The organism is Stenotrophomonas sp. STEN054, assembly GCF_056854535.1.
In genome coordinates this window covers 1-56,255 of record NZ_JBXFWG010000026.1, presented here as the reverse complement: position 1 = coordinate 56,255, position 56,255 = coordinate 1, and the positions used below count along the sequence as shown (strand labels likewise).

At 67.8% G+C, this 56,255-nt stretch carries 52 protein-coding genes; 32 read left to right on the top strand and 20 right to left on the bottom strand.

What is annotated here, in order from left to right:
- Positions 1-144: 144 nt before the first annotated feature.
- From AC1VXD_RS12085 to AC1VXD_RS12065, 5 genes are all read right to left on the bottom strand, one after another.
- Entirely contained in the window at positions 145-429 is a 285-nt protein-coding gene (locus AC1VXD_RS12085; protein ID WP_482992240.1) for a hypothetical protein, read from the bottom strand.
- A gap of 14 nt (positions 430-443) precedes the next feature.
- Entirely contained in the window at positions 444-830 is a 387-nt protein-coding gene (locus AC1VXD_RS12080; RefSeq protein WP_482992239.1) for an SseB family protein, read from the bottom strand.
- Between the two features lie 127 nt (positions 831-957).
- The gene (locus AC1VXD_RS12075; protein ID WP_482992238.1) at positions 958-2,673 is read right to left on the bottom strand and encodes an alpha-amylase family glycosyl hydrolase; all 1,716 of its coding nucleotides are present in this window, start codon (positions 2,671-2,673) and stop codon (positions 958-960) included.
- Positions 2,673-4,160: an MFS transporter gene (locus AC1VXD_RS12070; RefSeq protein WP_406232584.1), complete on the bottom strand. Its 1,488-nt coding sequence runs from the start codon at positions 4,158-4,160 to the stop codon at positions 2,673-2,675. The genes AC1VXD_RS12075 and AC1VXD_RS12070 overlap by 1 nt, the downstream gene beginning before the upstream one ends.
- Positions 4,157-6,349 (bottom strand): glucosidase family protein, encoded by a 2,193-nt coding sequence (locus AC1VXD_RS12065; RefSeq protein ID WP_482992237.1) that lies wholly within the window; start codon positions 6,347-6,349, stop codon positions 4,157-4,159. Before AC1VXD_RS12065 ends, AC1VXD_RS12070 begins: the two co-directional genes overlap by 4 nt.
- A 235-nt stretch (positions 6,350-6,584) precedes the next feature.
- Here AC1VXD_RS12065 and AC1VXD_RS12060 point away from each other — a divergent pair, with 235 nt between their 5' ends.
- Positions 6,585-8,639: a glycoside hydrolase family 97 protein gene (locus tag AC1VXD_RS12060; protein ID WP_482992236.1), complete on the top strand. Its 2,055-nt coding sequence runs from the start codon at positions 6,585-6,587 to the stop codon at positions 8,637-8,639.
- A gap of 222 nt (positions 8,640-8,861) precedes the next feature.
- On the top strand, positions 8,862-11,633 hold the full coding sequence (locus AC1VXD_RS12055; protein ID WP_482992235.1) for a TonB-dependent receptor: 2,772 nt from the start codon (positions 8,862-8,864) through the stop codon (positions 11,631-11,633).
- A gap of 243 nt (positions 11,634-11,876) precedes the next feature.
- Here AC1VXD_RS12055 and AC1VXD_RS12050 read toward each other — a convergent pair whose 3' ends face one another.
- The 3 genes from AC1VXD_RS12050 to AC1VXD_RS12040 form a co-directional block, all read right to left on the bottom strand.
- Positions 11,877-12,011 carry a hypothetical protein gene (locus AC1VXD_RS12050; protein WP_482992234.1) on the bottom strand — a complete coding sequence of 45 codons (135 nt, stop codon included), beginning with the start codon at positions 12,009-12,011 and terminating at the stop codon, positions 11,877-11,879.
- Positions 12,012-12,016: 5 nt separating this feature from the next.
- Positions 12,017-12,820, bottom strand: coding sequence for a hypothetical protein (locus AC1VXD_RS12045; protein WP_482992233.1), 804 nt, complete (start codon positions 12,818-12,820; stop codon positions 12,017-12,019).
- 164 nt (positions 12,821-12,984) lie between these two features.
- On the bottom strand, positions 12,985-14,598 hold the full coding sequence (locus AC1VXD_RS12040) for an alpha-glucosidase family protein (protein WP_482992232.1): 1,614 nt from the start codon (positions 14,596-14,598) through the stop codon (positions 12,985-12,987).
- Positions 14,599-14,813: 215 nt separating this feature from the next.
- Between AC1VXD_RS12040 and AC1VXD_RS12035 the strand changes: the two genes are divergently transcribed.
- Complete coding sequence (locus tag AC1VXD_RS12035) at positions 14,814-15,812, top strand: polyprenyl synthetase family protein (RefSeq protein WP_482992231.1); 999 nt, start codon at positions 14,814-14,816, stop codon at positions 15,810-15,812.
- Positions 15,813-15,852: 40 nt separating this feature from the next.
- Here the strand turns inward: AC1VXD_RS12035 and AC1VXD_RS12030 are convergent, their stop codons facing one another.
- The gene (locus tag AC1VXD_RS12030) at positions 15,853-16,638 is read right to left on the bottom strand and encodes a dienelactone hydrolase family protein (protein ID WP_482992230.1); all 786 of its coding nucleotides are present in this window, start codon (positions 16,636-16,638) and stop codon (positions 15,853-15,855) included.
- A 128-nt stretch (positions 16,639-16,766) separates the two neighbouring features.
- On the opposite strand from AC1VXD_RS12030, the gene AC1VXD_RS12025 reads away from it, so the two are divergent.
- Entirely contained in the window at positions 16,767-17,363 is a 597-nt protein-coding gene (locus tag AC1VXD_RS12025) for an SMI1/KNR4 family protein (protein ID WP_482992229.1), read from the top strand.
- Positions 17,364-17,446: 83 nt separating this feature from the next.
- On the opposite strand, the gene AC1VXD_RS12020 is transcribed toward AC1VXD_RS12025, so the two are convergent.
- From AC1VXD_RS12020 to AC1VXD_RS12005, 4 genes are all read right to left on the bottom strand, one after another.
- Positions 17,447-17,980: a hypothetical protein gene (locus AC1VXD_RS12020; RefSeq protein ID WP_482992228.1), complete on the bottom strand. Its 534-nt coding sequence runs from the start codon at positions 17,978-17,980 to the stop codon at positions 17,447-17,449.
- A 124-nt stretch (positions 17,981-18,104) separates the two neighbouring features.
- Positions 18,105-19,514 (bottom strand): UDP-N-acetylmuramoyl-L-alanine--D-glutamate ligase, encoded by a 1,410-nt coding sequence (murD, locus tag AC1VXD_RS12015; protein ID WP_482992227.1) that lies wholly within the window; start codon positions 19,512-19,514, stop codon positions 18,105-18,107.
- Complete coding sequence (murL, locus tag AC1VXD_RS12010; protein ID WP_482992226.1) at positions 19,495-20,847, bottom strand: UDP-N-acetyl-alpha-D-muramoyl-L-alanyl-L-glutamate epimerase; 1,353 nt, start codon at positions 20,845-20,847, stop codon at positions 19,495-19,497. Before murL ends, murD begins: the two co-directional genes overlap by 20 nt.
- A gap of 89 nt (positions 20,848-20,936) precedes the next feature.
- Positions 20,937-23,531, bottom strand: coding sequence for a bifunctional aspartate kinase/diaminopimelate decarboxylase (locus AC1VXD_RS12005; RefSeq protein WP_482992225.1), 2,595 nt, complete (start codon positions 23,529-23,531; stop codon positions 20,937-20,939).
- 75 nt (positions 23,532-23,606) lie between these two features.
- Here AC1VXD_RS12005 and AC1VXD_RS12000 point away from each other — a divergent pair, with 75 nt between their 5' ends.
- Positions 23,607-24,482 carry a PhzF family phenazine biosynthesis protein gene (locus tag AC1VXD_RS12000; protein WP_482992224.1) on the top strand — a complete coding sequence of 292 codons (876 nt, stop codon included), beginning with the start codon at positions 23,607-23,609 and terminating at the stop codon, positions 24,480-24,482.
- Between the two features lie 151 nt (positions 24,483-24,633).
- Entirely contained in the window at positions 24,634-25,515 is an 882-nt protein-coding gene (locus tag AC1VXD_RS11995; RefSeq protein ID WP_482992223.1) for a PhzF family phenazine biosynthesis protein, read from the top strand.
- 73 nt (positions 25,516-25,588) lie between these two features.
- Here AC1VXD_RS11995 and AC1VXD_RS11990 read toward each other — a convergent pair whose 3' ends face one another.
- Positions 25,589-26,020 carry an OsmC family protein gene (locus AC1VXD_RS11990; RefSeq protein ID WP_108768081.1) on the bottom strand — a complete coding sequence of 144 codons (432 nt, stop codon included), beginning with the start codon at positions 26,018-26,020 and terminating at the stop codon, positions 25,589-25,591.
- 370 nt (positions 26,021-26,390) lie between these two features.
- Between AC1VXD_RS11990 and AC1VXD_RS11985 the strand changes: the two genes are divergently transcribed.
- From AC1VXD_RS11985 to AC1VXD_RS11970, 4 genes are all read left to right on the top strand, one after another.
- A complete protein-coding gene (locus AC1VXD_RS11985) occupies positions 26,391-26,789 on the top strand; it encodes an HU family DNA-binding protein (protein WP_108768080.1) in 399 nt (132 codons plus the stop codon).
- Between the two features lie 268 nt (positions 26,790-27,057).
- Positions 27,058-27,366, top strand: a complete 309-nt coding sequence (locus AC1VXD_RS11980) for a DUF3861 family protein (RefSeq protein ID WP_482992222.1) — start codon at positions 27,058-27,060, stop codon at positions 27,364-27,366.
- Between the two features lie 56 nt (positions 27,367-27,422).
- On the top strand, positions 27,423-27,965 hold the full coding sequence (locus AC1VXD_RS11975) for a hypothetical protein (protein WP_482992221.1): 543 nt from the start codon (positions 27,423-27,425) through the stop codon (positions 27,963-27,965).
- Between the two features lie 78 nt (positions 27,966-28,043).
- The gene (locus AC1VXD_RS11970; RefSeq protein WP_108768077.1) at positions 28,044-28,640 is read left to right on the top strand and encodes a YceB family lipoprotein; all 597 of its coding nucleotides are present in this window, start codon (positions 28,044-28,046) and stop codon (positions 28,638-28,640) included.
- Between the two features lie 192 nt (positions 28,641-28,832).
- On the opposite strand, the gene AC1VXD_RS11965 is transcribed toward AC1VXD_RS11970, so the two are convergent.
- Positions 28,833-29,375 carry a type 1 glutamine amidotransferase domain-containing protein gene (locus tag AC1VXD_RS11965; protein WP_482992220.1) on the bottom strand — a complete coding sequence of 181 codons (543 nt, stop codon included), beginning with the start codon at positions 29,373-29,375 and terminating at the stop codon, positions 28,833-28,835.
- 174 nt (positions 29,376-29,549) lie between these two features.
- Complete coding sequence (locus AC1VXD_RS11960; protein WP_108770630.1) at positions 29,550-30,017, bottom strand: SET domain-containing protein; 468 nt, start codon at positions 30,015-30,017, stop codon at positions 29,550-29,552.
- Positions 30,018-30,237: 220 nt separating this feature from the next.
- On the opposite strand from AC1VXD_RS11960, the gene AC1VXD_RS11955 reads away from it, so the two are divergent.
- The 18 genes from AC1VXD_RS11955 (at position 30,238) to AC1VXD_RS11870 (ending at position 48,989) form a co-directional block, all read left to right on the top strand.
- A complete protein-coding gene (locus AC1VXD_RS11955; protein WP_482992219.1) occupies positions 30,238-30,693 on the top strand; it encodes an SUF system Fe-S cluster assembly regulator in 456 nt (151 codons plus the stop codon).
- 17 nt (positions 30,694-30,710) lie between these two features.
- Positions 30,711-32,186: a Fe-S cluster assembly protein SufB gene (gene sufB, locus AC1VXD_RS11950; protein ID WP_482992218.1), complete on the top strand. Its 1,476-nt coding sequence runs from the start codon at positions 30,711-30,713 to the stop codon at positions 32,184-32,186.
- A gap of 73 nt (positions 32,187-32,259) precedes the next feature.
- Complete coding sequence (sufC, locus tag AC1VXD_RS11945; RefSeq protein ID WP_482992217.1) at positions 32,260-33,024, top strand: Fe-S cluster assembly ATPase SufC; 765 nt, start codon at positions 32,260-32,262, stop codon at positions 33,022-33,024.
- Positions 33,024-34,286 carry a Fe-S cluster assembly protein SufD gene (gene sufD / locus AC1VXD_RS11940; protein WP_482992216.1) on the top strand — a complete coding sequence of 421 codons (1,263 nt, stop codon included), beginning with the start codon at positions 33,024-33,026 and terminating at the stop codon, positions 34,284-34,286. The genes sufC and sufD overlap by 1 nt, the downstream gene beginning before the upstream one ends.
- Positions 34,283-35,539: a cysteine desulfurase gene (locus AC1VXD_RS11935; protein ID WP_482992215.1), complete on the top strand. Its 1,257-nt coding sequence runs from the start codon at positions 34,283-34,285 to the stop codon at positions 35,537-35,539. The genes sufD and AC1VXD_RS11935 overlap by 4 nt, the downstream gene beginning before the upstream one ends.
- Positions 35,540-35,619: 80 nt before the next feature.
- Positions 35,620-36,270 carry a transposase gene (locus tag AC1VXD_RS11930; protein ID WP_482992214.1) on the top strand — a complete coding sequence of 217 codons (651 nt, stop codon included), beginning with the start codon at positions 35,620-35,622 and terminating at the stop codon, positions 36,268-36,270.
- Between the two features lie 46 nt (positions 36,271-36,316).
- Positions 36,317-36,856, top strand: coding sequence for a GNAT family N-acetyltransferase (locus AC1VXD_RS11925; protein ID WP_482992213.1), 540 nt, complete (start codon positions 36,317-36,319; stop codon positions 36,854-36,856).
- Positions 36,853-37,185, top strand: a complete 333-nt coding sequence (locus AC1VXD_RS11920; protein ID WP_079220947.1) for a non-heme iron oxygenase ferredoxin subunit — start codon at positions 36,853-36,855, stop codon at positions 37,183-37,185. Before AC1VXD_RS11925 ends, AC1VXD_RS11920 begins: the two co-directional genes overlap by 4 nt.
- A gap of 224 nt (positions 37,186-37,409) precedes the next feature.
- Positions 37,410-37,811 carry a hypothetical protein gene (locus tag AC1VXD_RS11915; RefSeq protein ID WP_482992212.1) on the top strand — a complete coding sequence of 134 codons (402 nt, stop codon included), beginning with the start codon at positions 37,410-37,412 and terminating at the stop codon, positions 37,809-37,811.
- Between the two features lie 115 nt (positions 37,812-37,926).
- Positions 37,927-40,251, top strand: a complete 2,325-nt coding sequence (locus AC1VXD_RS11910; RefSeq protein WP_482992211.1) for a catecholate siderophore receptor Fiu — start codon at positions 37,927-37,929, stop codon at positions 40,249-40,251.
- A 52-nt stretch (positions 40,252-40,303) separates the two neighbouring features.
- Positions 40,304-40,981, top strand: a complete 678-nt coding sequence (locus AC1VXD_RS11905; protein ID WP_482992210.1) for a Fe2+-dependent dioxygenase — start codon at positions 40,304-40,306, stop codon at positions 40,979-40,981.
- Between the two features lie 177 nt (positions 40,982-41,158).
- Entirely contained in the window at positions 41,159-41,560 is a 402-nt protein-coding gene (locus AC1VXD_RS11900) for a hypothetical protein (protein WP_482992209.1), read from the top strand.
- A gap of 157 nt (positions 41,561-41,717) precedes the next feature.
- Positions 41,718-44,135, top strand: coding sequence for a TonB-dependent receptor domain-containing protein (locus tag AC1VXD_RS11895; protein ID WP_482992208.1), 2,418 nt, complete (start codon positions 41,718-41,720; stop codon positions 44,133-44,135).
- 116 nt (positions 44,136-44,251) lie between these two features.
- Positions 44,252-44,890, top strand: a complete 639-nt coding sequence (locus AC1VXD_RS11890) for a PepSY-associated TM helix domain-containing protein (RefSeq protein WP_482992207.1) — start codon at positions 44,252-44,254, stop codon at positions 44,888-44,890.
- Positions 44,891-44,919: 29 nt separating this feature from the next.
- A complete protein-coding gene (locus AC1VXD_RS11885; protein ID WP_482992206.1) occupies positions 44,920-45,438 on the top strand; it encodes a DUF2271 domain-containing protein in 519 nt (172 codons plus the stop codon).
- A gap of 122 nt (positions 45,439-45,560) precedes the next feature.
- Positions 45,561-46,364 carry a DUF4198 domain-containing protein gene (locus tag AC1VXD_RS11880; protein ID WP_108768061.1) on the top strand — a complete coding sequence of 268 codons (804 nt, stop codon included), beginning with the start codon at positions 45,561-45,563 and terminating at the stop codon, positions 46,362-46,364.
- Between the two features lie 52 nt (positions 46,365-46,416).
- On the top strand, positions 46,417-47,388 hold the full coding sequence (locus tag AC1VXD_RS11875) for an FAD:protein FMN transferase (protein WP_482992205.1): 972 nt from the start codon (positions 46,417-46,419) through the stop codon (positions 47,386-47,388).
- Positions 47,385-48,989, top strand: coding sequence for a sulfite reductase subunit alpha (locus tag AC1VXD_RS11870; RefSeq protein WP_482992204.1), 1,605 nt, complete (start codon positions 47,385-47,387; stop codon positions 48,987-48,989). The genes AC1VXD_RS11875 and AC1VXD_RS11870 overlap by 4 nt, the downstream gene beginning before the upstream one ends.
- 105 nt (positions 48,990-49,094) lie before the next feature.
- Here the strand turns inward: AC1VXD_RS11870 and AC1VXD_RS11865 are convergent, their stop codons facing one another.
- From AC1VXD_RS11865 to AC1VXD_RS11850, 4 genes are all read right to left on the bottom strand, one after another.
- Positions 49,095-49,700 carry a HutD/Ves family protein gene (locus AC1VXD_RS11865; protein ID WP_482992203.1) on the bottom strand — a complete coding sequence of 202 codons (606 nt, stop codon included), beginning with the start codon at positions 49,698-49,700 and terminating at the stop codon, positions 49,095-49,097.
- Positions 49,701-49,734: 34 nt separating this feature from the next.
- Positions 49,735-50,457, bottom strand: coding sequence for a murein L,D-transpeptidase catalytic domain family protein (locus AC1VXD_RS11860; protein WP_482992202.1), 723 nt, complete (start codon positions 50,455-50,457; stop codon positions 49,735-49,737).
- 17 nt (positions 50,458-50,474) lie between these two features.
- Positions 50,475-51,542 (bottom strand): L,D-transpeptidase, encoded by a 1,068-nt coding sequence (locus tag AC1VXD_RS11855; protein ID WP_482992201.1) that lies wholly within the window; start codon positions 51,540-51,542, stop codon positions 50,475-50,477.
- Positions 51,543-51,897: 355 nt separating this feature from the next.
- On the bottom strand, positions 51,898-52,293 hold the full coding sequence (locus tag AC1VXD_RS11850; protein WP_482992200.1) for a ComEA family DNA-binding protein: 396 nt from the start codon (positions 52,291-52,293) through the stop codon (positions 51,898-51,900).
- Between the two features lie 133 nt (positions 52,294-52,426).
- On the opposite strand from AC1VXD_RS11850, the gene AC1VXD_RS11845 reads away from it, so the two are divergent.
- From AC1VXD_RS11845 to murU, 4 genes are all read left to right on the top strand, one after another.
- On the top strand, positions 52,427-53,920 hold the full coding sequence (locus AC1VXD_RS11845; protein WP_313435135.1) for a M20 family metallopeptidase: 1,494 nt from the start codon (positions 52,427-52,429) through the stop codon (positions 53,918-53,920).
- 68 nt (positions 53,921-53,988) lie between these two features.
- Positions 53,989-54,258, top strand: coding sequence for a GlsB/YeaQ/YmgE family stress response membrane protein (locus AC1VXD_RS11840; protein ID WP_079220926.1), 270 nt, complete (start codon positions 53,989-53,991; stop codon positions 54,256-54,258).
- Positions 54,259-54,318: 60 nt separating this feature from the next.
- Positions 54,319-55,344 (top strand): aminoglycoside phosphotransferase family protein, encoded by a 1,026-nt coding sequence (locus AC1VXD_RS11835; RefSeq protein ID WP_482992199.1) that lies wholly within the window; start codon positions 54,319-54,321, stop codon positions 55,342-55,344.
- Positions 55,344-56,054, top strand: a complete 711-nt coding sequence (gene murU / locus AC1VXD_RS11830) for an N-acetylmuramate alpha-1-phosphate uridylyltransferase MurU (protein ID WP_482992198.1) — start codon at positions 55,344-55,346, stop codon at positions 56,052-56,054. Before AC1VXD_RS11835 ends, murU begins: the two co-directional genes overlap by 1 nt.
- The last annotated feature ends 201 nt before the right edge of the window (positions 56,055-56,255 follow it).

The following is a 56,255-nucleotide window of genomic DNA, read 5'->3' as shown; positions in this document are numbered from 1 at the left end:
ATCGCCTGGGGCGTCTTTAAGAGTGGCCAGAACTTCGACCCGACCATGCTGAAAGTCGGTCAAGCCCGCTTCCAGCAGGCTTGACCACGAACATAGGATCTCGACTCTACACTTGTGCAAGATCCTTCAGGATCCGGCCAGACGCTACGCCCTGCGCAACCACATAAGGACCATGAGCGCGGGCACTGGCCCCAGCACAGCAAGGCCACCGCACAGCCACGCGCGCCGTCCCTTCAATTGCGCACCGGTGTACAGATGCCAGGCCGCACCCCAACTGCCTACCCATGCCAACAGGGGTGCGGGGGTATCGTGCAGACCGAAGCTGAAGCCCAGCGTCAGCCCGATCACCAGCGACACAGCCACGCCCGTCACCAGCCACATCGCGGCCCGCCGTTGGTGGTGAGAGGCAGTGCGAGCAATCGAATCCATGCGAGAGACCCTGCTCAGTTCTGCGCGAAATCCTTCAGGATCTCGCCCACGCCGCTGGCGGAGATATCGAATCCCAGCGTGGTGCCGGGGTTGACCACTACGCCGTAGCCACCGGGCACGCGGCGCAGTACGTCCAGCATCAACCAGCGGATCTGGTGCGGGGCCTGCTGGCTGTGGATGCCCACCCGTGCCGGATCGGTGAACACCGCCACGTGCAGGGTGCCCTGTTTGTCGAACAGCAGCGGGTCGAAGCCGCTGCCATCGGGGGTGACCAGGCTGCCGGTCAGCAGCACCACTTCGGACGCAACGAAGGCTTCCATGAAGGCGCGGATCGGCACGGCTCCGTCCATGGCCGCCTTCAGCAGGGTTTCGATCGGGGTCTGCGGGGGAAGGTCGGTCATGGCGCCTGCGACAGGGAGGTAGGGGCACCTATTGTAGAGCCGAGCCCATGCTCGGCTGCCGCCATCTACGGTCCGTCGAAGTGCAGCCGAGCGTGGGCTCGGCTCTACAACGGCCGGCCCGGGCGTCTCAGCGCTTCAGGCGCCGGTCCCGTGCCTGCTGGTCAGCCACCGCCTTGTCCAGCTCGGCCTGCAGGGCCGGCTGCTGCACCGGTGCATCCAGCACGAAGACCTTCACCCCATGCGCCGGCACCTCCACCTTCAGCGAGCACTTCACCTTCAGCTCGCCACCGCCCAGCGCATCGCGCCAGGTACCGGGCTGCAGGTAGCGATCCACTTCGATGCTGCGCGCGGCATCGCCCTTGTTCAGCAGCACCAGCGCGGTCTGTGCCTCGTCGCCGTGCTGCAGCACACGGAAGAACACCGCTTCGTCGCCCTGCAGGCGCTCGTTGACCTGCAGGCCGCGCTGCAGGGCCGGGGTCGTCTCGCGCAGCTTGGCGATGCGCTGCAGCGGCGCGAAGATCGGGCTCTGCGGCGCGTCATCCACGCGCTGCTGGCCGAAATAGGCGCGGTTGCCGGCATGTTCGGCGCGGCCGCGCATGAAGCCGGTTTCCGAGCCGTAATAGACCACCGGGATGCCGCGCGCGGTGAACAGCCAGTTGTGCGCGTCGATGAAGCCGGTGTCGCTGGCCTGCAGGCGCGGCATGTCGTGGTTGTCGTAGAAGCTCATCAGCTCATACGGGTTGGCGTACGGGCCACCTGTCAGGTGCAGCGGTTCGGCCAGCGTTTCAAAGCCCTTGCCGGTGGTGCCGAAGGTCTGCTCCAGTGCGCCACGCAGCGGGAAGTCGAGCACGCTGACGTTCGCGTTGGCCGGCCAGGTGTGTTCGGCGATGCTGGCTGCGTTGTAGTCGAACGCTTCGCCGAACATGAACATGCCCGGATGCGCGGCACGGATGCGATTGACGAACTCGTGCCACCACGGGTGCGGCAGCCAGCCGATGGTGTCGATGCGCAGCGCGTCCACGCCCTGCGCGGTCCATTGCAGGTAGGCGCCGACCAGGTAGTCCATCACCGCCGGGTTGTCCTGGTTGAAGTCGGACAGCTCGGCCAGGTTGCCGTCGAAGATCGAGCCGTCCTTGCCGTCGACCGGGCCGATGTTGTTGTAGAACGCTTGCAGCGGGTTGTGCTTCGGGTCCAGCTTCTGCGGCGGCAGGTTCTGGTGGTCGGCAATCAGCTTGCCGTCCTTGTCGAAGATCTGGCCGAACTGCGGCTGCCGCTTCGGCATCGTCCATGCCGGCGAGCCATGGTTGCCGACGATGTCCAGCACCACCTTCAGGCCGGCATCGTGCAGGCCTTTGTTGAGGCCGGCGAAATCCAGATCCTTGCTCGGCAGGTGCTCGTCGAGCGTGTAGAAGTTGATGCCCCAGTAGCCGTGGTAGCCGGTCTTGCCGCGGTCGGTCAGCGTGCTGGTGCAGCTGATCGGCTTGCTGCCGGTGAAGGCCTCGTCCGGGTTGTCGACGATGGGGGTGATCCACACCGCGCCGAAGCCGAGGTTGCGGATGTACTGCGCGTTGTCGAGCACGCCGCGGAAATCACCGCCGAGGTAGCCGATGTTGCCGTCGACCTTGTCCGGGCACGGCACCGGGATATCGAAGGTGCGGTGCTTGCCGCCCTGGTCGCGGTGGTCATTGGAGGTATCGCCGTTGACGAAGCGGTCGGTGACCACGAAGTACACCGCATCGCTGGCGAACGGCTCGGTGGTGCCGACGTAGTCCGGGCGCGGCGCGGCCACGGTCTGGCCGGCGGACAGGGCAAGGGAAACAGCAACAGCCAACACACCACGCATCACACCACCTCCGGACGGGACGGAACCCGCAGCACGCACAGGCCGGCGACGAGCAGGCTGCAGCCGCCCAGCACCAGCACGTGGATTGGCTGGTCACCCAGCCACGCACGCAGGGCAAAGCCCAACGCACTGGCCGCGACCAGCTGCGGGATCACGATGAAGAAATTGAAGATGCCCATGTACACGCCCATCTTCGCCGCCGGAACGCTGTCCGACAGCAGGGCATACGGCAGGGACAGGATCGAGGCCCAGGCGAAGCCGACGCCGACCATCGACAGCAGCAGCCAGCGCGGATCGTCGATGAACATCATCGAGATCAACCCTGCCCCACCCAGCCACAGGTTGACCAGGTGGCTCCAGCGCAGGCCGAGCGCGCGCACCATCGGCGGGATCAGCAGCGCGGCCAGCGCGGCAAACCCGTTGTAGGCACCGAACAGCACGCCCACCCAGTTGGCACCTTCGTTGTAGGCCGCCGACTGCGGATCGGTGGAACCGAAGTGGGTGCCGGCCACCGCAGCAGTGGTGAATATCCACATGGCAAACAGCGCGAACCACGAGAAGAACTGCACCCAGGCCAGGCGCCGCATGGTCACCGGCATCGCCCGCAGGTCGCCGACGATGGCGGCCAGCATGTGCGTGCCGGGCAGCGCACGGGCCAGTGCCAGCAGCAGGCCGTAGCCCGCGCACAGGCCGGCCAGCACGTACAGCATCTTGTCACCCTGACGCCAGGCGATCAGCGCCGCCAGCAGCACACCCAGGCCCAGCCACAGCGCCACCTGCCCCCAAGGCGCGGGCCCGGTGATGGTGGCGCCGGCATGGTGCGCCGGCGGTTCGGCATCGTCGAACGAGGCCAGTTCGGTGGGCGAATACTCGCGCGTGCTGAACACCGTCCAGCTGATCGCGGCCAGCAGCACCACCGCACCGAAGTAGAACGCGTAGCGCACCGAATCGGGCACTTCACCCGGCGCCGCCGTGTTGCTGACCCCGAAGTGGGTAAGGATGAAGGGCAGGAAGCTGGCGACGATGGCGCCGACGCCGATGAAGAAGCTCTGCATCGCATAGCCGGTGGGCCGCTGGCGGGGCGCCAGCTGGTCACCGACGAAGGCGCGGAACGGTTCCATCGACACGTTGATGGAGGCATCGAGCACCCACAGCGTGCCGGCGGCGATCCACAGCGTGGGCGAGTTCGGCATCACCAGCAGGGCCAGCGTGGTCAGCACCGCACCGACCATGAAGAACGGGCGGCGACGACCCCAGCGCGTCCACGTGCGGTCGGACAGGTAGCCCACCACCGGCTGCACCAGCAGGCCGGTCAACGGTGCGGCGATCCACAGCCCCGGCACCGCGTCCTGCGATGCGCCCAATGTTTCGAAGATGCGGCTGGCGTTGGCGTTCTGCAGGGCAAACCCGAACTGGATGCCGAGGAAACCGAAACACATGTTCCAGATCTGCCAGAACGACAGCTGCGGCTTGGCGGGACGGCTCATCGTGCGCCCTCGACCGCCGCGACCGGCGCCACCTTCAGCGCCTGCACCTGGGCCTGGTTGAGCACGCCCTCGCGCCCGCCCTTGCCGCCGGTGTAGTGCGCGAAGTGCTGCAGTGCGCTCATGTTGAAGCCTTCCTCAAGCGTGACCGTGCAGCGGCCCTTGGGCACGGCGAAGCTGGCCGCCGTGGATTCCTGCGCGGCCACACTGTGCGGCAGGGTGACGGTCTGGCGCTGCGCCGGCTGGCCCGCGCACTGCAGGTTCAACTGCTTCACGGCTGCGGTCACGCCGGTGTTGATCGGCCCGTTCGGGTTGTTGTACTGCAGGCGCAGGCGCACATGGCCGGCCTTGGCCGTGGTGAAGCGCCACTGCCGGTCACCGCGCAGTACCTGCTGCGGGCCCACGCACAGCATCGGGCTGTGCAGCGATTCCAGCGCGCCCTCGCGACGGGTCAGGCTCAGGCAATGCTGCAGGCCATCGTCGCCCACGCGCGCCACGCCCTTGGCCGGCTGCACGGCCTTGCCGTCCTGCCACAGCAGCTGGTCGGCGGCCACGGCTACGGTCCAGCCCTTGCCACTGCGTCTGGCCTGCGGCGCGGCCGGCGTGGCCGGTGCACGCGCATTGGCATCGGCGCTGGCCACGGCAGCACGTGGCGTGGCAGCGGCCGGCACCAGCTGCACGGTGGTGGTCGTACCGCGCGTCTTCACCTTGCCAGCCACCAGCAGGCCGTCGCCCAGCTGCTTCGGCCGCTCCAGCACGTAGCGCTTGCCGTTGGCGTCCAGGCTGATGAGGCGCTGCTTTCCGAACAGGTCCGGTACCAGGCTGGCCGGTAGCTTGGGCTGCACGCTGCCATCGTCCTGCAGGCCGAACACACCTTCGCTGACCATGGCCAGGTAACCGGCCACCGACCACAGCTGGCGCTCGGAATTGACCACCGGGCCACTGAGCGCACCTTCGTCCACGTGCACGGCCTGGGTGACCAGTTCGTAGTTCTCCATGTTGGAACCAGCCAGCGCCGCGCCCTGCATCAGCGAACGGATCTCGGCGGCGATGCGCGGGGCATCATCGAGCTTGCGCGCGGCGCGCAGCGAATAGGCGCTGACGAACGGCCAGATGGCGCGGTTGTGGTAGATCGGCTGCTGCGCTTCCTGCGGCCACACCACCGGGCTGCCGGCCGGTCCCATCGGGTAGGCGGCCAGCGCACGCTGCGCGCGTTCGGCGGGCAGCACGTCGGCGAGGATGCCCAGCGACAGGCCCAGCAGGTCGACCTTGGCGTAGGGCACCGGGTGCGCCGCTTCGCCGATGTAGCTCATGTACTGGCCCATGTCCTGCCGCCAGAAGCGTGCGTCGATCTGCAGCGCCAGCGCATCGGCCCAGGCCTTGTACTGCTCGCTGCGCTCGTCACCCCGCTGCGCGGCCATCTGCTGGCCCAGGCGCAGGGCCTGGTAGTGCAGCACATTGGTGGACAGCGCGTAGGAATCGCCGATGAAGCGCACGTTCTCTCGCGTCCAGTCCGGATAGGTCTGCTCGCGCCAGTCCAGGAACGAAGTCTCGCCTCGGTACAGGCCCATCTGCGCGTCGAACACCATTGCCCGGTCCTGCGCCAGGGTGCCCTGCAGCGCCTGCCAGACCTGGTGGGCGAAGGTCGGATCATCCAGCAGGTGGCGCGCCGCCAGGAACCACACCACGCGGTCGCTGCTGATCGGCCAGCTGCCACCGGAGCCGGTGTCCTGGGCGACGAACAGGCCGGGGGTGTGGCCATCGCGCGCGGCCGACAGCTTGAACTGCAGCGACTGCCGGATGCGCTGCGGGTCCAGCTTCGCCAGCGCAAGATCGGCGGCGAAGCTGAGGTCGCGGGTCCACACATAGGGCCAGCGCGCGCCGGTCTGGAAGCACTCGCACGGCACCGGGCGGCCTTCGTCGAAGGACGGATCGCGGATCGCATCGACGCGGTCCTGGTCCATTTCCTGCTGGGCCAGTGCAAACAGCGCGTCGAACATCACGCTGGCGGTCTGGCTGCGCATGGGCGCGGCAGCAATCTGCACGTCACCCTTGGGCGCATGCAACACGAAGCTGCCCTTGGCAGCGGCATCGGCGCGCGCTTGGCGGCCGTTGAATTCCAGGTCGGCCGCATGCGCGGTCGTTCCCAGCGCTGCCCCGAGGGCAGCCGTCAGGCAAATGATCTTCAGCATCGAAGCGGCAGACCGGCTTGCGCCCGTCGACCTCCCTCCCTCTCTGCACCGTTGTGGGTCCGCGCCACCATGACGGTGCGCGGGCGCGGCGCCTCCCTCAAGGTGCCTTGGTCCCATGGTAGACGCGGCGCTGCGGCCTGCGGCCAGTTGCATACGTATTCATGGCAGTTGCGTGAAGACAGGCCGTCGCGCTGGCTTATGGTCCGGGTCTGCCAATGGCGCCTTGGGAGGGGAAATGCCGGCTTCATCTGCTGCACTACGCGCGGTGTCCGCGCATCTGTTCGGGCTGGCCCTGCTGGGCCTGGCGACCCTGGCCGAGGCCGCGCCACAGGTCGCCAGCGTGGAATCACCGGGCAAGGTGCTCACGGTCAGCCTGGTGCTGGACGGTGGCACCGCGCGCTACCGCGTCGAACGCTTCGGCGAACCCGTGGTGGCCGATTCCAAGCTCGGCTTCGAGCTGCGCGACGGCCGCCTCGACCGCGATTTCGCCCTGATCGGCCAGCAGCAGCGCAGCGTCGATGACACCTGGGAACAGCCCTGGGGCGAGCGCCGGGTCACCCGCAACCACTTCAACGAACTGACCGTGCAGCTGGCCGAGACCACCGGCAGCAAGCGCCGCCTGGACGTGGTGTTCCGCGTGTACGACGACGGACTCGGCTTCCGCTATGTATTCCCGGAACAGCCCAACCTGCGCGAGGCGATCATCGATGACGAGCTGACCGAGTTCGCCATCGCCCCCGACTCGACCGCCTGGTGGATTCCGGCCGGCGAACCGATCCACTACGAGTACCTGTACCAGCGCACGCCGCTGCGCGAAGTGCCGCTGGTGCACACGCCGATGACCCTGCGCAGCCACGATGGCCTGCACGTGGCCATCCACGAGGCCGCGCTGGTGGACTACGCCGGCATGTGGCTGCGCCGCACCGAGGGCCAGCGCCTGCGCGCGCAGCTGTCGCCCTCGGCGGAGGGCTGGAAAGTGCGCCGCGCCCTGCCCTTCGCCACGCCATGGCGCACCCTGCAGATCGCCGACCGCGCCGGCGGCCTGGTCGAGTCGGACCTGATCCTCAACCTCAACGAGCCCAATGCGCTGGGCGACGTGAGCTGGGTGAAGCCGGCCAAGTACCTGGGCGTGTGGTGGTCGATGCACCTGGACAACGAAAGCTGGGCGACCGGCCCGAAGCATGCCGCGACCACGGCCAAGACCAAGAGGGTGATCGACTTCGCCGCCGCACACGGCTTCCGCGGCGTGCTGGTGGAAGGCTGGAATCCCGGCTGGGACGGCATGTGGGTGGGCAACGGCTACGACTTTGATTTCACCCGCGCCACGCCCGATTTCGATATCGAAGCGCTGTCCGCCTACGGCCTGAAGAAGGGCGTGCACCTGATCGGCCACCACGAAACCGGTTGCGCCATCGAGCATTACGAGGAGCAGTTGGGCGCCGCGCTGGACCTGTATGCGCGGTTGGGCATTGACCAGTTCAAGACCGGTTACGTCTGCGATGACGGCCAGATCGACCGCCGCAATCCGGCCGGCGGCCCCCTGTGGCGCGAGTGGCACGACGGCCAGTTCATGGCCCGCCACCATCTGAACGTGGTGCAGGAAGCCGCCCGGCGGCACCTGTCGGTGAACCCGCACGAGCCGATCAAGGACACCGGCCTGCGCCGCACCTACCCGAACTGGATCTCGCGCGAAGGCGCGCGCGGCATGGAATACAACGCCTGGGGCCAGCCGCCGAACCCGCCCGAACACGAGGTCAACCTGGTGTTCACCCGCATGCTGGCCGGGCCGTTCGATTACACGCCCGGCATCCTCAGCCTGAAGGGCCGCCACGGCCAGGCCATTCCCAGCACGCTGGCCCGCCAGCTGGCGCTGTACGTAGTGCTGTACAGCCCGATCCAGATGGCCGCCGACCTGCCCGAGCATTACCTGCAGCATCGTGAAGCGTTCCGTTTCATCGAGGACGTGGCGGTGGACTGGGAACAGAGCCGCGTGCTCGATGGCGAAGTGGGCGACTACGTGACGATCGTGCGCCGCGACCGCAACAGCCGTGACTGGTTCCTGGGCAGCATCACCGATGAACACGGCCGCGTGCTGCCGGTGTCGCTGGGCTTCCTGGAACCGGGCGTGCGCTACCGCGCCGAGATCTATCGCGATGGTGATGGTGCGGATTTCCGCAGCAATCCGTTCGCGTTCAAGCGCGAGACGCGCGAGGTGACCAGCACCGATGCACTGACCCTGTTGCTGGCACCGGGCGGTGGCCAGGCGATCCGGTTCACGCCAATCCAATGAACGACCGCGATTTCCGAACGCCGGGCATGGCCCGGCGCTACCGGGACGGCGTCGTGGAATCGATTACAACGCTGTGAAAGCCATTGAATACGTATGCAGGGTGATTCCCGCGGAGAAGCCGCTGCCTACCATAGCGGCGACGACAGCGGCCACCGCGTCGCACGTCCACGGCACCGCCGGGACGACCACAAGATGCTCTACAACATTGCCTGGGAGGGGAAAATGTTGAACCACAAGCGCACCGCGCTGAGTCTGGCGCTGGCCGTTGTACTGGTGCCGTCGCTGGCGTCGGCACAGTCCACGCAGTCCACCGATCAGTCCACCAAAGCTGCCACCACCGGCGAGTCCGCCACCAACCTGGACACCGTGCAGGTCACTGGCATCCGCCGCGGCATCGAGAACGCCATCGCGATCAAGCAGGACGCCACCTCGGTGGTCGAAGCGATCTCGGCCGAAGACATCGGCAAGCTGCCCGACGTGAGCATCGCCGAATCGCTGGGCCGCCTGCCCGGCCTGGCCGCCCAGCGCGTGGCCGGCCGTGCCCAGGTCATCAGCGTGCGCGGCCTGTCGCCCGACTTCGCCACCACCCTGCTCAACGGGCGTGAAGTGGTCAGCACCGGCGACAACCGCAGCGTCGAGTTCGACCAGTACCCCTCGGAACTGGTCAACGGCGTGACCGTCTACAAGACCCCGGACGCCGCTCTGGTCGGCCAGGGCCTGTCGGGCACCATCGACATGCAGACCGTACGTCCGCTCAGCTTCCCCGACCGCGTGATCGCGGTCAGCGGCCGCGTGCAGAAGAGCTCGCTCGGCGAAGCCGCCAACGTCGATGAATTCGGCAACCGCTTCAGCGCCAGCTACATCGACCAGTTCTTCGACAAGACCCTGGGCATCTCGATCGGCTACGCGCACAGCGACAACCCGATCCAGGAAAACCAGGTCGGCCTGTACGAGCCGTGGACCACCGAGCAGACCACCAACGGCAATCGTCCGGGCGTGGCCGCGGGCACCTACTTTTCCGATGGCATCAAGGCGCTGCGTCGTACCGGCAACAACAAGCGCGACGGTGTGATGGCCACCATCCAGTTCCGGCCCAACAACGCCTGGACCAGCACTTTCGATGCGTTCCACACCGAAGCCGAGCAGGTCGACACCGCCAATCAGTTCGAGCTCAACCTGAGCAACTACAACGGTGGCTATACCCCGGGCCTGCTGATCAGCAACCCGCAGGTCAATGCCGATGGCACCTTCACCGGTGGCACCGCCAGCGGCGTATACCCGCTGGTGCGCGGCATGTACAACAAGCGCAAGGACAAGATCGACGCGTTCGGCTGGAACAACGAGTTCACCTTCGGCAGCGTCAAGCTGGTCGCCGATGTGAACTACTCCAAGGCCACGCGCGATGAGCTGAACCTGGAAAACAACCTGCAGCTCACCCCGATGCCGCAGCTGGACACCATCGGTCTGCAGATCCGCCCGAATGGCTTCTCGCAGATCACCCCGGGCCTGGACTACTCCAACCCCGATGCGCTGTTCCTGACCAACACCATCTACGGCTCCGGCTACGGCAAGGTGCCGCAGGTGGAAGACCGCCTGAAGGGTGCCAAGCTTGCCGCGACCATCGCCCTGCCCGAGGCCATCGCTTCGTGGGCGCCGGACATCGATGTGGGCGTGAACTACGCCGATCGCCGCAAGGTGAAGACCCAGTCCGAAGGCAACATCCTGCTGGGCGCACAAGGCGATGCCAACATCGCCTCGGACCTGCAGTATTCGCCGGTCAACCTGGGCTTTGCCGGCATCGGCTACATCCCGGCGTGGAACGTGCCGGCGGCCGTCGGCCGCTACATGACCTTCAACCCGGTCGACAACCTCGACTACCTGATCCCGAAGTCGTGGGTGGTGCAGGAAAAGATCACCACTGCCTGGGCGCGCCTGAACCTCAACACCGACATCGGTGACGTGGGCGTGCGCGGCAACATCGGCGTGCAGATGCAGCACACCGACCAGAGCTCGGATTCGCGCTACTGGGACAGCTCGCAGCCGGCCGGCAGCAACATACAGCCGTATTCCAACGGCAAGACCTACAACGACTGGCTGCCGAGCTTGAACCTGGCCTTCATGTTCCCGCACCAGCAGACCCTGCGCTTCGCCGCGGCCAAGCAGGTCGCGCGCCCGCGCGTGGACCAGATGCGTGCCGGCCTGGAATTCGGCGTGGATACCGCCACCGGCAAGCCCGGCGGCAGCGGCGGCAACCCGCTGCTGGATCCGTGGCGTGCCACCGCGCTCGACCTGTCCTACGAGAAGTACTTCGGTGAAAAGGCCTACGTGGCCGCCGCGATCTTCTACAAGGACCTGAAGAGCTACGTCTACACCCAGTCGGTGGACGACTACGACTTCACCGACCTGCTGGGCAGCTACGTGCCGCCGCCGGGCATGACGGTGCCGGTGCTGACCACCGGTACGTTCTCCACCCCGGAAAACGGCAAGGGCGGCACGCTGAAGGGCCTGGAACTGACCGCATCGTTCCCGCTGGACATGCTGACCGAGAGCCTGCGTGGCTTCGGCGTGCAGGCCAGCGCCACCTTCAACAAGAGCGACATCAAGATCCTCGACCCGGAAAGTGCCTCCAGCGTGGGTTCGGATCCGATCAGCCTGCCCGGCCTGTCCGACCGCGTGTACAACTTCACCGCCTACTTCGAGCGCAACGGTTTTGAGGCACGCGTGAGCCAGCGCCGTCGTTCGGACTTCATCGGTGAGATCGGCAACTTCAACGGCAACCGAACGCTGCGCTACGTGGTGGGCGAGAACGTGACCGATGCGCAGATCAGCTACACCTTCAGCGACAGCAGCGCCATGCGTGGCCTGACCCTGCTGCTGCAGGGAAGCAACCTGACCAACGAGCCGTACCGCACCTACGCCGGCACCAAGGACCGCCCGCTGGAATACATCGAGTGGGGCCGTACCTACGTGCTGGGCGTGAACTACAAGTTCTGACCACCACCCGGTACACCCACCGGTAGCGCCGGGCCATGCCCGGCGGGCTGGATTCGGTAGCGCCGGGCCATGCCGGGCGACACACAATGGGAGCAGGACCGGAAACCCGCTGCGCAGGCAGCGGGTTTTCTTTGGGGCATCGTCACCGACCACGCTATCCACGCATGGCGTGCATCTACCCGCCCACCGCGCATCCACCCGCCCAGTAGATCCACGCCATGCGTGGATGCACTCGGCAGACGATCATGAAGTCAGGAAAGCGCAGCCGATCGAGATGACCAGCATCATCACGAGCAGAATGCGCCCGCTGAATCGCCCCCGCGCATGACCTATATTGTCGAGGAACGTGGATGCGATCTGGGCCAGCAGTTCCCACATTCCGGTCAGAATCCGCCCGAGGCAAGCTCGATGGACGAGCGCTGGCGGCTGGCGGTGCCGATGACACAGGTTCGATAGACCCGATGTGCCGAGGCCCCCGTGACATAGGCGACGATCTGAACTGACGTCGATACGACATACGCCCAGCCGGGCACCCAACCCGCCGGCTTCGGCACGAGGCTGAAGGCAGCAGAACAGTCCAGAATGTACTTGGTTGTCTCACCAAGGACGCGGCCCACCTCGGTGTTCATATTCCACCGTGAGGCCATTTTCGCGGACCAGATAGCGGCCGCCACCGATCGAAGGGCCGCCTGCTCTTCAGGACCAAGCGTTGCCAGGACTAGCGCCGGGGAGTTGCCTTCCCCAGAACCGTTGGTCGAATGCGACTGCTCCGAAGGCAGATCGAATCGCTTCGCCCAGATCAACAGTGCCCGATGCGGTTGTCCACCTGATGTGGAGAAGTACCGCACCACTCGATCTTCAGCGTTGTAGTAGGCCGCGTGCAGCACGCCATCGGGATAGACCACCACGGCGGCAGCATGATGCGCCGGAAACCCCATTCGCCAGCCATCCAGCAGCATTCCCCCATCCTTCAGCGGTACCGGCACCGCCGACTCATCGAAGTTGCGCCGGAGCGCCGCGTAATCATGCCCAAGCAACTGCTTAAGGCCGGGCACCACATCGGAATCCTCGAACGCATCTTCCAGCGAAGGGCCGACGATCACGACGGGACTGGCAAGGACGGGTTGCGCGACCAGCATCACAACTACCAGCACCATCAACTGGCGGAAAGAATTCAAAAATCGCATCAGGGCTTCGTCTGATAAGGGAGCCATCAATGTCCCTCCCTTACCTCGGCCAATTCCATTCCAATAGTTGGAAAGTTTGGAAAGTGACGACCAACCGCCCCCCACAAAAAAGGGACGGGGCGCTTCGGCCCCGTCCCCGCAAGTACCGCCACCGGAGAAATCGGTCAGCTGCGTCGTGCGCAATACACCGCGCGCGGCGGCAGCCGCAGTTCAGTGCCCTCGACCGTGCCCGCATCCGGGCCCGGCACGTTCAGCTGCTGCCAGGTACCGGCCGGCAGCGGATGGCTGACCGCCTCGGCCGACAGGTTGAATGCCAGCAGGAGGGTTTCATCTGCAAGCATACGCTCGAACAGCAGCACTGGCTCGGCACTGTCCAGGAAACGGATGTCCCCGTGCTGCAGGGTCGGCTGGGTCCGCCGCCAGGCCAGGAAGGCCCGGAAGGCCGCCAGCACCGAACCCGGGTCGGCGTCCTGCACGGCCACCGCCGCCGCTCGGTGCTCGGCCGGGATCGGCAGCCAGGGCTTGCCGGTGGTGAACCCGGCCAGCGGGGCGTCGGTCCACGGCAGCGGCGTGCGGCAGCCGTCGCGGCCCTTGAAGTTCGGCCAGAAGGTGATGCCGTAGGGGTCCTGCAGGTCCTCGAAGGCCACCTCGGCCTCGGCCAGGCCCAGCTCCTCGCCCTGGTACAGGCAGACTGAACCGCGCAGGCTGCACAGCATCGCCACCAGCATGCGGGCCAGGCGCGGATCGGACGGGCGGCCGCCCCAGCGGCTGACGGCCCGCTCCACGTCATGGTTGGACACGGCCCAGCACGGCCAGCCCTCGGTCATCGCCGCTTCCAGGCGCGAGACCGTGTCGCGGATGTAGGCCGCACTGTAGTCGTCCACCAGCAGCTCGAAGCTGTAGCCCATGTGCAGGCGGCCGTCCTGGGTGTATTCGGCGGTGGTGGCCAGCGAGTCCTCCGAGGAGATCTCGCCCAGGCTCACCGCCCCCGGGTACTCGTCCAGCAGCGCGCGCAGCTGCTCCAGGAACGGCAGGTTTTCCGGCTGGGTGTTGTTGTAGTAGTGGTACTGGTAGGCGTACGGGTTGTCCGGGCTGAAGCCGCGGCCCACGCGCTTGTCCGCCGGCTTGGGCGGGTTGTCGCGCAGCTGCGCGTCGTGGAAACAGAAATTGATGGCGTCCAGGCGGAAGCCGTCCACGCCGCGGTCCAGCCAGAACCGCACGTTGTCCAGGGTGGCCTGCTGCACGTCCGGGTTGTGGAAGTTCAGGTCCGGCTGGTCGACCAGGAAGTTGTGCAGGTAGTACTGCTCGCGGCGCGGCTCCCACTGCCAGGCACCGCCACCGAACAGCGACAGCCAGTTGTTGGGCGGGGTGCCGTCCTCGCGCGGGTCGGCCCACACGTACCAGTCGGCCTTGGGGTTGGTGCGGTCCTGGCGGCTCTCGCGGAACCAGGCATGCTCGAGCGAGGTGTGGCTGAGCACCTGGTCGATCATCACCTTCAGCCCCAGGCCATGCGCCTTGGCCAGCAGGCGGTCGAAGTCCTCCAGGCTGCCGAACAGCGGGTCGACATCGCGGTAATCGGCGATGTCATAGCCGAAATCGGCCATCGGCGACTTGAAGAACGGCGAGATCCAGATCGCATCGGCGCCCAGCGCCGCGATGTGGTCCAGGCGCTGGATGATGCCCGGCAGGTCGCCCACCCCGTCGCCGCTGGCGTCGAGGTAGCTGCGCGGGTAGATCTGGTAGATGACGGCTCCGCGCCACCATGGATTGTGCGACATCGACAGCCCCCCTCCGGGCATGCGGGACCCACCGGAAGCGGGCCGAAAACCAACAACCGCAAGCTTAGCGGTGGCTCCCGGAGCATGGCGCTGCCTGCATACGTATTCACGCCGCGGGGCCAGCCAACGGCCTGCGGAATGACCACTCGTGCCGGTTTCCGCCCGATTTCACGGCCAGACCCTATAATTGGCGGTGAGCCTGAAAGCCTGATCGCATGACCATCACCGAAGACACCCGTCCCGCCCTGGGCCTGCCCCAGATCCAGTCGCTTGCTGCAGCCGACATGGCCGCCGTCGATGCCCTGATCCGGGACCGGCTGTCCTCGGACGTCGTACTGATCAACCAGATCGCCGACCACATCATTTCCGCCGGCGGCAAGCGCCTGCGCCCGATGCTGGTGATGCTGGCCGGCCACGCGGTCGGCCAGGCCGGCCCGGAGCACCACCAGCTGGCGGCGATCATCGAGTTCATCCACACCTCGACCCTGCTGCACGACGACGTGGTGGACGAATCCAGCCTGCGGCGCGGCCGCAGCACCGCCAATGCCCTGTGGGGCAACGCGCCGAGCGTGCTGGTGGGTGACTTCCTGTATTCGCGCAGCTTCCAGCTGATGGTGGAACTTGACCGCATGCCGGTCATGCGGATCCTGGCCGACACCACCAACCGCATTGCCGAGGGCGAAGTGCTGCAGCTGCTGCACGTGCACAACCCGGACACCGACGAAGCGGCCTACCTGCGCGTGATCGAGCGCAAGACCGCGGTGCTGTTCGCTGCCGGCACCCGCCTGGGCACGCTGGCCAGCGGCGTGGACGAGGCCACCCAGCAGGCCCTGTACGACTACGGCATGCACCTGGGCTACGCCTTCCAGATTGCCGATGACGTGCTGGATTACTCGGCCAACGCCGAGGAACTGGGCAAGAACCTGGGCGACGACCTGGCCGAAGGCAAGGCGACCCTGCCGCTGATCCACGCGATGGCCCATTCGGACGACGCCACCCGCGAGCGCCTGCGCAGCATCGTGCAGGACGGCGACGCCTCGGCCATGCCGGAAGTGCTGGCCGCCATCCGCGCCACCGGCGGCCTGGAGTACAGCCGCCGCCGTGCCGAGGAATACGCCGAAGCCGCCGAACGCGCGCTCGACGGCCTGGGCGACAACGACGCCGTGGCAGCCCTGCGCGGCCTGGCCCGTTACGCGGTGCAGCGCTCGCATTGACCGGTGAAGGTGTGCCGACCGTTGGTCGGCACGCCTTTGATTACCGGAACCGCTCCTCGAAGAACTCATCCAGCGCCTTCCACGCGCGCTTGGCCGCCCGTTCGTTGTACTGGCAGCCCGGCGGGCTGTTGGCATCACGCTCGGCAAAGCAGTGCACCGCGCCGCTGTAGTTGGTGAATTCCCAGTCGACCTTGGCCGCGTCCATTTCCTTCTGGAAGCTGCCGATGTCCTCGGCGGTCACGCTCTTGTCGTCGGCGCCGTTGAGCACCAGCACGGAGGGATGGCTGCCACCGGCCTGTGCAGGCAGCGGCGAGCCCAGCCCGCCGTGCAGGCTGACCACACCGGCCAGCGGCGCACCGGCGCGGGCCAGTTCCAGCACCGTGGTGCCGCCGAAGCAGAAGCCCACTGCGCCGATCCGGCTGGCATCCAGCGGCGCCTTGCCGGCCTGGGCCTTGAGTACGTTCACCGCTTCCAGCGCGCGCGCACGCAGCAGCGGCCGGTCGTTGCGCAGCTTGGTCGCCACCGGGCCGGCCTCGGCATCGGTCTTCGGCCGCACGCCCTTGCCGTACACGTCGGCCACCAGCACCACGTAGTCATCGCCGGCCAGCTGCTTGGCCTTCTCGATGGCCGATTCATTCACACCCTTCCAGTTCGGCACCATCACCAGGCCCGGGCGCTTGTCGTTGTCACCGTCGTCATAGACCAGCACGCCACTGAAGGTCGTGCCCTCCTGCTTCCATTCCACCGGCTGGGTCTTCATCGCCGCCCAGGCCGGCATCGCCGCCAGCCCCAGCACCATCGCCACGCCACAACGCCATCGGTTCATGCGCCTGCTCCACTGAAAAGGGGATGGAGGGGATCAAGTCGCAGAACACCCTCCCGGGTCGCATTCTGCATTGGCGACGTGACGCAGGTGTGGTTGGATACGACTTAATCCCCTCCGTCCCCTTTTACATGAACCTTGTTGATCGCTTTCTGTCTGGCCTTGTCCCGCGCCTGCCGGCCGAGGACGCAGCGCAATGGACGCACGTCCAGGGCGCCAGTGCCGAGGATCTGCAGCGCCTGCGCGCGCAGTGGCCGCTGGTGCCTGACAGCCTGCTGGCGTTGCTGTCGCGGGTGGATGGCACACACTTCCGCGAGTACCCCGGCGGCGAGGTCGTGGTCTACATGCTGGGTTCGGATGTCGAGGACGGCGGCTATCCGTACTACCTGCGCTCGGTCGCGCAGATCTTCGAAGACCAGCAGCAGTGGGACGACAGCATCCGGTCCATCTACGAGGAATGGCTGGACGACGAGCCGGAGATCCTCGGCGACGGCATCGACGCCGATCTGCCGATGGACCGCCGCCTGTGCTTCTCGCACTGCATGAACAACGGCGGCACCTCGATGCTCTACCTGGATTTCGACCCGGCACCGGGCGGCACCGTCGGCCAGGTGGTGCGCTACCTGCACGATCCGGACAGCTACGCAGTCATCGCGCCCAGCTTCGATGCGTACCTGCAGCAGCTGATCGATGGCGATTACGCGTTCATCGATCAGGACGCCGACTGAAATCCAGCCGAGCATGGGCTCGGCTCTACAGTAGATCCACGCGGTGCGCCGGAGTAGATCCACGCCATGCGTGGATGGCGGCGTCACCCGCGCTCGATCCAATGCAACGTGCCCGGCGCGAACGCCAGCAGATCCGCTGCATCCAACTGACCCCGCGACCAATGACGTTCCGGCGGCGCAGGCTGCCGGGCATCCACCGCGCCATCGTAGTCGCGTACCAGCAGGCCAATGCGCGCGGCCCCGGACTGCAGCAGGGCATCAATGCGCTGCAACCACTGCCCGGCATCGCCCAGGGCTTCATCGCGACGCGCCTGCTGATCCTGCGCATGCCGCGCCAACTGCTCGGCCAGCGCACGGGCGATCTTCGCTTCGCTCCAGCCCTTCTTCCGCCAGCGCTCGGCATCGCCCTTCCATTCCGGCTCGGCCCGCACCGACGCCAGCGCCGTGCCGCAATCGCAGTGCGCGGCGCTCAGCCACGGCTGCCAGCCGGGCCCGGCCGCGGCCTGCAGGCTCGGCGAATCCTGCGCGAACAGGCGCCGGCCGCTGTGGGCGAAGATCGCGGCCGCTTCAACGTGCGCAAACGAGGTGGGCAGGAACACGGTGATGAAGGTGCACATGCGGGTATCCGGCTCCGTCCGGGAATGCCTGGATGGTAACTCGCCTTGCAGTAGATCCACGCCATGCGTGGATGGGGGTCAGAGCCCTTTCCTGCGGAAAGGGATCCGCCCCCGGGCCGCTGGATCAGGCAATGCCCAAGCCCGCAATCGCGCTGATGCTGTCCGGCTCGAACCCGGCCAGCTCGGCGAAATGGCGGCCGCGGGCCACGTAATCGCGGTAGGCACCAAAACTCGGCGCGCCCGGCGACAGCAGCACCACCCCGCCCTGCGTACCCAGCGCCGCGCGTGCCAGCGCCATCGCCTCGGGCAGGTCGCCGGCCGCGTGCAGGCCGAAGCGACCGGCATCGGCCAGCGGCTGCAGCATCGCGTGGATGCGCGGGCCGTTGCTGCCCATCGTCACGATCTCCACCGGCGGCACGTCGTGCGCCATGTGCTGCATGAAATCGGTCCAGTCCAGGCCACGGTCGTGGCCGCCCACCAGCAGCGCGATGCGCTGGCCGGCGAAACATTCCAGCGCCGCCAGGCTGGCGTGCGGCGTGGTGCTGATCGAATCGTTGACGTAGGTCAGGCCATCGGCCGCGCCGATGCGCTGCAGGCGGTTGGGCAGTGGGCGGAAATCCTGCACCGCCGGTGCCAGCGCCACGGCATCCAGGCCCAGCGCTTCCAGCGCGGCCAGGACCGCGCACAGGTTGCCGCGATTGTGGCGGCCCGGCAGCAGCGTGTTGCGGGTATCGAACACGGGCTGCTCGCCGCGGTGCACGATGTCGCCGCGCATGTGCCAGCCCTGCGGCTGGTTGAACCAGACCACGTCGCTGTCAGGCAACGAGAGCGCGGCCAGGTGCGGATCGGCGGCGTTGAGCACGGCGGTGCGCGGCGCGGCTTCGGTCACCAGCCGCAGCTTGTCCTCGATATAGCGCTGCTCGCTGCCGTGCCAGTCGAGGTGTTCCGGGAACAGGTTCAGCACCACCGCCACCTGCGGGCGGGCGCCACTGCGTGCCACTTCGCCGGTCTGGTAGCTGGACAGTTCCACCGCCCAGTACGCAGGCGCGGGCTGCGGGTCCAGCACTTCCAGCAGCGGCAGGCCGATGTTGCCGACCAGTCCGGTGCGGTGGCCGGCGGCGCGCAGCAGGTGCGCGAGCAGCGCGGTGGTGGTGCTCTTGCCCTTGGTGCCGGTCACGCACACGGTGTCGTGCACGATGCCATCTTCAGCCGCGTGCTCGGCAAACCACAGCGCGGTGCCGCCGATGAAAGCCGTGCCCTGCCCTGCCGCCGCCAGCGCGATCGGCTGGTAGGGGCTGATGCCGGGCGACTTGATCACCACGTCGAACGCGGCCAGTGCCTCGGCGGTAGGTTCACCGCGCACGTCCAGCAGCCCCTGCGTTTCCGCACGCGCGGCCTCGGCCTCGGCGGCCGGGCAGAACAGGCTCAGGGCCAGCGCAGACAGGCGCGCGCGCAGCACGGCAAACGCCGCGCGGCCCTCACGACCCCAGCCCCACAGCGCAACGCGCTTTCCTTCAAGCTGTGAAATCTTCACGCACACGTTCCCACAGTGCGGCCGGAATGCGGTGCTCACCCTGCAGCCGCAGCAGCGGTGCCAGTTCCAGCTCAGCGGCATCCAGCTGCGGCTGGATCTCGTTGCAGAAGCGCTTCACCAGCACGTCTTCCTTCCATTCCGGGCGCTGCGCCAGGGTCGCCATCGCCGCGCGCGATTCGCGGCCTTCGCCCACGCATTCAAACGGCTTGTGGTCCTGGAACTCCAGCAGCGCGTCGAAGCCACCGGCCTGGCCGGCGTCGTCCAGCAGGTTGCGACCGAAGATGCGCACCAGGCGGGTCTTGGGCATGAACGGGGCCAGCGCCAGGAACACGAAGTGGCACTTCGGGCAGACGCCGCACCAGCGGTTCACCGGGCGCTCGCCGAGGATGTGGAAGTTGCGGTTGCAGCTGGAGAAATGCGCGTCGTAGAAATCGCTCTTGGCGAACTGGCGGGCGACCGCCAGCTCCGACATCGGGCGCAGCAGCGAGTAGTACTGCAGATCGGCGGCCACCTGCGTCTGCACGTGGTTGCCGAAGGCCTGCTCGAACGCCCAGCCCTTGGACCACTGGTGGTTCACTTCGCCGGTGCCGGGAATCTGGCTGCCGTAGCTGGCCGAACGCTCGTTGGAGAACACCACCTGGTCCACGCCCTGCAGCAGCGCGGCCAGCACCATGATCGCCGAGTTCACCGCGGTGACCGGGATGTGCCCGTTCCACGCGCCTTGGCGGTTCAGTTCGAACAGTTCCGGCGCCAGCGCGCGGCCCAGGTTCAGGGTCGGCAGGCCGGTGCGCTCGGCACAGGCGCGGATCAGCTGCGAACCGCCGATCCAGGTCACCGTCTCGTCCACGCCGGCACGACGCAGCGCTTCGATGCTGACCAGCGAATCCTTGCCGCCGCCGATGGCCACCAGCGCATGCGGCTGCAGGCCCAGCACCGGCGCCTGCACCGCGTCGCCCTGCACCGGCAGGCGGAAACGCCCGCGCAGGTTCAGGCCGTTGCGGTAGGCGAATTCGCCCAGGCCGTTGAGGTAGACCGTTTCCACCAGCGCCGCGGTCTCGGCATCGATGGCATAGCTGTCGATGCTGACCGTCTCCGGCACGCCCGCCTTGTAGTAGCTGACGCCGGCGATCAGGTGCAGCAGCCGCAGCGCACGCTGCACCGCCGCCGCGCGCGCCTCGTCCAGCACGAACGGGGCGCCGGGCACGGTGATGGTTTCCACCATCTCCGGGCCGTCATCGAAGGCGTAGACCAGCCTGGCCACGCCGGTATCCGCGGCGAACTCGCAGCGGACGAAGCGGAAGCGGGAAACCTGGTGTTTGTCGAAAGCAGTCATGGTGGATCCAGTTCAAGCGCGGTCAGGCACGCCCCGCGCGAAGGCGCAGGACGTGTCGGTGGGCGGGTGCAGGGCGCGAAGGGCGGCGATCACTCGATCACGTCTTCGCGCGGCATCGCCCGCTGGTTGTAGGTGTTGGCCATCACGTAGCCGTAGGCGCCGGCGTCGGCGATCAGCATCACGTCGTCCGGCGCGGTCGACACCGGCAGCTTGCGGCGCTTGCCGAACACATCGCTGGACTCACAGATCGGGCCGACCACATCGAACGCCGCTTCGGCATAACCGCCCTGGCGGCTGAGGTTCTCGATGTCATGCCAGGCGTCGTACAGGGCCGGGCGCATCAGCGTGTTCATGCCGGCATCCAGGCCGACGCGGCGCACGCCGTCCTTTTCCACCACCTGGGTGGCATGGGTCAGCAGAACGCCCGATTCGGCCACCAGGTAGCGGCCCGGCTCGATCGCCAGGCGGAACGCAGGGTGCAGCGCCTTGACCTCGGCCAGGCCCTCCGCCCAGGCGTCCAGGTCGAACGGCTCGTCTTCCTCGCTGTACGGAATCGGCAGGCCACCGCCGATGTCGATGGTCTGCACGCTGCCGATGCGGCGGGCGAAACCGGCCAGCTCATCGCACATCAGGCGCCAGTGCTGCGCGGTTTCCACGCCGCTGCCCAGGTGCGCATGCAGGCCGACCACGCGGGTGCCCAGATCGGTGGCGGTGCGCACGAACTCGTCCACGCGCGCCATCGGCAGGCCGAACTTTGAATCCTTGCCGCCGGTGCGGACCTTGGCGTGGTGGCCCTCGCCACGGCCCAGGTCCACGCGCAGCCAGATTTCGCGGTTGCGGAACAGGTCCGGCCAGCGCTGCAGCGCTTCCAGGTTGTCCACGGTGACGGTGACGCCGAGCGCGAAACCGGCTTCGTACTCTTCGCGCGGGCAGAAGCTGGGGGTGAACAGCACGCGCTTGGGCGACAGTTCCGGCAGGTGCTGGAACACGTGCTTCAGCTCGCCGTGCGAAACGCATTCCAGGCCGAAACCTTCGGCTTCCAGCAGCTGCAGGATGGCCGGGTGGCCGTTGGCCTTGATCGCGTAGTAGCGCTGGTCGATCGGCTTGATCGCGGCCAGCGCACGGGCGCGGGCACGCACGGTCGGCAGGTGGTAGACGTAGCGCGGCGTACCCGCGTCGGCCAGCTGCAGCAGGTGCGCACGCTGGCCACGCCACCACGGCGTACCGCGCGGGCGCACGGTACCGGCGATCTCGCGCCAGCGCGGGCCGAACACCTCGGTTTCTTCCACCGGCATCGCACCGCTGTCGATCAGCTCGGCGTGCAGGATCGGCAGCAGGCCATCGGCATCGGCCTCGTCGATGACGAAGGTCAGGTTCAGGTCGTTGGACGACTGCGAGATCATGTGCACGCGCTCGCGGCCGAAGGTGGCCCACACGTCCGACAGCTTGTGCAGCAGCGAACGCATGCCACGACCGACCAGGGTGATGGCCGCGCACGGCACGATCACCTTCACCTTGCAGATCTGCGACAGGTCAGCCGACAGCGCGGCCAGCACATCGGTGTTGACCAGGTTCTCGGACGGATCCAGCGACACGGTGACGTTGGTTTCGGCCGAACCGATCAGGTCCACCGACAGGCCGTGCTTCTTGAACAGGCCGAACACATCGGCCAGGAAGCCGACCTGCTGCCACATGCCGATGCCTTCCATCGACACCAGCACGATGCCGTTGCGGCGGCTGATCGCCTTCACGCCCGGCACCGGTGCGGCACTGCCGTCGATGCTGGTGCCCGGCAGTTCCGGGCGCTCGGTATCGAGGATGGCCATCGGCACGCCGGCGTCGCGGCACGGCTTGATCGAGCGCGGATGCAGCACCTTGGCACCGGTGGTGGCGATTTCCTGCGCTTCGTAATAGTCCAGGCGGGTCAGCAGGCGCGCGTCCGGCACGTCCTTCGGGTTGGCGCTGAACATGCCCGGCACATCGGTCCAGATTTCCACGCGGCTGGCACCCAGCAGCGCACCGAAGTACGCCGCCGAGGTGTCCGAGCCACCGCGGCCGAGGATGGCGGTGCCGCCGTCGGCGTGGCGGGAAATGAAGCCCTGGGTGATCAGCAGGCGGGTGGGCTGCGCGCGGAAGCGCTGCATCCAGTCCGCGTCGGCGCGCCACTGGCAGTTCACCGACAGGCGCTGCGACCACTCGCTCTGGTTCGGCTGCGGCGGCATCGCGTCCAGCCACTGGCGGGCGTCCATCCAGCCCATGTCCAAGCCCGAGGCGTGCAGGTAGGCCGCGCCCAGGGTCGAGGACAGCAGTTCGCCCTGGCCCAGCACTTCGGCCTGCCACTCCAGCGGGCGGGTGGTTGCGCGCGGGTCATCCAGCAGGTCCTGCAGGGCGGCCAGGCGGTCGCCCAGCACCTCGCGGTCCAGGCCGAGCTCGACCAGGAAGCCCTCGTGGCGTTCGACCAGGGCGGCCACGCGGTCGCGGCTGTCCGGCGCGCCATCGGCGATCGCGGTCAGTTCGTTGGTCACCCCGGACAGCGCCGAAACCACCACCAGCACGCGCGAGCCGGTCTCTTCCGCGCGTTTTTTTGCCAGCTTCCCGATCGTGTCCCAGCGGTGGCGACGCGACACCGAGGTGCCGCCGAACTTCAGTACGATCCAACGATCGACAAGGGGGGAAGCTGACATGGATAGGCTATGTGTAATGTGGGGGAGCCGCCCGAAGGGGCGGAACCTTCGATTCTAAGCCCAATGGACCCGCCGATGGCCGCCTTCCGCTACCTGCAGCTTGATGTCTTCGCCCACCAGCCCGGCAGCGGCAACCCGCTGGGCGTGGTGCTGGGCGCTGACGGGCTGTCCGCCGGGCGCATGCAGGCGCTGGCAGCCTGGCTGAACCTGTCCGAGACGGTGTTCTTCCTGCGGCCCGACGCCGACGGTGCCGACTACCACATCCGCATCTTCACTCCGGGCAGCGAGCTGCCGTTCGCCGGCCACCCCAGCGTCGGCGCGGCCTGGGCAGCGGTCACCTGCGCCCTGGCCACACCGGGGGAGGGCGGCACCCTGGTCCAGCAATGTGCCGCGGGCCTGCTGCCGGTGCGGGTGAGTGGCCCGGCCGACGCGCCGACCATCGAACTGGCCAGTCCGCCGGCCCGCCACCTGCCCACCGCGCCGGGCCAGGTACCGGAAACGCTGCTGGCCCTGGCCGCCGACGGCCATGCCCCCGAGCTGTGGGACAACGGCCCGCGCTGGTGGCTGCTGCCGCTGTGCGATGCCACCGCCGTGCGGCGACTGGCCCCGGACATGGCCGCCTTGCGCGACTGGACCAATGCCACCGGCGCGACCGGCGTGGCGGTGTTCGCCGATGACCCCGCCGCGGGGCACAGCCGCGTGGTGCGCGCGTTCTGCCCGGGCGATGCGGTGAACGTGCCCGAAGACCCGGTGACCGGCAGCGCCAACGCGCTGATCGGCGCCTGGCTGCGCGAACGTGGCGCCCTGCCCGGCGGCGCAGGTGCCTACGTGTCCAGCCAGGGCCGCGAAATCGGCCGCGACGGCCATGTCCATGTGCGTGTGGATGCCGAAGGCACGGTGTGGATCGGCGGCCAGGTGCAGCCGGTGATCGACGGCCACATAAGCTGGTAGCGCCGGGCCATGCCCGGCGGCCTTGCCACGCTGCGCGCTCGCGGGGCATGGCCCCGCGCTACCCTATGCCGCCTCATCGGTAGCGCCGGGCCACGCCCGGCGGCATGCCCGCGCGCCGCCTCACCGTCCTTTTTCTCCGGAGTTTCCCCTGATGTCCGCACGCCGTTTCCTGCAACTGGATGTGTTCTCGCCGCGCGCCGGCGCCGGCAATCCGCTGGCCGTGGTGCTCGATGCCGAGGGCCTGGACGACACTGCCATGCAGGCCATTGCGCGCTGGACCCGGCTGCCGGAAACCACCTTCGTGTTCGCGCCGCAGACCGCTGGCAGCAGCTACCGGCTGCGCATGTTCAGCCCGCAGAAGGAGGTCCCCTTCGCCGGCCATCCCAGCGTCGGCACCGCCCACGCCGTGCTGCAGGCTGGCCTGGCCGCGCCGGTGGAGGGCGTGCTGATGCAGGACGGCATTGCCGGACCGCTGCCGCTGCAGGTGATCGGCGAAGGCGCCGCACAGCGCATCGCCATCCGCACCCCGCGCGCGCAACTGGCCGAAACCGCGCAGGCCGATGATCCGCGCCTGCAGGCCGCGTTGCAGGGCTGGCCGTTGGGCGCACTGCCGCCGGCACGCATGCAGGGTGGCCGCAGCTGGTGGGTGGTGCAGGTGGCCGATGAAGCCGCGCTGCGTGCGCTGCAACCGGACTGGGACGCGGTCGCCGCGCTGGCCGAATCCACGGACAGCATGGGCGTGTTCGCCTATGCGTTCAGCGATGGCAGCGGCGAAGGCTTCGACCTGGCCGTGCGCGCCTTCGTCGGCAACGGGCGGCGTTTCGAGGATGCCGCCTCGGGTGCGGCAAATGCCGTGCTTGCCGCGTGGCTGGACCTGCGTGGCGCGCTGCCGCGCGGCCGCGAGCCGTATGAAGTCAGCCAGGGACGCGAGGTCGGCCACGATGCGCGGCTGACCCTGCGCGTGGATGAGGACGGCGAGGTGTGGTCCGGCGGACAGGTGCAGACGGTGATCAGCGGCACCATTGATTGGTGATTGCGATGGGGCGCCGGGCGATGCCCGGCTCCGTTACGCTTCGCTCGCCGGGCATGGCCCGGCGCTACCTCCCTCAGCCCAGCTCGGCTTCCAGGCTGATCGGCACCGCGCTCAGTGCCTTGGACACGGGGCAGTTCTGCTTGGCGTCATCGGCGATCGCGCGGAACTGCGCGGCGTCGATGCCCGGTACCACGGCCTTCACCTTCAGCCGGATCTGCGACAGCTGCGGGCCACCTTCCATCGACAGGTCGACCTTGGCTTCGGTATCCAGCGAGGTCGGTGTAAACCCGGCGTCACCCAGCTTGGCCGACAACGCCATGGTGAAGCAGCCGGCGTGTGCGGCGGCGATCAGCTCCTCCGGGTTGGTGCCCTTCTCGTCGCCGAAGCGGCTGTTGAAGCCGTAGCGGGTCTTGTCCAGCAGGCCGCTCTGCGGCGTGTTCAACTGGCCCTTGCCCGACTTCAGGTCCCCTTCCCAATGCGCGGTGGCGTGTCGCGAGATTCCCATGTGCTGCTCCTGCGTGGCGGTGATGAACGGCCACCCTCGCACGATGCGCGTTAGCTCTGCGTCGCCCCGCCGCAGGCAATGCGGCTGTCCCGGGCCGGCGCGCTGGACATTTCCTCGCCAGCACTAAACGGATTTTTCCCTTGTTTTCAGCGGTTTCGCGCAGCTCCTGCTTTCCGTGCCGCGTATTGCGCGGTGCAGCGCAGGCCCCGTTTTCCTGCGTCCGGACATGTACTCAATCGGCCTGGGCATGAAAAAACATGCACTTTCCGCGCTCCGGGCTATTGGCGGCGCCCGAGAGTTGCCCTACATTGCGCTTGCCGACGGGGTTCGGCGCCGACCACACAACCAACCGTTCACGGAACAGGAAACCATGGCAAAGACCGCTAAGAAGGCTGCCCCGAAAAAGGCAGTGAAGAAAGTCGCGACGAAGGCTGCCGCCAAGCCGGCCGCTCCGAAGCCGATCAAGGAAGTGCTGACCAAGTCGGGCCTGGTTGCACACATCGCAGAAGCGTCCGGCGTTGTCGCCAAGGACGTGCGCGCGGTGCTGGCCTCGCTTGAAACCGCCGTTGCTTCCTCGGTGCACAAGAAGGGCGCTGGCTCGTTCACCCTGCCGGGCCTGCTGAAGATCTCGACCGTCAGCGTGCCGGCCAAGCCGAAGCGCAAGGGCATCAACCCGTTCACCAAGGAAGAGCAGTGGTTCGCTGCCAAGCCGGCCACCACCAAGCTGAAGGTGCGCCCGCTGAAGAAGCTGAAGGACGCCGCGCTCTAAGCGCGCGCCCAACGGCATCTTCCGACGGGACGGCGCAGGCCGTCCCGTTTTTGTTTGCGCCGGCGCCATGGCCCCGCGCAAACCGCAACACAGCGTTTCCGCGCACACACCGTCCCCGCCGACAGCCGCACCAGTATTGGCTGTGGCCCGGTTTTTCCGTGTCGGAAACGGACCGGGTGGAACACTGCGTGCAGCCCCGGCCGTCGCCGCCGGTCGCGGCCTTGCCTATGGTGGGCACATCCCTCCAGACTCAGGCGAGCACACCTTCATGGCCAGCCCCTCCACCCGCTACCGGATCTCGGTGACCCCGATCGAAAAGGACGGGCACCCGTGCACCGGGCGCTGCACCATCGAACTGGAACATCGCGCCAGCCGCGACCTGATGCGCCTGCTGGAAAGCGCCCCGCGCACGGCCGGCCTCAGTGGTGACGAGCGCGCCACCCTGGTGGTCGCCACCCAGCTCCTGCGCGATATCGTGCAGCGCCACGCCGACACCGACGGCCACGCGTTGGCCGCCGTGGCGGCGCAGGTGCTGCCGGCACTGGACGCACTGGAACAGCTGCCTACGTCGCGCTGATCCGGACGCTGCCGATACACTGCCCTCCTCCCGGTTGCCTCGGGGAGGAGGCAGACATGCGCAGTGCCCTGATGTTGATGATGACGGTGACCCTGCTGGGCTGTTCCAGGCAGACGCCGTCCGATGATGCCGCCGCCGTGCCGCCGCCCGCCCAAGCGCCAGCGGCCGAAGCAGGCCGTCCGGCTGCCTCACCCGACGCAGCCACCGTCGCATCGCCGGCCCTCGATCCGTTGTACGGCGCGGTCGCCGCGGATGGTGAAACACCTTCCCGGCTGCTCAACCGCTATGTGCTGGACCTGCTCAACCACAACAAGGCCGGCATCGATGCTGCCTGGGCCATCGCCCCGCCCGACGCGCGGCGTGCTGACGATGCGGCACTGCGCCTGCTGCCGGACGTGCGCAACCTGCGCCTGGACAGCGACTCCGCCGTGCCCCGCGATCAGCAGCAGCCGCCGCGCCTGCTGGAGGTCCCGGTGCGCATCCGCGCCTCCACCGGCGAGGGCGTGTTCCGCTACCACGGCTGGTACCGGGTGCAACCCCGTGCCGATGGCCAGGGCTGGCAGATCCAGGCGGCGCAGCTGCAACCAACGCTGGACTGAACCGTTGCAGCGGCATGCACGCAGGATTCAGCGTGCAAAGCTACTCTGTAGCCCTCATTCATCGCCTTGGTCACCGCCATGCGCCTGCGTTCCCTGATGACCCGCCTTGCCGCGTCCACCGTGCTGATCGCCGCCGCGATCGGTGCGCAGGCGGCCCCCTCGATTTCCGGGCGCGAACTGGCGGTTGGCGCCAGCGACGTGCAGCAGTACCTGGACGGCAGCTTCCCGCGGACCCAGGATGCGCTGGGCGGCCTGATCGCATTGACCATGAGCCACCCGCAGCTGAGCCTGCCGGCCGGCGAACGCCTCGACCTCGGCATGGACCTGGCACTGGCCACCGCCGGCGGCACCCCGACCAATCTGGGCAAGGTGAAGCTCAGCAGCGGCCTGCGCTATGACGCACAGACCCAGGGCTTCCACCTGCAGGACCCGACCGTGGATGACTTCACCCCGGCCAGCCAGGGCGGTCGCCTCGACTCGCGTACGCGCGGCCTGCTCAACGCTGCGCTGAGCGATTACGCCCGCCGCGAGCCGATCTACAAGCTGGACCCGGCCGTGGCCGGCGTGCTGGGCGCGCTGCAGGTGCAGTCGGCACAGGTCAAGAACGGCAAGCTGGTGGTCACCTTCAACCAGAACCTGGGCAACCTGGTGCCGGCCGGCCTGCTCGGCAAGTAAGGTAGCGCCGGGCCATGCCCGGCGGCTTCTGATGATCCCGCGCTCCGCGCTCGCCGGGCATGGCCCGGCGCTACCGCATGTCGCACCGGTTGGACCCGGCCTTCTCGGTAAATAAGGTAGCGCCGGGCCGTGCCCGGCGGCTTCTGATGATCCCGCGCTTCGCGCTCGCCGGGCATGGCCCGGCGGCACACCTCAGGCAGCCAGAGCTTTGACCACCGCCTCGCTGAAGGCCGGAATATCGTCCGGCTTGCGGCTGGTGATCAGGTTGCCGTCCACCACCACCTCGGCATCACGCCAACGTGCGCCGGCATTGGCCAGGTCCTGCTGCAGCGACGGCCACGAGGTCACCTCTCGCCCCTGGGCCAGCCCGCTGTTGATCAGCAGCCACGGACCGTGACAGATCGCGGCCACCGGCTTGCCGGCATCGGCCACGCTGCGGATGAAGCCCAGCGCCGCCTCGTCAGTGCGCAGGGTGTCGGGGTTGATGACCCCACCAGGCAGCACCAGCGCATCGAAACGCCCGGCATCGGCCTCGGCCAGCGCCAGGTCCACCGCTACCACGCCACCCCAGTCCTTGTCCTTCCAGCCCTTGATGCTGGCCTCCTGTGCAGGGGAGACCACGGTGACGATCGCGCCCTGCGCTTCCAGCAGGCGCTTGGGTTCGATCAGTTCGGACTGTTCAAAGCCGTGGGTCGCGAGGATGGCGACCTGCTTGCCGGCGATACGCTGTGCCATGTCGTGTGCTCCATGAAAGGGAGCGCACAGTGTCGACGGACGGCCATTGCACGGCGGTGACCCGGTCGTGCACGCCAGGTGGAGAGCGACTTGGTAGCGCCGGGCCATGCCCGGAGTCTGGTTACGCCCGCGCTTGGCGCTCGCCGGGCACGGCCCGGCGCTACCAATTACCCGTCAGCGCTTGGGCTGCAGCATCGTGCCGGTGCACTTGGGCGAACCGCAGCGGCACTCCCAGATCTTCTTCAGCTTGGCGGTGTGGCGCTCGGCCAGCACGATGCCGTAGTTGTAGGTCAGCTCCTCGCCGGCGGTGATGTCGCGCAGCGCTTCGATGAAGACCTTGTCGCCACGACTGTCGCCGTCCTCGTCTTCCTCTATCACCGCCTCGCAGTTCGGGTCGCAGCTGTGGTTGATCCAGCGTGCGTCGTTGCCCTTGTAGTTGGCGTCGATCACCCAGTCATCGTTGAGGGTGAACAGGAAGGTATGGCCACTTTCCACGTCACCGCTGTCGTCGGCATCGACGTCGCCGTGGCTGCGCAGCAGGCCCTTGTACTGGATCACGCGCTCGCCCTGCTTGATCGGGGCCACGGCGAACACGCCGTTGCCATGGATGGCGGACTTGCGGGCTTGGATCTTCTTGGGCATCGGCAAGGGTGGGTCTGCAGCGAAAGGAACCCCGATTCTCACTCATTCCGGGTGATTGCGAAAACAACCCGCATGCCGCAGCATTACGCCCCGGTCGCCCCCGGTGCGTTGTTCCCGGCGGGCCGACAGGCGCCCCCAGCGCTGGCTGAATGGCCGGGTTGGATGCTGGTGAAGAAAAGCGTACAATTTCAGTCCGCTTTAAGAACCGCTCGCATCCCCCATGTTGCGCGTCACCAAACTCACCGATTACGCCACCGTCGTGCTGACCGTACTCGCCGCCCGCCCGGGTGAAGTGCTGAGTGCGACCGAGCTGGCCGAATTCACCGGTCTGGAACCGCCCACCGTCAGCAAGGTGCTCAAGCCGCTGGCCCAGGCCGGCCTGGTCGAAGGCCTGCGCGGTGTCCGCGGCGGCTACCGGCTGACCCGCCCGTCCGTCGAGATCTCGCTGTTCGAGGTGGTCGAAGCGATGGAAGGGCCGCTGGCCCTCACCGAGTGCAGCCACGACCACCACCAGTGCAACATGGCGCCCAAATGCGGCGCACGCAGCAGCTGGCGGCTGATCAACGACGTGGTTTCCGAGGCCCTGCGCGATGTCACCCTCGCCCAGATCCTGCCCCCCCTTCCCTTTGTCGATGACGAACAGCGCCGCACCATCGCTGTCGACGTCGTCTCCTGATCCGTAGGCAGCCCCCCATGGCCACCGAAACCATCGAAACCGTCGCCCACGACGACACCCCCAACCGCGAGATCCACGAGCAGCTCGGCCGCAAGTACTCGGCCGGCTTCATCACGGAGATCGAATCGGACTCCCTGCCGCCAGGCCTGGACGAGGACACCATCCGTACCCTGTCGGCCAAGAAGGAGGAGCCGGAATGGATGACGCAGTGGCGCCTGGACGCCTACCGCCACTTCCTGACCATGCCGATGCCCAACTGGGCCAAGCTGCAGATCGCCCCGATCGACCTGCAGGCGCTCAGCTACTACTCCGCGCCGAAGGGCCCGAAGTACGCCTCGCTGGATGACGTGCCGAAGGAACTGCTGGATACCTACGACAAGCTGGGCGTGCCGCTGCACGAGCGCGCCAAGCTGGCCGGCGTGGCGGTGGACGCGGTGTTCGACTCGGTGTCCGTCGGTACCACCTTCCGCAAGGAACTGGCCGAGAAGGGCATCATCTTCTGCTCGATGTCCGAGGCCATCAAGGAACACCCGGACCTGGTGCGCCAGTACCTGGGTACCGTGGTGCCGGTGGGCGACAACTACTTCGCCGCGCTCAACTCGGCGGTGTTCTCCGATGGCAGCTTCGTGTTCATTCCCAAGGGCGTGCGTTGCCCGATGGAACTGAGCACTTACTTCCGCATCAACGCCGGCCACACCGGCCAGTTCGAGCGCACCCTCATCGTGTGCGAGGACAAGGCCTACGTCTCCTACCTGGAAGGCTGCACCGCGCCGATGCGCGACGAGAACCAGCTGCACGCCGCGGTGGTCGAACTGGTCGCGCTGGAAGATGCGGAGATCAAGTACTCCACCGTGCAGAACTGGTACCCGGGCGACGAAAACGGCGTCGGCGGCATCTACAACTTCGTCACCAAGCGTGCCGAATGCCGTGGTGCGCGCAGCAAGGTCACCTGGACCCAGGTCGAGACCGGTTCGGCCATCACCTGGAAATACCCGTCCTGCGTGCTGCTGGGCGACGATTCGGTGGGCGAGTTCCACTCGGTGGCGCTGACCCACCACCGCCAGCAGGCCGACACCGGCACCAAGATGATCCACGTCGGCAAGCGCACCAAGAGCAAGATCGTCAGCAAGGGCATCAGCGCCGGCCGTGGCCAGAACACCTACCGCGGCCTGGTCAGGGTCGACCGCAACGCCGATGGCGCGCGCAACTACACCCAGTGCGATTCGCTGCTGATCGGCAAGCAGTGCGGTGCCCACACCTTCCCCTACATCGAGGTGAAGAACCCGGGCGCCACCGTCGAGCACGAGGCCACCACCTCGAAGATCTCCGACGACCAGCTGTTCTACTGCCGCGCGCGTGGCATCAGCCAGGAAGACGCGGTGTCGATGATCGTCGACGGCTTCTGCAAGCAGGTGTTCCGCGAACTGCCGATGGAATTCGCAGTGGAAGCCAAGAAGCTGCTGGAAGTCTCGCTGGAAGGTTCGGTGGGCTGACCGCCTGCCCCTGCCCCTCGCAAACGCATTCTCTTTATCGGCGGGCCGCGGCCCGCCCACGGAAATCCCCACCATGCTGAAGATCGAAAACCTCCACGCTCGCATCGGCGACAAGGAAATCCTCAAGGGCCTGTCGCTGGACGTGAAGCCCGGCCAGGTGCACGCCATCATGGGCCCCAACGGCGCCGGCAAGTCCACCCTGGGCAATGTCCTGGCCGGCCGTGACGGCTATGAAGTGACCGAAGGCAGCGTGCAGTTCGAAGGCAGCGACCTGCTCGACCAAGACCCGGAAGCGCGCGCCGCCGCCGGCCTGTTCCTGGCCTTCCAGTACCCGGTGGAAATCCCGGGCGTGAACAACACCTACTTCCTGCGCGCGGCCCTGAATGCCCAGCGCAAGGCGCGCGGCCAGGACGAACTGGATTCCATGCAGTTCCTGAAGCTGGTGCGGCAGAAGCTGGCCGTGCTGCACCTGAAGGATGAACTGCTGCACCGTGGCGTCAACGAAGGCTTCTCCGGTGGCGAGAAGAAGCGCAACGAAATCTTCCAGCTGGCCGTGCTCGAGCCGAAGCTGGCGATCCTCGACGAAACCGATTCGGGCCTGGACATCGACGCGCTGAAGAGCGTGGCCGACGGCGTCAACGCGCTGCGCGCGGCCGACCGTTCGTTCCTGGTCATCACCCACTACCAGCGCCTGCTGGACTACATCAAGCCGGACGTGGTGCACGTGCTGGCCGATGGCCGCATCGTCAAGACCGGCGGCCCTGAACTGGCCATGGAACTGGAAGCGCACGGCTACGATTTCCTCAAGGATCGTGTGGTGCGCGAGGCGGCGGTCTGATGAGCGCCCTGCTCGACTCGATGGCCCAGGCCTTCTGCGGCAACGATGCACGCCGCGAAGTGCTCGACACGGTGCTGCGCGATGGCCTGCCGGCCGCCCGCAGCGAAGCCTGGAAGTACACCTCGCTGCGCCAGCTGGAGCGCCGCGCCTTCGCCGCCGCGCCGCTGTCGCCGCCGGTGCTGGATGCGGCCGTGCTGGAAGACATCCCGGCGCCGCGCCTGGTGTTCGTCAACGGCCGCCTCAGCGACGCACTGAGCGACACCCACGGCCTGCCGGCCGGCGTGCAGCTGGAACCGCTGTCCTCGGCGCTGGCCGCCGGTGAGGATGCCGCGCGTTTCCTCGGCCGCCGCTACGAGCGCAGCGACGAAGTGTTCGCCCGCCTGAATGCCGCGCTGGCCGATGAAGGCGTGGTGCTGCGCGTGGACGAAGGCGTGCAGGTCGAGGTGCCGCTGCAGCTGGTGTTCGCCAGCGTCGCTGGCGAGACCGACCTGGCCTGGCACCATCGCCACCTGATCGAACTGCGTGCCGGCGCCAGCCTGGGAGTGGTCGAGCACCGCTTCAGCGTGGGCGACTCGGCGCACCTGGACAACACCGTGCTGCACGTCCACATTGCGCGCGATGCCGTGCTTAAGCACGCCCGCGTGCAGGCCGGCAGCGCGCGCCAGACCAGCTTCCTGCGTACCGATGCGGTGCTGGCACGCGATGCCCAGTACCACCGCGTCGACCTGGAACTGGGTGCCGCACTCAGCCGCCACGAACTGAACGTGCGCCTGGAAGGTGACAACGCCCAGCTGACCGCCAACGGCGTGCTGCTCGGCAATGGCCGCCGCCACGTCGATACCCGCCTGGGCATCGACCACATCGCCCGCGATACCAGCAGCGAGCTGCTGTGGCGCGGCGTGGCCGCCAACCGCAGCCGCGTGGTGTTCCATGGTGGCATCCAGATCCGCGAAGGCGCCGACGGTACCGACGCGAACCTGTCCAACAAGAACCTGCTGCTGTCGGCCGACGCCGAGATCGACACCCAGCCGGTGCTGGTGATCGACGCCGACGAAGTGAAGGCCGCCCACGGAGCCACGGTCGGCCAGCTCGATGCCAACGCGCTGTTCTACCTGCGTTCGCGCGGCCTGCCGCAGCCGCAGGCACAGGCACTGCTGAGCGCCGCGTTCTGCCATGAGCCGCTGAAGGTGCTGCCCGAGGCCCTGCGCGAGCAGCTGGCACGCCGCCTGGACAAGGCCCTGGCCGAGGCAGGTGTGGCATGAACCTGTCCACGCCGCGCCCGATCGAATCCCCCGCCGGCACCCCCGACTGGGACCGCGTCCGCCTCGACTTCCCGCTGCTGATGCGGGAAGTGCACGGCAAGCCGCTGGTGTATTTCGACAACGCCAACACCGGCCAGAAGCCGGTGCAGGTGATCGGCGCGGTGGACGAGTTCTACCGCCGCTACAACGCCAACGTCAGCCGTGCCGTGCACGCGCTGGGCACCGAGGCCACCGACGCCTACGAGGCCGCCCGCAACAAGCTGGCGCGCTTCCTCAACGTGCGCAGCAACGAGCTGGTGCTGTGCAGCGGCACCACCTTCGCCATCAACCTGGTGGCGTATTCGTGGGCGCTGCCGCGGCTGAAGGCCGGTGATGTCATCCTGGTCTCGCGCATGGAACACCATGCCAACATCGTGCCGTGGCAGCTGGTTGCCCAGCGCACCGGCGCGACCCTCCGCGTGGCCGAGATCACCCCCGATGGCGCGCTGGACCTGGATGCGCTGCGCAAGGCGATGACCCCCGAGGTCAAGCTGCTGGCCGTGGCCCACGTCTCCAACGTGCTGGGAACGGTCAACCCGGTGCGCGAGATCTGCCGGGAAGCGCGCAAGCGCGGCATCGTCACCGTCGTCGATGGTTCGCAGGCCGTGCCGCACCGCAAGGTCGACGTGGCCGCGATCGGCTGCGACTTCTACGCCATCACCGGCCACAAGATGTGCGGCCCGACCGGCACCGGCGTGCTGTGGGCACGCCGCGAGCACCTCGACGCCATGCCGCCGTTCCTCGGCGGTGGCGAGATGATCAAGGAAGTCAGCTTCGACGGCACCGTGTTCAACGATGCCCCGCACAAGTTCGAAGCCGGCACCCCGAACATCGCCGGCTTCATCGGCCTGGGCGTGGCCGTGGATTACCTGCAGGGCCTGGGCCTGGAGCACGTGGAAGCGCGTGAGGCCGAGCTGCTGGCGCACTTCACCGAAGAGCTGCACAAGGTCGATGGCCTGCGCATCCTCGGCGAAGCACCGGAAAAGGCCGCCGTGGTGTCCTTCCTGATCGACGGCGCGCACGCGCACGACCTGGCTACCCTGCTGGACCTGGAAGGCGTGGCCGTGCGTTCAGGCCAGCACTGCGCACACCCGCTGCTGCAGTACTACGGCGTCGCGGCGACCTGCCGTGCCTCCCTGGCGTTCTACAACACGCACGCCGAGATTGAGCGCTTCATGACCGCACTGACCAAGGTGCGCAAGCTGCTGGGCTGAGCCCGCGCAGCGGGGAAGGCGGGGTCAGGTCCCTTTCGCACCGCGAAAGGGCTCTGACCCCTTGGCTTCCGGAGACACCCATGCCACGGCCGCGTCGTATTGATGCCCCCGGCTACCCGCAACACATCGTGCAGCGCGGCAACAATCGCCAAGCCGTTTTCTTCAGCAACCGTGACCCTGCGCTTTATCTGGGCCTGCTTCGCGACTGCGCGAACGAGCATCACTGCAGGGTTCACGCCCATGTGCTCATGGGCAGCCATGTCCATCTGCTGCTGACGCCCGACGCCCCCGGCGGGATGTCACGGATGATGCAGGCGGTGAACCGCATCTACGTGCGCCATGTAAATGGGCGCGAGCGCCGCACTGGCAGCCGCTGGGGAGGACGTTTCCATTCCACAGTGATTGATACGGATCGGTATCTGCTCGCCTGCCAGCGCTACATCGAGCTCAACCCGGTGCGGGCGGGGATGGTTGCGCATCCCGGGGACTATCGCTGGTCGAGCTATCGTGCCAATGCACAAGGCCGGGCGAATGCGTTGCTCGCGCCGCATTCGGCATTTGAGCTCATTGCCGCTGATGCGGAATCGCGGCGCAGACGCTATGTGGAATTCATCGAGCAGGGTGTTCCAGCGGGTGACCTGGCGGCGATACGGCGGGCGTTGCAGTCGCAGCGGGGGGTGACGGAGACGCTGGAGGGGTCAGAGCCCTTTCGCGCTGCGAAAGGGATCTGACCCCGGACCATTTTGCGGGCGCCCCCGCCCCACCTAGAATGGCGGCATGAGCACCCTGACTTTCCGTGCCGCCACGCCGGCCGACATCCCCGCCCTGATCACCCTGGTCACCTCGGCGTACCGCGGCGACGCCAGCCGTGCCGGCTGGACCACCGAGGCCGACCTGCTGGACGGCGCCCGCATCGATGCCGAGGGCATCCAGGGCGACCTGGACCGTCCGCGCTCGACCATCCTGCTGGCTGAACGCGAGGGCCGCCTGGTGGCCTGCGCCCACGTCGCCGATGTCGACGGCAAGGGCTATTTCGGCATGTTCTCGGTCGACCCGGCCCAGCAGGGCGGTGGCGTCGGCAAGCAGCTGATGGAGGCGGCCGAAGCCCATGCCGCGCGCGAGTGGAACGTGCCGGTCATGCAGATGACCGTGATCGATGTGCGTGACGAACTGATCGCCTTCTACGAGCGCCGCGGCTACCGGCGCACCGGTATCAAGAAGCCGTTCCCCTATGGCGACGAGCGCTTCGGCATTCCCAAGCGCGACGACCTGCGCTTTGAAATCCTGGAAAAGGCGCTGGCCGGGGCTTCGGCATGAGCGAGGCCTGGACCTTCGTCTGCGCCGGCGCCGAGCTGCTGCCCGGCGAAATGAAAAGCGTGTTCGATGAAGTGACCGGCACGCCGATCGTGGTGTTCAACCTCGACGGCGAGCTGTATGCGCTGGAAGACCAGTGCACGCACGAAGAGTTCGAGCTGTCCTCGGGCGAGTTCAACACCGCCGAAGGCAGCATCGAGTGCGTGCTGCACGGCGCGCGCTTCGATGTGCGTGACGGCCGCGCCCTGTGCGCCCCGGCCTACACCGCCGCGCCCAAGTTCCCGGTGAAGCGCGAACACGACGCCATCTGGACCCGCGACGACCGCGAGTGACCCGGGGGGGGGGCGCGCATGCCCCCGCCGCCGCCGCCCTGCCGACCGTCATCCACCCATGGGGTGGATCTACTGGTGCGCGCAGCGCGCGCTTGAGCCGCCGTTCCGTCCCCGCTACCCGCCCCCGCGAGCCCCCAGCATCCTGTCAAACTCGCAGATGCGAATCATTATCGTTGATGTTATCCTTCGGGCCGACTTCGTAACGGTTTGTAACGAGCCGCACCATGGCTTCGCCTTCAGCCACCGCCACGCTGTGCCAGCCCGCCCGCCAGGGGTGGGCGCTGCTCGTCGCCGCGCTGCTGACGCTGTGGCTGGGGTGGTCGGCACTCAATGAGGGGCGCGATGTCCTCACGGACGTCACCCTGCAGCCCTCTGCGGCGGCGCTGGATGCCCACGCCAGCGAACCGCCAGGCGAATCACCGCCACGCGAGCCTGTCGCACCGCGCATCGAGTCCGGGGCAGAGGGTGGCCATGACGATGGCACGCCCCTGCTGCATCGCCTGTGCCTGCTCGTTCCAGCGTCGGGCCCGCAGACCCTGCGCGTGCCTGTGCGCAACGTGGCCCCGGTGCACCTTGCAGCACGCCGTCAGCCCCCCTCGCATGCACCACCCGCACTGCTGAGCTGAGCCGCCCGCCGGCCCGTCTGTCACACCCGCGCCTCCGCGCCAACCATCCCCACGCCTTCTGTCCCGTCGACCACCGTGCCGACGGGCTCTTCCCGCATCCGGCAAAGCCCATCCCATGACCTCGATCAAGAGCCGCAAGCACGCCTCTCCGCTTCGTTCACTGCCCCTGGCCACCGCCAGCCTGGCCGCCGGCCTCGGCCTGGGCGCGCTGCCCGCCGTCGCCATGGCAGACGCCACCGACAACGCCCGCACGCTGGACAAGATCGACGTGCATGCCACGCGCGGCTACAAAGCCGACAAGGTCGCCTCGCCGAAGTTCACCCAGCGCCTGCAGGACACACCGCAGACCATCCAGGTCATAACCAGCGACCTGTTCAACCAGCAGGGCGCCACCACCCTCACCGAAGCGCTGCGCAACAGCCCGGGCGTGGGTACCTTCTATGCGGGTGAGAACGGCAACACCACCACCGGCGATGCGCTGTTCATGCGCGGCTTCGACACCTCCAACAGCCTGTTCGTCGATGGCATCCGCGACCTGGGCTCGATCTCGCGCGATGTCTTCAACATCGAACAGGTGGAAGTTACCAAGGGGCCAGCCGGCACCGACAACGGCCGCTCGGCGCCCACTGGTGCGATCAACCTGGTCAGCAAGCAGGCCAACCTGCAGGATGCGACCTCGGCCAGCGTATCGCTGGGCAGCGACCAGCAGCGCCGCACCACCGGTGATTGGAACCAGTCGCTTGGGGCGACCAGCGCGCTGCGTATCAACGGCATGTGGCAGGACAGCGACCAGCCTGGCCGCGACCACGTGCAGAACAAGCGCTGGGGCATCGCCCCGTCGCTGGCCTTCGGCCTGGGAACCGCCACCCGCTATTACCTCAACCTGCTGTATGTGAAGCAGGACAACGTGCCCGATGGCGGCGTGCCGACCCTGGGCCTGCCGGGCTGGGCCCCGCAGCCGACCCTGGAAGCGCTGGCCGGACATCCGGTGGACCCGCAAAACTTCTACGGCACCCGCGCCGACCACGACGACGTCACTGCGAAGATGGCCACGTTCCGCTTCGAGCATGACTTCAACGACAGCGTGCGCCTGACCAACACTGCCCGCTGGGGCCGCACCGAACAGGACTACCTGCTCACCGCCTTCATGGGCACCGGCGTGCGCGGCGCCAACGGCCGGCCGACCGGCAACATCACCTATACCAACGCAGCGGATCTTTCGACCTACGCGATCGCGCGCAGCCTGCCAACCTTCAAGGACCAGCGCAACACCATCCTGACCGACCAGCTGAACCTGCGCGCCGACTTCAATACCGGCGCGGTGGGCCACGCCCTCAGTGCCGGACTGGAGTTCACCCGGGAAGAACTGGACAGCTACGGCCAGGCCGCCACCGGTGGCAGCAGCTGGCCTGCCGCGAACCTGTACAACCCCGATTGGAACGTGGGTGGCCTGAGCTGGGCACACAACGGCGCCGATGCCCACGGCAAGACCACCACCTCGGCGATCTACCTGTTCGACACCCTCTCCTTCGGCGAGAGCTTCCTGCTGACCGCCGGCGTGCGCGCCGACCACTACCGCACCGAGTACACCAGCGCCTCGGTGTGTGGCGGCCGCGCCGGTCCGGTCTGCGGCAGCAACCCGACCGGCACCGTGCTGCGCAATCCCACGCTGGAAGCCTCCGATACGCTGCTGAACTGGAAGCTGGGTGCCCTGTACAAGGTCGGTGAAACGGTCAGCGTCTACGCCAACTACGCCATTTCGCAGCAGCCTCCGGGCGGTGCCAACTTCCAGCTGAGCAGCTCGGCCAGCAGCGCCGACAACCCGAAGCTGGATCCGCAGAAAGCCAAGACCTTCGAAGTAGGCAGCAAGTGGGGCTTCCTCGATGATTCGCTCGCGTTGAACCTGGCCCTGTTCCAGACCGACGTGGACAATGAGATCAACACCACCGTGCTCGACGACGCCGGCAACCCCACGCAGACGGGCAGCAAGCGGGTCAAGGGCGTGGAGCTCTCCGCGGTCGGTCGCCTGACCGACAACTGGTCGATCACCGCCGGCTACAGCCACCTGGACACCGAGGTGAAGGAAGGCGCCAAGGTCGCTGCGGATGGCACCACCAACCTCACCTACACGCCGTCCGACACCTTCACCGGCTGGACCAGCTACAGCCTGCCGTTCGGCCTGACCCTCGGCGGTGGCGTGCGCTACGCCGGCGGCATGCACCGCGGTACCGACGGTGCCGTCGGCACCCCGGCGTTCACCAAGTCGTACGTGGTTTACGACGCGGTGGTGTCCTGGGCGATCAACGAGAACGTGTCGCTGCGCTTGAACGGCTACAACCTGTTCGACAAGCAGTACGTGGCCAGCATCAACAAGAGCGGCTACCGTTACACCCCGGGTGCCCCGCGCACCTTCCTGCTCAGCGCGGACGTCCGTTTCTGAAGGCCACGGCGCGGGGGAGCCGGACTCTCCCGCGCATCAACGAGGAACCCGCATGCTGCTGCACATCCCCAACGTGCTGGTACCCGAAGAGGTCAGCCAGATCCGCCAGCAGCTGGACGCGGCGCCATGGGCCGACGGGCGCGAAACCGTCGGTGCCCAGGGCGCGCAGGTCAAGCACAACGAACAACTGCCCGATGCCTCGCCGCTGAAGGCAGAACTCGGACAGCGCGTACTCGCCGCACTGGGTCGCAGCCCGTTGTTCTTCGCTGCAGCGCTGCCGCTGAAATGCCTGCCACCCCGCTTCAACCGCTACAGCGGCGGCGGCACCTATGGCTTCCACGTCGATGGCGCGGTGATGAACCTGGCCCACGGTGAACAGCTGCGCTCGGACATCTCCTGCACCCTGTTCCTGTCCGCGCCGGAGGAGTACGACGGCGGCGAGCTGGTGATCAGCGATACCTACGGCGAGCACGAAGTGAAGCTGCCGGCCGGCGACCTGATCGTGTACCCGTCCAGCAGCCTGCACCAGGTCAACCCGGTCACCCGTGGCGCGCGCGTGGCCTCGTTCTTCTGGGTGCAGAGCATGGTCCGCGACGATGTGCAGCGGCGTCTGCTGTGGGAGATGGACACTTCCATCGAACGCCTGCGGCAGACCGGCGGCGATGCCGGCGCGGTGCTGCAGCTGACCGGCGTGTACCACAACCTGCTGCGGCGCTGGAGCGAGGTCTGAGGCCTGCGCCGCGGCCCTGCGACACTTTCGCAATAATTCTCATTTGCACCCGCTAACAGCTCTCATTACAATCACGCCCCGTTGACGTCGGATGGTCCGGCGCACACCCAGGGGTTGCCTGCCTTGCGTCGCCCGTTCCGCCCTCGCCCGCTTCGCCTCGTGCAGTTCGGTACCGCCATGCGCGGTCATCGCCCTGCGCTGGCCAGCCTGTTGGCGTGGGTGGCGATGCTGGCGTTGCTGCTGGGCACCCTGCCGCTGCTGCCGCACGACGCGGCTGATGCCGCCGCGCAGGCCTGGCAGCAGCCGATGGAAGGCCGCGGCGGTGAAGTGCCGGTGGAAGAAGACGCACCCGCCAAGCTGCGCCGCTGTGTCTGCACGCCGACCAAGGCGGCCGACAAGTCGCCGCCACCGCCGCTGCTGCTGGCCAGCCAGTGGCTGCGCAGCGGACTGGATCTGCTTCCCCTCGCCCCGGCCAACGCCGGGGTGCGTCCGCATTGGCCGCTGGCCGCACCGGACATGCCCTGGGCCGACGCGCCCGGGCGTCGCAAGCAACGCGGCCAGGCGCCGCCGCTGGCCTGATCTCCGGCCCCGCGTGACCGCGCCTGCGGTCGCGCCTGCGCGCCGCTGCCTGCTCCATCCCCTGCTGCATCCCTGCTGCCCCTGACCGGGGCTCCCCGTGCATGCCGCGCGTTCCTCGCCGGCATCGCACCACCCTGCATCCTTCGAGGTTACTGCCATGGCCCAGCGCCATCGTGTCCGTTCGTCCCTGTCCCGCCACCTGTTCACCAGCGCCGTGCTGGCCGCCTTCGCCAGCCCCGCCTTCGCCAACGGCGAGGCCGCCGCCCCGCAGACCCTGGACAAGGTGGTGGTGACCGCCGCCGGCTTCGAACAGAAGGTGGTTGATGCGCCGGCCAGCATCAGCGTGGTCAGCCGCGAGGAACTGGCCAAGCGCCCGTACACCAGCCTGGTCGATGCGCTGCGAGACGTTGAAGGCATCGACGTCGGCCTGGAAGCCACCGACAAGAACGGCCGCGCCACCATTTCCATGCGTGGCCTGCCCTCCGAATACACCCTGGTGCTGATCGACGGCCGCCGCCAGAGCAATGTCGGCCAGCTGTACCCCAACAACTTCGGCGGCGGCCAGTTCTCGTACCTGCCGCCGCTGGACGCCATCGAGCGCATCGAAGTGGTGCGCGGCCCGATGTCCACCCTGTACGGCTCGGATGCGATGGGCGGCGTCATCAACATCATCACCCGCCGCAACCAGGACAGCTGGCACGGCTCGCTCAGGCAGGGCTTCACCGTGCAGCAGAGCGACCAGTTCGGCGATGCGCGCACCACCGACGTCTACCTCAGCGGCCCGCTGCTGAAGGACCGCATCAGCATGGCCGTGCGCGGCAGCTACTACGACGCCAAGGCCTCCAACCCGGAATGGGATGCGCTGCCCCTGCCCGATGGCACGCTGTGGGAACGCAGCATCGGCTTCGGCGGCGGTGGCAAGTCGGTGGCCAACACCAACTGGAACACCGGCCTGCGCCTGGGCTTCCGCATCAACGACGACCACGAGCTGTGGCTGGACTACGACGTCTCGCGGCAGAAGTACGACAACAGTGAGGGGCAGACTGGCACCCTGGACAGCCTGGCCAGCCTGTGGCGCGTCGGCAACGCGGTCATCCCCAACCCGAACGGCAGCGGCACGATCACCCGCCGCGTGGTGCAGCCGCGCGTGGGCTACACCGCCTACCAGCGCTACGAGCGCGACCAGCTGTCACTGACCCACCAGGGCCGCTACAGCTTCGGCACCTGGCAGACCTCGCTGACCCACAGCAAGAGCAACAACCTCGGCCGCTCGCTGCCGCTGACCCTGGACGAGCGCGCCAACCTGCAGACCCTGTGGAACGATGTCTGCCAGCGCACCGGCGCCGCCAACAACTGCGCGGCCGGCCGCACCAATGCACTCGGTACGCTCAACGCCGAAGAGATGGCGCGCCTGCAGGCCTTCCTGCCGCGTCCGCTGCGCACCATGGAACTGGAAGGCTACGTGCTGGACACGATGCTCGACCTGGACTTCGGTGCGCACAAGCTGACCGTCGGCGGCCAGTACAACGACACCGACATGATCGACGGCGTGTTCGGCATGGATGGCGCCGGCTACCGCAGCAACACCAAGCAGAAGCACCGCATGTGGGCGCTGTTCGCCGAGGACAACTGGTCGCTGACCGACACCCTGACCGCGACCTTCGGCCTGCGTTACGACGACCACAACGTGTTCGGCAGCCACGTCAGCCCGCGCGGCTACCTGGTGTGGAATGCCAGCGACGCCTGGATCTTCAAGGGTGGCGTCAGCACCGGCTACAAGACGCCGCGCCCGGACCAGCTGTTCCCCGGCATCAGCGGCTTCGGTGGCCAGGGCGTGCTGCCGCTGGTGGGCTCGCCCAACCTGAAGCCGGAAACCAGCACCAACTACGAGCTGGCCGCGTACTACGAAGGCCAGCGCTGGGGCCTGAACGTCACCGGCTTCATCAACACGTTCGAGGACAAGATCGCCAGCGGCGGCACCTTCCCGAACTGCGAAGTGGCCCCGGCCGGCAGCGGCTACTGCGTGGACATCGGCCCGGGCTGGGCGGAACTGGGCTACAGCACCTTCACCCAGAGCGTGAACATCGACAAGGCCGAAACGCGTGGCGTGGAAATGGCCGCGCATGTCGACCTGCTCGACAGCCTGCAGCTGCGCGGCAACTACACGTGGACCAAGAGCGAGCAGACCAGCGGCGCGCAGAAGGGCCTGCCGATCGCCGGTACGACCCCGGCCAGGCACATGGCCAATGCCAGCCTCAACTGGCAGCTCAACGATGCCATCAGCCTGTCGCTGATCGGCGAAGGCCGCTACGACCGCTACCGCGACACGATCCTCGACGCCAACGGCGCCAGCCACAACCGCTACTACCAGGACTACACGATCTTCCACCTGGGCGGCAGCTGGGACGCCACCCCGTGGCTGACTTTCAATGCACGCATCAACAACCTGCTGGACAAGAACTTCGTCTCGCAGTCGTGCCTGCTGATCAGCCAGAGCGAGTTCAACTGCGTCGATGACTATGCGACCAAGGACCAGCGCCGCAGTTACTGGATCTCGTTGAACGCGAAGTTCTGACCGCGGCATGCATCGCGTGCCGCCTCCGGGCGGCACGGGATACACAACGACACCTAATTGCGAGCCATTCTCATTAATGCTGTAATGGGTAGTCTTCACCCGCCCCGAAAAACGCCGTGAGCCGTCCTGCCTCTTCCGCTGTGCAGCAGCAACAAAGCCGTGGCTTCTGGCTGCGTACGCTGCACCAGTGGCATTGGATCAGCTCGGCGGTGTGCCTGATCGGCATGCTGCTGTTCGCGGCCACCGGCCTGACCCTGAACCACGCGGCGAAGATCGAGGCCAAGCCGCAGGTGCAGAACCAGAAGCTGGAACTGCCGGCCAAGCTGCTGGGCGCGCTGGGTGACCGCGAAGACGGCAACGCGCCGATTCCGCTGCCTGCCCGGCAATGGCTGGATGCGCAGCTGGACATCGGCATCGGCGGGCGCCCCGCCGAATGGTCGCCGGAAGAGATCTACCTGTCGCTGCCGCGCCCCGGTGGCGACGCCTGGCTGAGCATCGACCGCGAAAGCGGTGCGGTGGAATTCGAATCGACCTCACGCGGCGTGGTGTCCTACCTCAACGACCTGCACAAGGGCCGCAATGCCGGCCCGGCGTGGGGCTGGTTCCTGGACCTGTTCGCGGTGGCCTGCCTGGTGTTCTGCATCACCGGCCTGTTCCTGCTGCACCTGCATGCGCGGCAGCGGCGCATGACCTGGCCGCTGGTCGGCCTGGGCCTGATGATCCCGCTGCTGATCGCCCTGTTGCTGATCCACTGACTTCCGTCCGTTCCCTCCGGAGCCGCCCCATGCGCGTCACCCTCACCATCGCCCTCAGCGGCCTGCTGGCCACCTCGCCGGCCTACGCGGCCACCCTCGACATCAACGTCGAAGTGCCCAAGCTCAACGTCGCCGAATACCACCGCCCGTATGTGGCCGTGTGGCTGGAAGGTGCCGACCAGAAGGTCGCCGCCAACCTGTCGGTCTGGTACCAGCAGACCGGCAACAGCGAAGGCCATGGCAGCAAGTGGCTGCCCGACCTGCGCCAGTGGTGGCGCAAGAGCGGCCGCACCCTGCAGGTGCCGGTGGACGGCGTGACCGGCCCCACCCGCCCGGCCGGCAAGCACGCGCTGTCCTTCAGCGACCAGCAGCCGGCGCTGAGGCAGCTGGCCCCAGGCAGCTACACCCTGGTGGTGGAAGCAGTGCGCGAAGTCGGCGGCCGCGAACTGCTGAAGATTCCCTTCACCTGGCCGGCCACCGCCGCGCGGTCCGGCAAGGCGCAGGGCGCCACCGAACTGGGCCAGGTCACCTTGGCCGTCAAGCCGTAACTGCATGACCGGGGTCGGATCCCTTCCGCAGGAAAGGCTCTGACCCCATCGCCCTATCCCTCGGGGGTCAGAGCCCTTTCCGTCGGAAAGGGATCCGACGCCTTCCAACTGGAGTCTTCCGCATGAAGCGCACGCTCGTCCTAGCCGCCGCCCTGGCCGCTGCCCTTCCGTTCTCCGCCCTGGCCCACAAGGCCTGGCTGCTCCCCTCGCAGACCGTCATCGCCGGCAACGCGCCGTGGATCACCGTCGACGGCGCCGTCTCCAACGACCTGTTCTATTTCAACCACGTGCCGCTGCGCCTGGAATCGCTGGTCATCACCGCGCCGGACGGCAGCAGCGTGCAGCCGCAGAACGCGGCCACCGGCAAGTACCGCAGCGTGTTCGACCTCGAACTGAAGCAGCAGGGCACCTACCGCATCGCCTCGGTCAATGACGGCCTGTTCGCCACCTACGAGCAGAACGGCGAGCGCAAGCGCTGGCGCGGCACCGCCGCGACCTTCGGCGAACTGCCCAAGGATGCGAAGAAGCTGGAAGTGAGCCAGTCGGTGGGTCGCGTGGAAACCTTCGTCACCAACGGCGCGCCGAACGACACCGCGCTGAAGCCGACCAACCGCGGCATCGAACTGGTGGCCGTGGGCCATCCGAACGATCTGTTCGCCGGCGAGGAAGCCACCTTCCGCGTGCTGGTGGATGGGAAGCCAACCGCCGGCCTGGAATTTGAGATCGTGCGCGGCGCCACCCGCTACCGGAACGCGCAGGACGAGCTGAAGCTGACCAGCGACGCCAAGGGCGAGATCAAGGTGACCTGGCCCGAAGCCGGCATGTACTGGCTGGAAACCGGCACCGAAGACAACAAGACCTCGGTGAAGCAGGCCGCCAAACGCCGCCTGAGTTACGTCGCCACCCTGGAAGTGCTGCCACAATGACGCGGACCGCGGTGCCGGGCCCGTCCCGGCATCGCGCCTGCAACGCCCCGCCATGACCGATTCCCTGCTCGACATCGCCCGCCTCGGCGGCACCACCATGGGCACCACCTGGAGTGTGTCGCTGGTGGCGCCACGCCACCGCGACCTGCACCCGCTGCACGCCGGCATCCACGCACGCCTGGATGAAGTGGTCGCGCAGATGAGCACCTGGGAAGCCGGTTCGGACCTGGGCCGCTACAACCGCGCCGACGCGGGCCAATGGTGCCCGCTGCCGGCCGAAACCCGCCACGTGCTGGCCGCCGCGCAGGCCATTGCTGCTGCCAGCGAGGGCGCCTTCGATCCCACCCTGGGCCCGCTGGTCGCGCTCTGGGGCTTCGGTGCACAGGCCGGCCCGCGCCGCGTGCCCGACGCCGCCATCCTGCAGGCCACCCGCGCCCGCTGCGGCTGGCAGCACCTGCAGTGGCGCGATGATGCGCTGCTGCAACCCGGCGGCCTGGAACTTGATCTCTCTGCGATTGCGAAAGGCTTCGGTGTCGACCACGTCGCCGCCTGGCTGCGCGCGCAGGGCATCACCGCTGCGCTGATCGAAGTGGGTGGCGAACTGGCCGGCTACGGCCGCAAGCCCGATGGGCAACCGTGGCGCGTGCTGGTGGAATCGGCGCCGGAAGAAGACGCGCACACCGATACGCCGCCGCGCGTGCTGGCACTGGACGGCAAGGCCGTGGCCACCTCCGGCGACCGCTGGCACCAGTACCAGGCCGATGGCCAGGCCTACAGCCACAGCCTGGACCCGCGCAGCGGCATGCCGGTGCGCCAGGTCGCCGCGGCCGTCACCGTGGTGGCCGACGATGCGATGCACGCCGATGCCTGGGCCACCGCGCTGACCGTCCTCGGCCGCGAACAGGGCCTGGCCCTCGCCGAGCGCGAAGGCCTGGCCGCACGCTACCTGGAACGGGCCATCGACGGTCCGCACGAATACCTCAGCAGCGCCTTCCAGCACCTGCTCGACGAGCAGGCCGCATGAGCCCCCGGCCGTCGCGCGCCGTTCTCGGCAACGTGATCGTGATGGTGCTGCTGGCCGTGGCCGGCTACGCACTGCTGCGCCTGCACCTGGGCGAAACCTGGTGGCAGGGCGCGCCGCCTGCGCGGCATTGGCAGGGCGCGCTGCTGGCGACGGCGTTGTACGCGCTGGCCTGCACCGCCCTGTGGTGGCGCGGCCGCCCGCGCGATGACGCCGCCAGCGGTGATGTCGCCCCCCTGCTGCTGGTGTGGTCCAGCCAGACCGGCTTCGCCCGCGAACTGGCCCAACGCAGCGCCGAGGCCTTGCGTGCCGCCGGCCTGCCGGTGCGCGTGCGTGGCCTGCACGACGTCGATGCCGCACTGCTGACGCAGAGCCAGCGTGCACTGTTCATCGCCAGCACCACCGGCGAAGGCGATGCACCTGACCACGCCCTGCCATTCCTGCGCCGGGTGATGAGCACCTCGCCCACGCTGGGCCACCTGCAGTTCGGTGTGCTCGCGCTGGGCGACCGCAGCTACGGCCACTTCAGTGCATTCGGCCACCAGCTCGATGACTGGCTGCGCCAGCACGGCGCGCACCCGATGTTCGATGCGATCGAAGTCGACAACGCCGATCCTGCCGCGCTGCGCCACTGGCAGCAGCTGCTGGGGCAGATCGGCGGCGGCGCCAGTGAGCTGCCCGACTGGAGCCCGGCCGACTACCAGTCGTGGCCGCTGCTGCAGCGCGAGCACCTCAACCCCGGCAGCCTCGGCGGGCCGGTGTACTGGCTACGCCTGCAGCCACCGGCCGGCAGTGATGCGCAGTGGCAGGCCGGCGATGTCGCCGAGATCGGCCCGCAACACGCCGCATCCAGCACGCGCGACTGGCTGCGCGCACGCGACTTCAATCCGGAGCTGCCGCTGGACGATGGCCGCACCCTGCTGGATCGCGTCGTGCGCTCGCACCTGCCCAGCCTGGTGGCGCCCGGCGACCTGCCCGGGCTGCTGGCTGCACTGCAGCCGCTGCCGCACCGCGAATACTCGATTGCCTCGGTGATGGCCGATGGCGCGCTGGAACTGCTGCTGCGCCGCCAGCTGCGCGCCGACGGCACGCCCGGCATCGGCAGTGGCTGGCTGTGCGACCACGCCGTACTGCACGAACCAGTGCAGCTGCGCCTGCGCCGCAACCAGAATTTCCACGGCGTGGCCGCCGAGGTTCCACTGCTGCTGATCGGCAACGGTACCGGCATCGCCGGCCTGCGCGCGCACCTGCATGAGCGCGCCCGCGGCGGCGCGCGCCGCACCTGGCTGCTGTTCGGCGAACGCTCGGCCGCACACGATTTCCATTTCGGCGACGAACTGCAGGCGATGCTGGCCGACGGTACGCTGGCACGGCTGGATGCGGTGTTCAGCCGCGATGGCGGCGCGCATCGTTACGTGCAGGATCGGCTGCTGGCCGAAGCCGCGACACTGCGGCAGTGGGTGGAGGAAGGCGCCACGATCCTGGTCTGCGGCAGCCTGCAGGGCATGGCCCCGGCGGTGGACGCAGTGATCGAGCAGGTGCTCGGTGCCGACGGCAAGGAAGCGCTGCTGCTGGCCGGTCGTTACCGGCGCGACGTGTATTGACCCCAACCGCATCCACGCATGGCGTGGATCTACTGCGCGGTGGGGGTGGGTGCGGACCGTTGGTCCGCACTGACGACGCCCCATCACGCCGGGCATGGCCCGGCGCTACCCGGCCGTCGTTACCCGTATCGCCAACAACTCACCGCCGCCCTGCAATGCATGCCGTTGCCTTTCACCGGCGGCCAACCATGTGGTATCCCCGGCCTGCATCGGCGGCAGCCCGCTGTCCGCACCGAATTCCGCATGCCCGGCCAGCAGGTACAACGCCCAGGCCACGCCCGGTTCGCAGAAGAAGAACATCGACCCCACAAGTGGCCGGTGCAGCAGCTCGGCCTGCAACAACCCACGCTTCCACATCAGGTTGAAATCGTGGGTGGTGCCATCGACCAGCTCGCCGTCCAGCGCTTCCTCGCCGGCGAAGCGCACGCGACCATGAGGCGGCAGCACCTCGGCCACGCGGCCATCGGCGAAACGCAGGCGCACGCCATTGCCCTGCAGCAGCACCAGCTCGCGCTCCACGCGGGGGAACGCGGAAAACGCGGCGTCCTGTTCGATCTCGGCCACCGACAGGCGCAGCGCCCAGTCATCGCCCTGGGCGGGCAGGCGCAGGATCTCGCGGGTCCAGCCCAGGCCATTGCGCCAGCGTTCGCGGCGGTAGTCCAGGCTCGAAATCACCTGGCTTGGGGTGCGCAGCAGAGCATCTATGTCCATGCGCGCATTGCATCATGCCGCGCGCGATCGCGCATCACCGCGCAGCCACGCCTGCCTCGCCGCACTGCGGCGCCAGCAGCTGCGAGTGCTGCAGCCATTGCGGATCAGGGTAATAGGCGAACACCAGGGTGCCGCCGCGCAGCGAATCGATCAGCGGCCGCGACACCGAGAGGCGCACCGCCGGGCAGCCCAGGCTGCGGCCGAGCCGGCCCTGCAGGCGGGCCATGGTCGGGTTCACGTAGGGCGCGCCGTGAATGACGATGGCACGGTCGCGCGCCTTGTCATTGAAACCCGGTTCCAGCCCATCCAGCCGCAGCGAATAGCCGTTGCCGCCCATGTAGGTTTCCTGCGCGGTGAAGGCACCGATGCTGGACATGAAGCTGCCGTCGCGGTTGGAGAAGTGCTCGGTGCGGTTGCCGCCACTGTTGCGGCCGTGCGCTACCCATTCCTCGAACAACAGGCGCTGCCGCGCCAGGTCGAACACCCACAGGCGTTGCTCGGTGGATGGCCGCGAGTAATCGATCACACCCAGCCGCTCGGCCTTGATGCCCAGTTCCGGCCGCTGCAGCGCGCAGCGCAAAGCCGTCGCCGCCAGCTTCAAGACGTGGCGGTCGGCCTTGGGCGCCGTGCGCGCCAGCAGCGCGGTCAGGTCGTCGGTGCTGGGGGTGGCCGCCGGTGCTGCCGCCGTCGCGCCAGCTGCGGCAAGGAGCGCAAGCAGGCCACAGGCGGCCTGCCAGCGCGTGCGTGAAGCAATCATGGGCACACGATATTCACTCAGGACTTCTTCGAGGTGGGCGTGGCCGGTTCGGATTCCAAGACCGGCTGCATCCCCGATTCAGCCGCGCTTGGGCGCACGGCCGGCAGCGAGGTGACCAGCAGGGTCGTGCCCGGCACCAGCACCTTGTACAGCTGGCGTGCGAAATCAGTCGGCAGCGCCATCGGCAGCGACGGCGTCGCCAGCAGGTCCGGGGTGGCCTGCGCGCGGTCCTGGCCCAGCAGCGGGTAGGCGGTCCACTGGTGCAGGCGCTGCTGGGTATCCAGCGGGCTCGGCGTTTCGCTGAAGCCCTGGCCCATCACGAACAGCGTCGTGCCCTGGAAGGCCGGCAGCGCATCGGCGCGCAGCGGCGATTCGCCGATCATCACGCCATCGCGCAGCACGTACAGGCGCTGGTCGTGCAGGCTGACCAGGATGCCGACCTGGCCGCTTGGTGCGGCCGCATCATCCCACCACGCCTTGGCCGGGCTGGCGCCTTTGGTTTCCGGCAGCGCCTGGCCGCGGGCATTCACCGGTGCCAGCACCGCCGGGTACGCCAGGGTCATCGGCGCGCTCTTGGCGTTGGCCACCACCACCGTATCGCCGCGCTGGGTCTCGCTGAACAGCTTCTGCGCGAAGGCCTGCGGCAGGCGCACGCAGCCATGCGAGGCCGGGTGCCCGGGCAGGCTGCCGCCGTGCAGGGCGATGCCGTCCCAGGTCAGCCGCTGCATGTAGGGCATCGGCGCGCTGTTGTAGAGGTTGGATTTGTGATCCTTGTCTTTCTGCAGGATGGTGAACACGCCGGTCGGCGTTTCATGCCCGGTCTTGCCCGAGCTGATCGTGCTCAGGCCGATGGCGATGCCGTTGCGGTACACGTAGGCGCGCTGCTCATCCAGGCTGACCACCAGCACGATCGGGCCGGCCGGCGACACTTCCGGGTGCCACAGGTATTCACCGGGCTTGAGATCGGTCGGGCCGCGCACTTCGGCGGTGGCGGTGGTGCTCTTGGCGGCAGGCGTCGCAGCCTGCGCCACCAGCGGCAGGGCCAGGGCAAGTGCGAGCATCAGGGGCAGACGGGGCAGGCGCATCCAGCAGGTTCCAATCCGTGGGGGAACCCTCAACCTACACCATTGGCGGTGAGGCGCTGCGCCACACTCTGCCCATGCCAGAAAGAGAAATGCCCGGCGACACAGCCATGTGTCGTACCGGGCACTCGTTACGTCCTTGTCGGCCTGCTGCCACCCCCTCGCATCCTGCGCTGTGGGGGCGGCGTTGCATCCTGCACGCGGCCGCATTCGTCCTGTTTATATCTCAGCCCCTTCCACAGGTCTGTGATGCCACCATCCTGGTGATTGGTGCCGCATCCCTGCGACGGTCGGTGGGCACGGCCTTCCTGTCCGTGTCCGGTGAACCAGCCTCCTGCCGGTCCCGACGATCCTGCTGTCAACGCCTGGGTACAGAGCGCACCGGTACCGATCCGGGTACCGGATCCGCTGGTAACATCGTGTTGCCGACGGTGATCCGCTGTCGATTCCGTTCGACGATTGCTGTCCCTATCCCTTTCACCTGCGTCAGGTCCTCGACGCGATGAAATGGGCCATGTCTGCGCCGGTGCTCGACGATTGCCGCGGCCTTTACGGCCCCGACCATCGCCAGTCCCTGCTGAAGCGCCTGGGCATCGGCGCGGTTGATGTCGATCGGCTCGGCGGCTTGCGCCCCCACCACCCACATCACCAGCACCACCGCCCTGAACACGACTGACCAAGGCACGACGTGTATCTCCTTGTGGTTCTGGCCGTCCCGAGCGGCAATCCCGTCGGTCGAAACAGTGTCCGTCACCACATGTGCACAGCCTATCGGTTTCGGCGATTTCTAAAAGCCAGCCAAATACCCGACGTGCTGTAGGAAAAACCCTACCCCCGGCACAGGCGTAGAATGGCGGCATCACATGCCCATGCAACCGGAGTTTCAGATGGACAGCGCCAAGCTCGGCCAATTCGTCAATGACAAGTGGGACAGCGAGATCGTCCCGCAGTTGGTCGACTACATCCGCATCCCCAACAAGTCGCCGATGTTCGACGCCAACTGGGTGCAGAACGGCTACATGGAACAGGCGGTCACCCTGATGGAAAACTGGGCCAAGGCCCAGCAGCTGCCCGGCCTGAAGGTCGAGGTGGTGCGCCTGGAAGGCCGCACCCCGCTGATTTTCCTGGAAATTCCCGCCACCGGCGCCGAGACCGGCGACGACACCATCCTGCTCTACGGGCACCTGGACAAGCAGCCGGAAATGACCGGCTGGGATGACGACCTCGGCCCCTGGACCCCGGTCCTGCGCGGCGACAAGCTGTATGGCCGCGGCGGCGCCGACGACGGTTACGCCATCTTCGGCTCGCTGGCCGCGGTGCTGGCCCTGCAGGCCCAGGGCCTGCCGCACGCCCGCTGCGTGGTCCTGATCGAAGCCTGCGAAGAGTCGGGCAGCTACGACCTGCCGGCCTACGTCGACCACTTGGCCGACCGCATCGGCAAGCCGTCGCTGGTGGTCTGCCTGGATTCGGGCTGCGCCAACTACGACCAGTTGTGGTGCACCACCTCGCTGCGCGGCCTGACCGGCGGCAACTTCACGGTCAAGGTGCTCAACGAAGGCGTGCATTCCGGCGATGCCTCCGGCGTCATCCCGTCCAGCTTCCGCCTGCTGCGCCAGATCCTGTCGCGCATCGAGGACCAGGACACCGGCCGCATCCTGATCGACGGCATGAACGTCGAGATCCCGGCCGAGCGCCAGGCCCAGGCCAAGCGTGCCGCTGAAGTGGTCGATACCGAGATCTTCGAGAAGTTCCCGATGGTCGACGGCCTGCGCCCGATGAACGAGGACCTGACCGAGCTGGTGCTCAACCGCACCTGGCGCCCAGCGCTGTCGGTCACCGGCGTGGGCGGCATGCCGCCGCTGGAATCGGCCGGCAACGTGCTGCGCCCGCAGACCTCTGTGAAGCTGTCGCTGCGCCTGCCGCCGACCGCCGACGGCAAGACCTGCGGCGAACTGCTGAAGGAAGCGCTGCTGCGCGATCCGCCGAACGGCGCACAGGTCACCCTGGACCTGGAAAAGGCCTCCACCGGCTGGAACGCCCCGGCCATGGCGCCGTGGCTGACCCAGGCCATCGACGACGCCAGCCAGGCCTTCTTCGGCAAGCCGGCGATGTACATGGGCGAAGGCGGCTCGATCCCGTTCATGGGCATGCTGGGTGAGAAGTTCCCGGGCGCCCAGTTCATGATCACCGGCGTGCTCGGCCCGCACTCCAACGCGCACGGTCCGAACGAATTCCTGCACATCCCGATGGGCAAGAAGGTCACCGCCTGCGTGTCCAAGGTCATCAGCGAGCACTACGCCGCCAGCCTGCGCGGCGAGACCAGCGGTTCGCCGGTGGCTGCCGACAGCGGCACCCGCCACGGCGACCACGGCTGCTGCTGATCGCACACCCGTGACGGACGCAGCCTGGCCTTGCTAGGCTGCGTCCACCCCAAGCGGAACGCATGCACATGAATGGTCTGTTCGGCAGCAGCAGCTGGCTGTACATCCTGCTGGTCGGTTTCTTCGTCGGCCTGCTCGGGCGCTTCTTCATGCCCGGCAACAACCGCATGGGCTGCCTGCTGACCATCGTGCTCGGCATCGTCGGCGCCCTGGTGGCCGGCTGGTTCGGCCAGTACATGGGCTGGTATTCCCCCGGCGAACCGGCCGGTTTCCTCGGCGCAGTGGTCGGCGCGGTGGCCGTGCTGGCGCTGATGCGGCTGTTCACCCCACGCCGCTGACACCCCTCTTCCCTCTTTCCCCCTGAGCTTGGCGCGCCCGTCGCGCCCGGAACTGCCTGCATGACCGAACCTGCCTCCGATCCCCAGCGCAGCGCGCAGCGCCTGCAGTGGGCCCGCACCCAGCTGGACGATGCCAACGCGGTGGTCGAGCGCGCCTCGGTCGATGCCGGCCTGCGCAGCTACTGGCGCACCACCAGCACGCGCGGCAGCCACATCGTGATGGATGCCCCGCCCGGCCTGGAAGACCCGCGGCCGTGGCTGCGCATGCGCGGCCTGCTGCACGACCACGGCCTGCGCGTGCCTGCCCTGCTGGGCCAGGATCTCGAAGCCGGCTTCCTGCTGCTGGAGGATCTCGGTGGCCCGACCCTGGCCAAGGTGCTGGACGAGCGCAATGCCGATGCCTGGTTCAACCGTTCCATCGACCAGCTGCTGCGCCTGCAGGCGATCCCGGTGCCCGAGGATTTCGGCCGCTTCGGCGAAGCCCTGCTGCAGCGTGATGCCGGCCTGTTCGACGAATGGTTCCTGCAGCGCCACCTGGGCATTACCTTGGACAGCGCCGAGGCCGAGAGCCTGCAGCAGGCGCAGCGCCTGCTGATGGACAACGCACTGGGCCAGGCCCAGCTGATGACCCATCGCGACTACATGCCGCGCAACCTGATGCCGGTCGACGACGGTCCGGCCATCCTCGATTTCCAGGACCTGGTGCGTGGCCCGATCGCCTACGACGCGGTGAGCCTGTTCAAGGACGCCTTCCTGAGCTGGCCGCTGCCGCGCGTGGACGCCTGGCTGGCGCAGTACCACCAGCGCGCGCTCGACGCCGGCCTGCCGGTACCCGACCGCGCGACCTTCCTGCGCGATGCCGACTGGATGGGCATCCAGCGTCACCTGAAGTGCCTGGGCATCTTCAGCCGCCTGCGCTACCGCGACAACAAGGGCCATTACCTGGACGACGTGCCGCGCTTCATCGGCTACCTGGATGAAGTGCTGCCGCGCTACCCCGCACTGGCCGCGCTGCAGCAGCTGCTGGACGAACGCATCAAGCCGGCGCTTGCCGAGCTGGCCGCACCGATGCGCGTGGTGCGCTGATGAAAGCGCTGATCTTCGCCGCCGGCCTCGGCGAGCGCATGCGCCCGCTGACCCTGCACACGCCCAAGCCGCTGCTGGCGGTGGCCGGCAAGCCGCTGATCGTGTGGCACCTGGAGCGGCTGGCCGCGCTGGGCGTGCGCGAGGTGGTGGTCAACACCGCCTGGCTGGCCGCGCAGTTCGCGGCCACGCTGGGCGATGGCAGCCAGTGGGGCCTGCAGCTGCACTTCGTGCACGAAGGCGAGACCCCGCTGGAAACCGGCGGCGGCATCCTCAATGCCCTGCCGCTGTTGGGCGAGGCCCCGTTCCTGGTGGTCAACGGCGATATCTGGACCGACTTCGATTTCGCCACCCTTCCCGCGGAGCCGCAGGGCCAGGCGCACCTGGTGCTGGTGGACAACCCGGCACAGCACCCCGAGGGCGATTACCGCCTGGATGCGCAGGGCCTGCTGCACCACGACCGCGCCGGACCGTGCCTGACCTATGCCGGCATCGGCGTGTACAGGCCGTCGATCGTGGCGGACTGGCGCGCGGTGATCGGCGATGCGCCGGGCAGCGAGCGTGTTCCACCGAAGTTCTCGGTGGTGCCGCTGCAGAAGCACTTCATGGCGCAGGGGTTGATGACCGGGCAGCACCATCGCGGGCGCTGGACCGATGTCGGGACGGTGGATCGGCTGCGGGCGCTGGATGCGGAGTTGGCGGCGAACGGCTGAGCCCCTCGTGGCTGGGCGCTCAAATCAAAAGCCGTGCTTGGCCGGTCGGGATGGGCTGCGCAGGGGACGCTGCAAGTACGTCCATGTAGCTCGGTCGCCGCATCCATGCGGCTCACTGATCTGGTCCCCCAGCAGCGGACGCCAAGAAGCGATACTGAATCGTACTTGGAGGTCCCCTTATGTCTCGCGCCACCCGCCGTA

Coding starts and splice junctions, on each gene's coding strand:
- AC1VXD_RS12085 (WP_482992240.1), bottom strand. CDS start 429: ATGGATTCGATTGCTCGCACTGCCTCTCACCACCAACGGCGGGCCGCG.
- AC1VXD_RS12040 (WP_482992232.1), bottom strand. CDS start 14,598: ATGTCGCACAATCCATGGTGGCGCGGAGCCGTCATCTACCAGATCTAC.
- AC1VXD_RS11900 (WP_482992209.1), top strand. CDS start 41,159: ATGCGCGGTCATCGCCCTGCGCTGGCCAGCCTGTTGGCGTGGGTGGCG.
- AC1VXD_RS12020 (WP_482992228.1), bottom strand. CDS start 17,980: ATGTGCACCTTCATCACCGTGTTCCTGCCCACCTCGTTTGCGCACGTT.
- AC1VXD_RS11990 (WP_108768081.1), bottom strand. CDS start 26,020: ATGGGAATCTCGCGACACGCCACCGCGCATTGGGAAGGGGACCTGAAG.
- murL (WP_482992226.1), bottom strand. CDS start 20,847: ATGACTGCTTTCGACAAACACCAGGTTTCCCGCTTCCGCTTCGTCCGC.
- sufC (WP_482992217.1), top strand. CDS start 32,260: ATGCTGAAGATCGAAAACCTCCACGCTCGCATCGGCGACAAGGAAATC.
- AC1VXD_RS11870 (WP_482992204.1), top strand. CDS start 47,385: ATGAGCCCCCGGCCGTCGCGCGCCGTTCTCGGCAACGTGATCGTGATG.
- AC1VXD_RS11895 (WP_482992208.1), top strand. CDS start 41,718: ATGGCCCAGCGCCATCGTGTCCGTTCGTCCCTGTCCCGCCACCTGTTC.
- AC1VXD_RS12065 (WP_482992237.1), bottom strand. CDS start 6,349: ATGCTGAAGATCATTTGCCTGACGGCTGCCCTCGGGGCAGCGCTGGGA.
- AC1VXD_RS11995 (WP_482992223.1), top strand. CDS start 24,634: ATGTCCGCACGCCGTTTCCTGCAACTGGATGTGTTCTCGCCGCGCGCC.
- AC1VXD_RS12000 (WP_482992224.1), top strand. CDS start 23,607: ATGGCCGCCTTCCGCTACCTGCAGCTTGATGTCTTCGCCCACCAGCCC.
- AC1VXD_RS11960 (WP_108770630.1), bottom strand. CDS start 30,017: ATGCCCAAGAAGATCCAAGCCCGCAAGTCCGCCATCCATGGCAACGGC.
- AC1VXD_RS11985 (WP_108768080.1), top strand. CDS start 26,391: ATGGCAAAGACCGCTAAGAAGGCTGCCCCGAAAAAGGCAGTGAAGAAA.
- AC1VXD_RS11930 (WP_482992214.1), top strand. CDS start 35,620: ATGCCACGGCCGCGTCGTATTGATGCCCCCGGCTACCCGCAACACATC.
- AC1VXD_RS11980 (WP_482992222.1), top strand. CDS start 27,058: ATGGCCAGCCCCTCCACCCGCTACCGGATCTCGGTGACCCCGATCGAA.
- AC1VXD_RS11835 (WP_482992199.1), top strand. CDS start 54,319: ATGACCGAACCTGCCTCCGATCCCCAGCGCAGCGCGCAGCGCCTGCAG.
- AC1VXD_RS12060 (WP_482992236.1), top strand. CDS start 6,585: ATGCCGGCTTCATCTGCTGCACTACGCGCGGTGTCCGCGCATCTGTTC.
- AC1VXD_RS12045 (WP_482992233.1), bottom strand. CDS start 12,820: ATGCGATTTTTGAATTCTTTCCGCCAGTTGATGGTGCTGGTAGTTGTG.
- AC1VXD_RS12055 (WP_482992235.1), top strand. CDS start 8,862: ATGTTGAACCACAAGCGCACCGCGCTGAGTCTGGCGCTGGCCGTTGTA.
- AC1VXD_RS11915 (WP_482992212.1), top strand. CDS start 37,410: ATGGCTTCGCCTTCAGCCACCGCCACGCTGTGCCAGCCCGCCCGCCAG.
- AC1VXD_RS11935 (WP_482992215.1), top strand. CDS start 34,283: ATGAACCTGTCCACGCCGCGCCCGATCGAATCCCCCGCCGGCACCCCC.
- AC1VXD_RS11905 (WP_482992210.1), top strand. CDS start 40,304: ATGCTGCTGCACATCCCCAACGTGCTGGTACCCGAAGAGGTCAGCCAG.
- AC1VXD_RS11845 (WP_313435135.1), top strand. CDS start 52,427: ATGGACAGCGCCAAGCTCGGCCAATTCGTCAATGACAAGTGGGACAGC.
- AC1VXD_RS11955 (WP_482992219.1), top strand. CDS start 30,238: ATGTTGCGCGTCACCAAACTCACCGATTACGCCACCGTCGTGCTGACC.
- AC1VXD_RS12005 (WP_482992225.1), bottom strand. CDS start 23,531: ATGTCAGCTTCCCCCCTTGTCGATCGTTGGATCGTACTGAAGTTCGGC.
- sufB (WP_482992218.1), top strand. CDS start 30,711: ATGGCCACCGAAACCATCGAAACCGTCGCCCACGACGACACCCCCAAC.
- AC1VXD_RS12030 (WP_482992230.1), bottom strand. CDS start 16,638: ATGAACCGATGGCGTTGTGGCGTGGCGATGGTGCTGGGGCTGGCGGCG.
- AC1VXD_RS12075 (WP_482992238.1), bottom strand. CDS start 2,673: ATGCGTGGTGTGTTGGCTGTTGCTGTTTCCCTTGCCCTGTCCGCCGGC.
- AC1VXD_RS11865 (WP_482992203.1), bottom strand. CDS start 49,700: ATGGACATAGATGCTCTGCTGCGCACCCCAAGCCAGGTGATTTCGAGC.
- AC1VXD_RS12050 (WP_482992234.1), bottom strand. CDS start 12,011: ATGTGGGAACTGCTGGCCCAGATCGCATCCACGTTCCTCGACAATATA.
- AC1VXD_RS12035 (WP_482992231.1), top strand. CDS start 14,814: ATGACCATCACCGAAGACACCCGTCCCGCCCTGGGCCTGCCCCAGATC.
- AC1VXD_RS11975 (WP_482992221.1), top strand. CDS start 27,423: ATGCGCAGTGCCCTGATGTTGATGATGACGGTGACCCTGCTGGGCTGT.
- AC1VXD_RS12070 (WP_406232584.1), bottom strand. CDS start 4,160: ATGAGCCGTCCCGCCAAGCCGCAGCTGTCGTTCTGGCAGATCTGGAAC.
- AC1VXD_RS12025 (WP_482992229.1), top strand. CDS start 16,767: ATGAACCTTGTTGATCGCTTTCTGTCTGGCCTTGTCCCGCGCCTGCCG.
- murU (WP_482992198.1), top strand. CDS start 55,344: ATGAAAGCGCTGATCTTCGCCGCCGGCCTCGGCGAGCGCATGCGCCCG.
- AC1VXD_RS11880 (WP_108768061.1), top strand. CDS start 45,561: ATGAAGCGCACGCTCGTCCTAGCCGCCGCCCTGGCCGCTGCCCTTCCG.
- AC1VXD_RS11840 (WP_079220926.1), top strand. CDS start 53,989: ATGAATGGTCTGTTCGGCAGCAGCAGCTGGCTGTACATCCTGCTGGTC.
- AC1VXD_RS11925 (WP_482992213.1), top strand. CDS start 36,317: ATGAGCACCCTGACTTTCCGTGCCGCCACGCCGGCCGACATCCCCGCC.
- AC1VXD_RS11875 (WP_482992205.1), top strand. CDS start 46,417: ATGACCGATTCCCTGCTCGACATCGCCCGCCTCGGCGGCACCACCATG.
- AC1VXD_RS11970 (WP_108768077.1), top strand. CDS start 28,044: ATGCGCCTGCGTTCCCTGATGACCCGCCTTGCCGCGTCCACCGTGCTG.
- AC1VXD_RS11965 (WP_482992220.1), bottom strand. CDS start 29,375: ATGGCACAGCGTATCGCCGGCAAGCAGGTCGCCATCCTCGCGACCCAC.
- AC1VXD_RS12080 (WP_482992239.1), bottom strand. CDS start 830: ATGACCGACCTTCCCCCGCAGACCCCGATCGAAACCCTGCTGAAGGCG.
- AC1VXD_RS11885 (WP_482992206.1), top strand. CDS start 44,920: ATGCGCGTCACCCTCACCATCGCCCTCAGCGGCCTGCTGGCCACCTCG.
- AC1VXD_RS11860 (WP_482992202.1), bottom strand. CDS start 50,457: ATGATTGCTTCACGCACGCGCTGGCAGGCCGCCTGTGGCCTGCTTGCG.
- AC1VXD_RS11855 (WP_482992201.1), bottom strand. CDS start 51,542: ATGCGCCTGCCCCGTCTGCCCCTGATGCTCGCACTTGCCCTGGCCCTG.
- AC1VXD_RS11910 (WP_482992211.1), top strand. CDS start 37,927: ATGACCTCGATCAAGAGCCGCAAGCACGCCTCTCCGCTTCGTTCACTG.
- AC1VXD_RS11920 (WP_079220947.1), top strand. CDS start 36,853: ATGAGCGAGGCCTGGACCTTCGTCTGCGCCGGCGCCGAGCTGCTGCCC.
- sufD (WP_482992216.1), top strand. CDS start 33,024: ATGAGCGCCCTGCTCGACTCGATGGCCCAGGCCTTCTGCGGCAACGAT.